Source organism: Streptomyces coacervatus, from assembly GCF_029223485.1.
Classification (GTDB): domain Bacteria; phylum Actinomycetota; class Actinomycetes; order Streptomycetales; family Streptomycetaceae; genus Streptomyces; species Streptomyces coacervatus.
On record NZ_JARHTP010000013.1, the window covers coordinates 280491 to 337908 of the forward strand.

General features: G+C 69.9%; 50 protein-coding genes and 3 pseudogenes (2 of these 53 only partly in view). 33 read left to right on the forward strand and 20 right to left on the reverse strand.

The genetic code is table 11. The features are described from left to right. Together P2Q00_RS30425 and P2Q00_RS30430 are read right to left on the reverse strand one after the other, a co-directional pair. Positions 1-967: the beginning of an ATP-binding SpoIIE family protein phosphatase gene (locus P2Q00_RS30425; protein WP_275776400.1), read on the reverse strand. The gene continues 1244 nt to the left of window position 1, outside the view; 967 of the gene's 2211 nt are visible here — the first part of the coding sequence; its start codon is at positions 965-967; the stop codon falls past the left edge of the window. Positions 968-1230: 263 nt separating this feature from the next. Beyond that, positions 1231-1899 carry an NAD(P)-dependent oxidoreductase gene (locus P2Q00_RS30430; protein WP_275776402.1) on the reverse strand — a complete coding sequence of 223 codons (669 nt, stop codon included), beginning with the start codon at positions 1897-1899 and terminating at the stop codon, positions 1231-1233. Between the two features lie 167 nt (positions 1900-2066). Here P2Q00_RS30430 and P2Q00_RS30435 point away from each other — a divergent pair, with 167 nt between their 5' ends. From P2Q00_RS30435 to P2Q00_RS30455, 5 genes and pseudogenes are all read left to right on the forward strand, one after another. Further along, complete coding sequence (locus P2Q00_RS30435) at positions 2067-2552, forward strand: MarR family winged helix-turn-helix transcriptional regulator (RefSeq protein WP_275776404.1); 486 nt, start codon at positions 2067-2069, stop codon at positions 2550-2552. 628 nt (positions 2553-3180) lie between these two features. Beyond that, positions 3181-4140, forward strand: a complete 960-nt coding sequence (locus P2Q00_RS30440) for an MBL fold metallo-hydrolase (protein ID WP_275776405.1) — start codon at positions 3181-3183, stop codon at positions 4138-4140. 482 nt (positions 4141-4622) lie between these two features. Beyond that, positions 4623-5408: an MBL fold metallo-hydrolase gene (locus P2Q00_RS30445; RefSeq protein WP_275776406.1), complete on the forward strand. Its 786-nt coding sequence runs from the start codon at positions 4623-4625 to the stop codon at positions 5406-5408. Positions 5409-5432: 24 nt separating this feature from the next. Next, positions 5433-5699, forward strand: a pseudogene (locus P2Q00_RS30450) (alcohol dehydrogenase catalytic domain-containing protein); the annotation flags it as partial. A 97-nt stretch (positions 5700-5796) separates the two neighbouring features. Next, entirely contained in the window at positions 5797-6138 is a 342-nt protein-coding gene (locus tag P2Q00_RS30455) for a YhgE/Pip domain-containing protein (protein ID WP_425579636.1), read from the forward strand. 9 nt (positions 6139-6147) lie between these two features. On the opposite strand, the gene P2Q00_RS30460 is transcribed toward P2Q00_RS30455, so the two are convergent. Both P2Q00_RS30460 and P2Q00_RS30465 read right to left on the reverse strand, forming a co-directional pair. Then, the gene (locus tag P2Q00_RS30460) at positions 6148-7575 is read right to left on the reverse strand and encodes a CoA transferase (protein WP_275776407.1); all 1428 of its coding nucleotides are present in this window, start codon (positions 7573-7575) and stop codon (positions 6148-6150) included. 33 nt (positions 7576-7608) lie between these two features. Continuing rightward, complete coding sequence (locus P2Q00_RS30465; protein WP_275776409.1) at positions 7609-10794, reverse strand: cytochrome P450; 3186 nt, start codon at positions 10792-10794, stop codon at positions 7609-7611. A 176-nt stretch (positions 10795-10970) separates the two neighbouring features. Here P2Q00_RS30465 and P2Q00_RS30470 point away from each other — a divergent pair, with 176 nt between their 5' ends. After that, entirely contained in the window at positions 10971-11678 is a 708-nt protein-coding gene (locus P2Q00_RS30470; protein WP_275776411.1) for a helix-turn-helix transcriptional regulator, read from the forward strand. 3 nt (positions 11679-11681) lie between these two features. Here the strand turns inward: P2Q00_RS30470 and P2Q00_RS30475 are convergent, their stop codons facing one another. After that, positions 11682-11939 carry a hypothetical protein gene (locus P2Q00_RS30475; RefSeq protein WP_275776413.1) on the reverse strand — a complete coding sequence of 86 codons (258 nt, stop codon included), beginning with the start codon at positions 11937-11939 and terminating at the stop codon, positions 11682-11684. Between P2Q00_RS30475 and P2Q00_RS30480 the strand changes: the two genes are divergently transcribed. Further along, a complete protein-coding gene (locus tag P2Q00_RS30480; protein WP_275776414.1) occupies positions 11940-12083 on the forward strand; it encodes a hypothetical protein in 144 nt (47 codons plus the stop codon). A 216-nt stretch (positions 12084-12299) separates the two neighbouring features. Here the strand turns inward: P2Q00_RS30480 and P2Q00_RS30485 are convergent, their stop codons facing one another. Beyond that, a complete protein-coding gene (locus P2Q00_RS30485; RefSeq protein WP_275776415.1) occupies positions 12300-12893 on the reverse strand; it encodes a TetR/AcrR family transcriptional regulator in 594 nt (197 codons plus the stop codon). A 154-nt stretch (positions 12894-13047) separates the two neighbouring features. On the opposite strand from P2Q00_RS30485, the gene P2Q00_RS30490 reads away from it, so the two are divergent. Then, positions 13048-15246: an MMPL family transporter gene (locus P2Q00_RS30490; protein ID WP_275776417.1), complete on the forward strand. Its 2199-nt coding sequence runs from the start codon at positions 13048-13050 to the stop codon at positions 15244-15246. A gap of 91 nt (positions 15247-15337) precedes the next feature. On the opposite strand, the gene P2Q00_RS30495 is transcribed toward P2Q00_RS30490, so the two are convergent. The 3 genes from P2Q00_RS30495 to P2Q00_RS30505 all read right to left on the reverse strand — a co-directional run bounded on the left by P2Q00_RS30495 (position 15338) and on the right by P2Q00_RS30505 (position 17405). Beyond that, positions 15338-15955: a TetR/AcrR family transcriptional regulator C-terminal domain-containing protein gene (locus tag P2Q00_RS30495; RefSeq protein ID WP_275776418.1), complete on the reverse strand. Its 618-nt coding sequence runs from the start codon at positions 15953-15955 to the stop codon at positions 15338-15340. Positions 15956-16050: 95 nt separating this feature from the next. Beyond that, positions 16051-16707, reverse strand: coding sequence for a TetR/AcrR family transcriptional regulator (locus P2Q00_RS30500; RefSeq protein ID WP_275776502.1), 657 nt, complete (start codon positions 16705-16707; stop codon positions 16051-16053). 2 nt (positions 16708-16709) lie between these two features. Next, a complete protein-coding gene (locus tag P2Q00_RS30505) occupies positions 16710-17405 on the reverse strand; it encodes a TetR/AcrR family transcriptional regulator C-terminal domain-containing protein (protein WP_275776419.1) in 696 nt (231 codons plus the stop codon). A 124-nt stretch (positions 17406-17529) separates the two neighbouring features. Between P2Q00_RS30505 and P2Q00_RS30510 the strand changes: the two genes are divergently transcribed. From P2Q00_RS30510 to P2Q00_RS30530, 5 genes are all read left to right on the forward strand, one after another. After that, positions 17530-18522: a quinone oxidoreductase family protein gene (locus P2Q00_RS30510; RefSeq protein ID WP_275776420.1), complete on the forward strand. Its 993-nt coding sequence runs from the start codon at positions 17530-17532 to the stop codon at positions 18520-18522. A gap of 56 nt (positions 18523-18578) precedes the next feature. Further along, the gene (locus P2Q00_RS30515; RefSeq protein WP_275776421.1) at positions 18579-19097 is read left to right on the forward strand and encodes a VOC family protein; all 519 of its coding nucleotides are present in this window, start codon (positions 18579-18581) and stop codon (positions 19095-19097) included. 40 nt (positions 19098-19137) lie between these two features. Further along, complete coding sequence (locus tag P2Q00_RS30520; RefSeq protein WP_275776422.1) at positions 19138-19647, forward strand: carboxymuconolactone decarboxylase family protein; 510 nt, start codon at positions 19138-19140, stop codon at positions 19645-19647. 50 nt (positions 19648-19697) lie between these two features. Further along, positions 19698-20798, forward strand: coding sequence for an MBL fold metallo-hydrolase (locus P2Q00_RS30525; protein ID WP_275776424.1), 1101 nt, complete (start codon positions 19698-19700; stop codon positions 20796-20798). A 376-nt stretch (positions 20799-21174) separates the two neighbouring features. After that, positions 21175-21675: a P-loop nucleotide/nucleoside kinase family protein gene (locus P2Q00_RS30530; protein WP_275776425.1), complete on the forward strand. Its 501-nt coding sequence runs from the start codon at positions 21175-21177 to the stop codon at positions 21673-21675. On the opposite strand, the gene P2Q00_RS30535 is transcribed toward P2Q00_RS30530, so the two are convergent. Then, positions 21659-22387 (reverse strand): helix-turn-helix domain-containing protein, encoded by a 729-nt coding sequence (locus P2Q00_RS30535; protein WP_338059358.1) that lies wholly within the window; start codon positions 22385-22387, stop codon positions 21659-21661. The two genes, P2Q00_RS30530 and P2Q00_RS30535, sit on opposite strands and share 17 nt — an antisense overlap. Positions 22388-22780: 393 nt before the next feature. On the opposite strand from P2Q00_RS30535, the gene P2Q00_RS30540 reads away from it, so the two are divergent. The 12 genes and pseudogenes from P2Q00_RS30540 (at position 22781) to P2Q00_RS30595 (ending at position 36954) form a co-directional block, all read left to right on the forward strand. Then, positions 22781-23113, forward strand: a complete 333-nt coding sequence (locus P2Q00_RS30540) for a hypothetical protein (protein ID WP_275776428.1) — start codon at positions 22781-22783, stop codon at positions 23111-23113. Between the two features lie 72 nt (positions 23114-23185). After that, positions 23186-23497 carry a pore-forming ESAT-6 family protein gene (locus P2Q00_RS30545; RefSeq protein ID WP_275776430.1) on the forward strand — a complete coding sequence of 104 codons (312 nt, stop codon included), beginning with the start codon at positions 23186-23188 and terminating at the stop codon, positions 23495-23497. A 60-nt stretch (positions 23498-23557) separates the two neighbouring features. Then, positions 23558-23956 (forward strand): DUF6507 family protein, encoded by a 399-nt coding sequence (locus P2Q00_RS30550; protein ID WP_275776432.1) that lies wholly within the window; start codon positions 23558-23560, stop codon positions 23954-23956. Between the two features lie 2 nt (positions 23957-23958). Beyond that, a complete protein-coding gene (locus P2Q00_RS30555) occupies positions 23959-26364 on the forward strand; it encodes an ICP22 family protein (RefSeq protein ID WP_275776433.1) in 2406 nt (801 codons plus the stop codon). Then, complete coding sequence (locus P2Q00_RS30560) at positions 26361-27380, forward strand: hypothetical protein (protein ID WP_275776435.1); 1020 nt, start codon at positions 26361-26363, stop codon at positions 27378-27380. Before P2Q00_RS30555 ends, P2Q00_RS30560 begins: the two co-directional genes overlap by 4 nt. Positions 27381-27592: 212 nt before the next feature. Continuing rightward, a pseudogene (locus tag P2Q00_RS30565) lies at positions 27593-27691 on the forward strand (hypothetical protein); the annotation flags it as partial. Between the two features lie 131 nt (positions 27692-27822). Then, positions 27823-28209 (forward strand): immunity 49 family protein, encoded by a 387-nt coding sequence (locus P2Q00_RS30570; protein ID WP_275776438.1) that lies wholly within the window; start codon positions 27823-27825, stop codon positions 28207-28209. A gap of 67 nt (positions 28210-28276) precedes the next feature. Next, complete coding sequence (locus tag P2Q00_RS30575) at positions 28277-28579, forward strand: hypothetical protein (protein WP_275776440.1); 303 nt, start codon at positions 28277-28279, stop codon at positions 28577-28579. Positions 28580-28592: 13 nt separating this feature from the next. Continuing rightward, positions 28593-29942: an EsaB/YukD family protein gene (locus P2Q00_RS30580; RefSeq protein WP_275776442.1), complete on the forward strand. Its 1350-nt coding sequence runs from the start codon at positions 28593-28595 to the stop codon at positions 29940-29942. A gap of 24 nt (positions 29943-29966) precedes the next feature. After that, positions 29967-31499: a hypothetical protein gene (locus P2Q00_RS30585; protein WP_275776444.1), complete on the forward strand. Its 1533-nt coding sequence runs from the start codon at positions 29967-29969 to the stop codon at positions 31497-31499. Next, positions 31496-35512, forward strand: a complete 4017-nt coding sequence (gene eccCa / locus P2Q00_RS30590) for a type VII secretion protein EccCa (protein ID WP_275776445.1) — start codon at positions 31496-31498, stop codon at positions 35510-35512. The genes P2Q00_RS30585 and eccCa overlap by 4 nt, the downstream gene beginning before the upstream one ends. Further along, positions 35509-36954 (forward strand): DUF6177 family protein, encoded by a 1446-nt coding sequence (locus P2Q00_RS30595; RefSeq protein WP_275776446.1) that lies wholly within the window; start codon positions 35509-35511, stop codon positions 36952-36954. Before eccCa ends, P2Q00_RS30595 begins: the two co-directional genes overlap by 4 nt. Here P2Q00_RS30595 and P2Q00_RS30600 read toward each other — a convergent pair. Next, entirely contained in the window at positions 36944-37357 is a 414-nt protein-coding gene (locus tag P2Q00_RS30600) for a winged helix-turn-helix transcriptional regulator (protein WP_275776448.1), read from the reverse strand. The genes P2Q00_RS30595 and P2Q00_RS30600 overlap by 11 nt on opposite strands. A 100-nt stretch (positions 37358-37457) precedes the next feature. Between P2Q00_RS30600 and P2Q00_RS30605 the strand changes: the two genes are divergently transcribed. The 5 genes and pseudogenes from P2Q00_RS30605 to P2Q00_RS51000 all read left to right on the forward strand — a co-directional run. Then, a complete protein-coding gene (locus tag P2Q00_RS30605; protein WP_275776504.1) occupies positions 37458-38399 on the forward strand; it encodes an NADP-dependent oxidoreductase in 942 nt (313 codons plus the stop codon). Between the two features lie 108 nt (positions 38400-38507). Then, complete coding sequence (locus P2Q00_RS50840) at positions 38508-38693, forward strand: hypothetical protein (protein ID WP_338059359.1); 186 nt, start codon at positions 38508-38510, stop codon at positions 38691-38693. Positions 38694-38766: 73 nt separating this feature from the next. Further along, positions 38767-40293 carry an esterase/lipase family protein gene (locus tag P2Q00_RS30615; protein WP_275776449.1) on the forward strand — a complete coding sequence of 509 codons (1527 nt, stop codon included), beginning with the start codon at positions 38767-38769 and terminating at the stop codon, positions 40291-40293. A gap of 14 nt (positions 40294-40307) precedes the next feature. Next, positions 40308-44609 (forward strand): WD40 repeat domain-containing protein, encoded by a 4302-nt coding sequence (locus tag P2Q00_RS30620; RefSeq protein ID WP_275776450.1) that lies wholly within the window; start codon positions 40308-40310, stop codon positions 44607-44609. A gap of 171 nt (positions 44610-44780) precedes the next feature. Continuing rightward, positions 44781-45065: pseudogene (locus P2Q00_RS51000) on the forward strand (protease pro-enzyme activation domain-containing protein); the annotation flags it as partial. 481 nt (positions 45066-45546) lie between these two features. Here the strand turns inward: P2Q00_RS51000 and P2Q00_RS30625 are convergent. Together P2Q00_RS30625 and P2Q00_RS30630 are read right to left on the reverse strand one after the other, a co-directional pair. Further along, positions 45547-46335 (reverse strand): TetR/AcrR family transcriptional regulator, encoded by a 789-nt coding sequence (locus tag P2Q00_RS30625; RefSeq protein ID WP_275776452.1) that lies wholly within the window; start codon positions 46333-46335, stop codon positions 45547-45549. Positions 46336-46384: 49 nt separating this feature from the next. Next, positions 46385-47308, reverse strand: a complete 924-nt coding sequence (locus P2Q00_RS30630) for an MBL fold metallo-hydrolase (protein WP_275776455.1) — start codon at positions 47306-47308, stop codon at positions 46385-46387. A gap of 289 nt (positions 47309-47597) precedes the next feature. On the opposite strand from P2Q00_RS30630, the gene P2Q00_RS30635 reads away from it, so the two are divergent. Beyond that, on the forward strand, positions 47598-48404 hold the full coding sequence (locus P2Q00_RS30635; protein WP_275776505.1) for an AfsR/SARP family transcriptional regulator: 807 nt from the start codon (positions 47598-47600) through the stop codon (positions 48402-48404). A gap of 10 nt (positions 48405-48414) precedes the next feature. Here the strand turns inward: P2Q00_RS30635 and P2Q00_RS30640 are convergent, their stop codons facing one another. The 7 genes from P2Q00_RS30640 to P2Q00_RS30670 all read right to left on the reverse strand — a co-directional run bounded on the left by P2Q00_RS30640 (position 48415) and on the right by P2Q00_RS30670 (position 55174). Beyond that, positions 48415-49185, reverse strand: a complete 771-nt coding sequence (locus tag P2Q00_RS30640; RefSeq protein ID WP_275776457.1) for a siderophore-interacting protein — start codon at positions 49183-49185, stop codon at positions 48415-48417. A 63-nt stretch (positions 49186-49248) separates the two neighbouring features. After that, positions 49249-49956: an AfsR/SARP family transcriptional regulator gene (locus P2Q00_RS30645; protein ID WP_275776459.1), complete on the reverse strand. Its 708-nt coding sequence runs from the start codon at positions 49954-49956 to the stop codon at positions 49249-49251. A gap of 103 nt (positions 49957-50059) precedes the next feature. Then, positions 50060-51622, reverse strand: coding sequence for a phytoene desaturase family protein (locus P2Q00_RS30650; protein WP_275776461.1), 1563 nt, complete (start codon positions 51620-51622; stop codon positions 50060-50062). After that, positions 51609-52409, reverse strand: a complete 801-nt coding sequence (locus P2Q00_RS30655; protein WP_275776462.1) for an SDR family NAD(P)-dependent oxidoreductase — start codon at positions 52407-52409, stop codon at positions 51609-51611. Before P2Q00_RS30655 ends, P2Q00_RS30650 begins: the two co-directional genes overlap by 14 nt. 50 nt (positions 52410-52459) lie before the next feature. Next, the gene (locus P2Q00_RS30660) at positions 52460-52936 is read right to left on the reverse strand and encodes a hypothetical protein (protein WP_275776463.1); all 477 of its coding nucleotides are present in this window, start codon (positions 52934-52936) and stop codon (positions 52460-52462) included. Between the two features lie 34 nt (positions 52937-52970). Next, positions 52971-53450 carry a MarR family winged helix-turn-helix transcriptional regulator gene (locus P2Q00_RS30665; RefSeq protein WP_275776465.1) on the reverse strand — a complete coding sequence of 160 codons (480 nt, stop codon included), beginning with the start codon at positions 53448-53450 and terminating at the stop codon, positions 52971-52973. Positions 53451-53548: 98 nt separating this feature from the next. Beyond that, positions 53549-55174 carry a prolyl oligopeptidase family serine peptidase gene (locus tag P2Q00_RS30670; protein ID WP_275776467.1) on the reverse strand — a complete coding sequence of 542 codons (1626 nt, stop codon included), beginning with the start codon at positions 55172-55174 and terminating at the stop codon, positions 53549-53551. A gap of 226 nt (positions 55175-55400) precedes the next feature. Between P2Q00_RS30670 and P2Q00_RS30675 the strand changes: the two genes are divergently transcribed. Next, positions 55401-56744 (forward strand): beta-ketoacyl-[acyl-carrier-protein] synthase family protein, encoded by a 1344-nt coding sequence (locus P2Q00_RS30675; protein ID WP_275776469.1) that lies wholly within the window; start codon positions 55401-55403, stop codon positions 56742-56744. Beyond that, positions 56741-57418, forward strand: partial view of a ketosynthase chain-length factor gene (locus tag P2Q00_RS30680; RefSeq protein WP_275776471.1) — the 5' portion only. Its footprint extends 564 nt past the window's final position; 678 of the gene's 1242 nt are visible here — the first part of the coding sequence; the start codon lies at positions 56741-56743; its stop codon lies off the right edge, out of view. Before P2Q00_RS30675 ends, P2Q00_RS30680 begins: the two co-directional genes overlap by 4 nt.

Sequence of the window (57418 nt, forward strand, 5' to 3'; positions counted from 1 at the left end):
GGAGGAACTGCGCGAGACCCAGGGTGCTTCCGCGGGCACACAGCGGAATCAGCAGCATGGAGTGGATACCGAAGGCGCGGAGAGTACGTCTGCTGTCCGGTGAGGCCGCCAGCCACGGCGGAACGTCGGCGGTCGTGATGTCGTGACGCCTGGGCTGTCCGGTGCTGAGCACGAGAGCCGGCTCCGCATCTTCGGGGTAGACGTGTGTCTGCCCCGTAGCCACCGCCGAGTCCGGACACCCGTCCAGCACGGACCGCTGGGCCACACGGCGCAGAACCCGGAGATCGGTGTCCGGGAGCACTTCCTCATCCGAAAGCGCGGCATCGAACAGGTCGACGGTGACGAGATCGGCGAAGCGGTCCGTGGCGACCTCCGCCAATTCCTGCGCGGTGCGTGTGATGTCGAGGGTGGTCCCGATCCGCGTGCTCGCCTCATCGAGCATGATCAACCGCCGCTGCAGCCAACGGTCGCGCTCCTCCTGGTGCGACGCGACGGCCTGTTCCGAGGTGCGATCGACGTACTCGAAGCCGATCGTGCTCAATGCGGACATCACAGCGTTGATCAGTTCCGCGTCGCTGGTGAGCCGGGGTACTTCTTCCTGCAACAGCCGCAGCAGACCGGCGTGGCCGATCCGATAGACGCGCAGGAGCGTACTGATCGATATCCCGCGCTCAGCCACTCGGCGAGCGAACTCGATGGCGGCGGGCGGCGCCTTGACCTCGGTCACGTCGAAGCCGTACTCAAGGACATCCAGGATCGCGGTCACATATTCGGACGTGGTCACCGGCTGCAGGGCGGCGAGCTCCTCGTATTTCGACAACTCGGGGAACTCGGTGCGGAAGCGCTGCGTCATCACGCCGACCAGTTGGTCGGCTCGAGGCCTGAGCTCCCGGGCGAGATCGCGAAGCAAAGCATCGGCATTGCCGTCCACAGTCCAAAATGTACGCTCAGGCGCCGGAGCGGACATGTTCGTGAAAGGACTCCGCAGCAAGAGCGCGCGTGCCGTCTCGAAGCGTAAACACGCCTCGCGGTGTAGCCGTGTGTGGTCAGCGATAGAGACAGAGCGACTCCCCGGCCGATCCAGCAGCCGCCGAGGCTCGCGTTGCCAACGTCCGCTCTACGTGCGGGAGTTGAATCCGCACCCATGGCGCAGTCCTGCGCGACCAGTCGGTCGCAGCGTGCGTCCCCCAGGCGCGTCGACCGCCGATAGCGCCCCCAAGAGCGTCCCCTTCAGACCCCGTGCCCCTGCGGCTTCCACCCCTTCTCGGTCGTGACCAGCACCCGCTGCCGGGCGAGGCCGCGGTCGCCGGCGATTTCGATGAGGGCGCGCGCGACGTTCGCGAAGGGGAGGGTGGGCAGGCCAGGGACCTTGGCGACCCGATCGAGGTTCTTGATCGTGGCGGCAGGGACGGCGGGGGCTTCCTTGAGGTTGACCGGGTGGACGATCGTCCAGTTCAGGCCGGTCGCGGGCAGGCTCTGCTCCGAGAGCTCCTTGTCCTTGAAGATCGCGGCGACGACCGTGCGGTAGACCAGCCGCGCGAGGAACGACGCCTTCGCCGCCGTGTCCCCGACGCCGAACGCGGAGACGAGTACGAACCGTTCGACGCCGGCGCCCTGGGCTGCGGCGGTGATGACCGGCAGGGTCCGTTGCATGAGGTCGATGGGCTTCTTCGCGCGCAGTGCGACCCCGATGGCCGAGATCACGGCGTCGCTGCCGGCGAAGGCCTTCGTCATCGCGGACCGGTCGTCGAGGGAGCCCTGCACGACGGTCAGGCCCGGCTGACGCTCCACCGCGTCGGGGTTACGGACGTAGGCCACGACCTCGTGCCCCTGGGACAGCGCCTCCTTCACGACGTGTGAGCCGATGTTGCCGGAGGCTCCCAGCACGACGATCTTCATGGTTCTTCTCCTCTGATTCCCGGCTGCACGGACGGCATCCGGAGGGCTTTCGGGGCATGCACAGGATCCAAAATGCTTCGAATTCGAAGCACCGCATCAAACTGCTTCGAATTCGAAGTACATCCTGACGGTAACATACTTCGAACTCGAAGCAAGGACGGTGGAACGTGGAGCCGACACCCCAACACGTCGCGGCGTACTTCGCCCTCATGGAGGCCGGAGCCCTGCTGCAACAACTGGTCGAGCAGCAACTGCGCCGTGACGGAGACCTCAGCTACATCCAGTTCCGCGTCCTGGCCCAGCTCGCCGAGGCGCCCGAGCAGAGCCTGCGCATGACGGATCTCGCGGACGGGGTGGTCTACAGCCGCAGCGGCCTGACCTACCAGGCCGACCGCCTCGAACAAGGCGGCCTGATCGCCCGCAGCCCCTCTCCCGACGACGAACGCTCGGTGACCGTGACCATGACCGAGGCCGGCCGGGAGGCGCTGGAGCGGGTCCTGCCCGGCCACATCGACCTCGTCGCGAAGGAGCTTTTCGGTCCACTGAAAGAACCGGACGTCACAGCCATGGCAGACGTGCTCACCCGCGTCCGCGACCACTTGCGCACCGTCCCGCGCGGTCCGGCAACCCGCCGACGCCCTGCGGCGAACTGATCCGTAGCCGCCACCCGCTCCGGCGACACCGCTCCGACCCATGACCGAATCCCTTGACAGACTTATGGCATAAGTACTCTACTGCAGCCGTCCTTACGGCATAAGTCACTGGCTTGGGACGGAGCCCCCCTTATGACCCTTCGGACTGCACGGACAACGTCGCCTCCGCAAGCGTTCTCGCCGCGGCGAACAGTGATCATCGTGGGCGCCGGGCCCGTTGGCCTCGGCGCCTCGCTGAACTCACGCGTTTCGGCGTGCCCACCATCGCGCTGGAGCGACGGACGCCGCCATCCCGGCATCCGAAGACCCGTAACTTCAACACCCGAAGGCGGCATCCGGCGCGGGGCCGCTGCAGCCGCCGCCCACCGACTACGACTCCCGGTAGCGGGTTACACCATCGGCTCTCCCGGACGGACCGACCCCGACGATCTGTTCCTGCGGCATTACGGGATCAGCCCCCAAGGAGCCGTCGTCGTTCGCCCCGACGGATACGTCGGCCGGCGACGCGGCGACCGCCACCGGCCAGGAGCTCACGGAACCGATCGAACAGATCACCGACCACGGGGATACTGACGGCCCACCATCTACGTTGCCCGGCTGATTGCTTGAATGACGCAGAGGAAGAGGCATGGACATCGACGCCAAGCGCCGCGGCCCGAGTGTGGCAGCCATGCTGCGGGGCCTTCGGACACCCAGTCTCGCCCCGTGGACACATCTGTATGAATCACCGGCACCGCTTCGGCCGGGGGCACCGCGCACCCTGTTCCTCGGCGTCTCCACGGTCCTGCTCGACGACGGCAACACCGCGTTCCTCACCGACGGGTTCTTCAGCCGTCCCGGACTACTGCGCGTCCGGTTCGGCCGGGTGCGACCGAGCCCCGCCCGTATCGCCAAGGCCCTCCGCCAGGCCGGCATCGACCGACTCGACGCCGTGTTCGTCGTCCACTCGCACTATGACCACGCCCTGGACGCCCCCGAGGTTGCCGCGGCCACCGGGGCCCGTCTCATCGGCTCCGCCTCGACCCGCAACATCGCCGCCGGGCACGGCTTTCCCGACGACCGCTTCCAACTGGCAGTCACCGGGGAGCCGTTCACGATCGGGCGCTTCACACTCACCGCGCTGCCCGCCCGGCACAGCCCGGGTGACCTTGCCCCCGGCCGTGTCGACCAGCCCCTGAAGCCACGAACCCGCGCCACCGACTACAAGACCGGCGACTGCTACACCCTCCACGTCCGCCACGGCGAACGCGAGCTCCTCGTCCACGCGAGCGCCCACAGCCTGCCCGGTGCCCTCGACGGCCGTCGCGCCGACACCGTGTACCTCGGCATCGGCGCGCTCGGCAAGCAGGACGAGGCGTTCCGGGAGGAGTACTGGGACCGGCTGGTCACCAGTACGGGAGCCCAGCGCGTGGTGCCCATCCACTGGGACGACTTCACCCGCCCCTTGGACCGGCCGCTGCGGCCCTTCCCCGCCTTCTTCGACGACTTCACGGCCACCATGACCTTTCTGACCCGCAAGGCCGAGCGAACAGGAGTCGCCCTCGCTCTACCCGTGGTGGGTCAACGGGCAGATCCCTGGCCGCCCTGACGGACGCCCAGGCGTCTCAACCGACAGGCCCGACGCGGCGGCACACCCCGTCGACGAAGACTTCCAGCGCCAACTCCATCTCGGCCTCGCGGCCGCAGACCTCCAGGTCGGCCCCCGCGGGGGCCGCAGCGGGCATCCCCCTCTCGACCAGATCCCTCTCCCAGTTGGCGACAACGCCCGCTCCCCCGTCAGCGGGACGACCTCTGCGTACGTCGGCGCCGAGCCGACCTCGCGGGCGAGGGTTCCGATCAGGAACGCGATCGTCCTGCCAGTTTGACGCCGTCCATGAGCGGCACATTTGACAGGACTTATATCGTAAGTCTAGCTTGAGTGAAGGTGGACATACGCCGTAAGTGCGATGGAAGCCTCGGATGATCCGCACGGGGCCAGGTCGTCCGCCCGGACGCGCATGACACAGACGCTCGCAGCCAGGCGTTCCCTTTCCTGCTCACCCGCCCCTCACCCACTCCAAGGACACCTCTATGAAGGTCCACCACCTCAACTGCGGCACCATGCATCCGCCCGGCGCCCGACTCGTCTGCCACGTACTGCTGATCGAGACACCGAACGGGCTAGTCCTCGTCGACTCCGGCTACGGCCTCGGTGACATAGCCGACCCGAAGCGGCGCGTCGGGCCTGCCCGCCGCTTCGTCCGGCCGGTGTTCGACGCCGACGAGACGGCCGTCCGGCAGGTGGAGAAGCTCGGGTTCCGTCGGGACGACGTCCGCCACATAGTGCTCACCCACTTCGACGCCGACCACATCGGTGGCCTCTCCGACTTCCCCGACGCCCAGGTCCACCTCACCGCGGACGAGGCGCGCGGAGCCGTCCACTCGCCCTCCTGGCGCGAGCGGATCCGTTATCAGAAACCCCAGTGGGAGCACGGCCCGAAGCTCGTCGAACACCTCCCCGACGGCGACAAGTGGCGCGGCTTCGCCGCGGCCAGGGAGCTCGGCATGATCGCTCCCGGCATCGTCCTGATCGCCCTCCCGGGCCACACCCGCGGCCACGCCGCCGTGGCGGTCGACGCCGGCTCGCGCTGGATCCTGCACGCCGGTGACTCCTTCTACCACTACGGCACCCTGGACGGTCACTCCCGCGTCCCGGCTTCCCTGAGCAGCATGGAGGCAGTGATCGCGTACGACGGGAAGAAAGTCCGCGACAACCATGCACGCCTCGCCGAGCTGCACCGGCAGGCCGACGCCGACCTCATGATCGTCAACGCGCACGACCCCGTCCTGTACGAGAAGGCGCGCGCGAGCGCGTAGCCACGAGGAGACGGGATGACGACCATGCTCGCTGTGCAACTGCACTTCCCGAGCCGTGAGTTGAGGCTGGAGGAGGTGCCGCGGCCCGTCCCCGGGCCGGGTGAGGTCCTGGTCAAGGTCGAGGCGGCGGGCGTGTGCCTGTCCGACGTCCACCTGGTCTCGGGCGGGCCCGACGGACCGCTGGGCAGGCGCACCGAGCCACTGGCCCTGGGACACGAAATGGCCGGCACCATCGCCGGACCCGGCCCTGATGTGGACGGCTGGGAGAGCGGGGACCGCATCGTGCAGCAGGCGGGCGAGCAACGCGACGGCAAGGTCCTGACCCGAGGCCTTGGCGGCCGGGTCGGGAGCTGCCCAACCCCTCAGGTCCCGGACACGACAGAGAACGATGACCGCCGACGGCACAAGCCCCGACAGCCCACAGGCACGCGCCGCCAAACTCCTGCGCCGTCCCAAGCTGTGGCTGATGCCCACGATCCTCAGCGGGCTGCTCGCCCTGCTGCTGTCGCTGCTCTACATGGGCGGCATCGTCAGCCCGCAGAGCGATCTGCACGACCTGCCGATCGCGCTGGTCAACAGCGATACCGGCAAGCCGCTGACCGGGCAGAAGCAGAACCTCGGCACCCAGATCGCCGCAGCCATCACGTCGGACACCACGAGCGACGCGGCCGACTGGCGTCAACTGAACGACCGCAAGGGCCACAAGCGCCTTACTCCGCAGCCCGCTTGAGCAATGACTTCAGGAAGCCGGGAGCCACTCCGGTCGGCTGGAGCCCCTGGGCACCAGGATCGGGGCCTGCCAGCGGGCCGGGGTGGCGGAGAAGCGGACCGGCGGTGCGAGGGTGTGCAGGTCGCCGAGCGGGGTGACCGCGTCGTACGCGACGGGCTCGCGCAGAGCGTGCTCGTCATCCCGACCCGCTTCGGTCGGGTCGACGAGACCCAGGGTCTGGTACCACATGGCCGTTCGGGTGAGGTTGACGGTCACGTGCCAACTGCCGCCCTCCGTCGCCCTCTTGTACAGGGCTGCGGTGGCGCCGAGGGCGCCCATGTAGCCGGTGATGAAGTCGTTGATCATGCCGGTGACGGGCAGACGCGGGTGCTCGGGAGTGCCTTCGAGCGTCATGAGACCGGAGGCGGCGGAGCCGTTCATGTCGAAGCCGCCGCGGTCGGCCCACGGGCCTGTCGAGCCGTAGCACGTGACCGAGACGCTGATCAGTCCCGGGTGCCGATCGGCCAACTCCCTTGGTTCCAGGCCGAGTTTCTCCAGCTTGCTGCCCCGGTGGTTGTTGACGACGACGTCCGTGTCGGCGAGCAGCATGTCCGCGAGCTTGCGACCCTCCTCCGTGGTGAGGTCGACATAGGCGCTGCGGGAGCCGATGTTGGCCTCGTCGTAGATGAAGTCGTGCTCGTAGTCGTTGGGCCGGGTCGCGCACAGCACCTCGGCCCCCTGCTCTGCGAGGGTGCGGCCGACGGTCGGGCCGGCGATGGCGTGGGTGAACGACAGCACCCGTATGCCGTCCAACGGGCGGTCCGCAGCCGGGAGTTGAAGCGACGGGGCGTCACCTATGCGCTCCAGGCCGATGACCGGCTGGGAGGCGAGGAGCTGTCCCTGCGGGTGTGCCAGCCATTCCTCGGGCGTGCGCGCCACGCACACGGGCAGCCCCGCGGCGTTCGCGGTCTCCTCCAGTTCGAAGGCGTCCCACGTGGCGAAGGCCGCGGCGACCTTCTCCTTGTCCGGCGGTACGCCCAGGAAGCGCAGCCACTTCGCGGCCAGGTGCGGGTAGACGCCGGAGGCCATGACCGTACGGCCGTCGCGGGTGCGGTAGGAGTCCAGCAGGAAGGGGTTGTCGGCGACGAGTGGGTGCGGGGGCAGGGAGCCGTTCAGGGTGGGATGCCAGAACGCGTGGGGGGTGATGCCGTGCACCGCCTGCCGCAGGTCCAGATGGAGGTCCTGGCCGGAGCCGGTGCGGTGCCGCCACAGGGCCGCGGCGCCGACCGCGCAGCCCATCACGGGGATGCCGATGGCTGCGCCGAGCCGGTGGCGGGCGGCGACGATCGGGTCCTGCCCGGCGAACGTCACCTGCCCGTCCGCGTCGGAGGAGCCGAGTCCCACGTCGGCGAGCAACGCGTCGAGTGCGGCCAGGGGATCGAAGGAGGAATCGGTCATGGGGATCAGCCTTCTCTCACGGTGGAGTGGGGTTCAGCCTGCGTAGACGTCCTCGATGTACCGGTTCTGGTCCATCAGGTTTCGCAGCCACTCCTCGGCGGCTGTCCCGTCGGCGCCGGGCGTGCGCTGGGTGTACATGCTCCGGAAGGCGTCGCGGACGCCGGGCGCCATATGGCGGCCGTCACCGCAGACGTAGACCCTGGCTCCGGCTTCCAGCAGCTGCCAGACCTCGTCGGCCTCGGTCGTGATCCGGTGCTGCACGAACCGCAGACCGTTCTCCGGTTTCTCGCTGAAGACCGGCCGCATGGAGACCACCCCCGCGGCCTCGGCGGCCCTCAGTTCCTCGGCGTGCAGGTAGTCGACGTCGGGGCCGTCACAGCCGAAGTAGCAGAGGGCCGGGGCAAGTCGGGTCCCTGCCTCGGCGAGCGTACGGCGGTCGGCGATCGCCCCGCGGAAGGGGGCGAGCCCGGTCCCCGCGGCGATCATGATCACCGGGGTGCGGTCGTCGTGCATGATGCGGAAGGCCTCGCGGCATGGCTGGAGCCGGGCCAGTACGACGTCGCCGGGCTGTACGGCGTTCAGGTGCCCGGAGCCGGTGCCCCGGTGAATTCCGCGTCCCGAGCGGGCCGGTGCCTCCAGCAGCGAGACCATCAGCTCGGCGTGGCCGGGGGCGGTGGCCGGCGAGGAGGAGACGGAGTAGGTGCGCGGGCGTATGGGCGGGAGCAGGTCGAGGACGACCGGCCAGTTGAGTGCCTCCGACAGGGCCGGGTTGTCCTCGATGACGTCGAGGAGGGTGCGCGGGTCGGCGGTCAGAGCCTGTTCGTCGTCCGCCAGGGCCACGAGCGCCCGCTGTTCGGGCGGGCACGGGTTGACGGCGGCCAGGGTGCGCAGCTGGTCGGCGGTCGGCCGGTCCTGGAGTTCGACGTGGTGGGTGAGCAACTCCCTTACGGTCAGGGGCCGATCGAGGGCGAGACCGTCGGGACGCGGGCGTGCGGACGTGATGTTGAGGACCGTTTCGAGGTCGGCGCCCAGCAGTTTGGCGGCCCGCTCGACCAGGGCGGGGGCGTTTGCGGGCAGTACGGCGAAGTGGTCAGCGGTCCGGTAGGTCTGGTCCGGCGGGAGTTCGACCCGCACGAAGCGCTTGACGCGCGGGTAGTCGGGCTCGGTCAGGCTCCTCGCCTCGGTGACGGTCATCGCGGTCATGCCGTGCCGGGCGGCCAGGGCGTCCAGCGGGCGGCCGAGCACCTCGGTCACCAGGTATCCGGAGCTCTCAGTGGAAGCTCCCACGGATGCCGGGTCGCCCGCGCAATCGAGGAGCGCGGTACGCATCCGGTCCGTGAACTGCCTTACGGCACCGGCGAGATCACCGGACGCGTCGCCCTCGGCGCGTTCCAGGAGCCGGGTGCCGCCGAGTTCGGCGAGGCGTCGGTCGATGAAGGTGGGGATGCGCTGGTAGGTGGCCGCCCAGTTGCGGTCGCCGATGCCCAGCACGGCGTAGGTGACGCCGTCCGCCGCACCCGGTTCGGCGGTCTCCAGCCACCGTACGAAAGCCGCCGCGTCGTCGGTGGGCTGCCCGTTGTAGGAGGCGGCCGCGATGATCAGGGGCCGGTCGACAGGCAGCGCGTCGGCGTACGTGTCGAGCGGCGCGACCTCGGTCTCGCAGCCCAACTCCCCTGCGGATGCTGCCAGTCGGACCGCGAAGTCACGGCAGGCGCCGTAGTTGGAACCGTGCAGCACGAGCAGGCCGGTGCCCTGCTTCACGCGCGCGGGCAGGGAGCTGTCGGCAGCCGGTGCGGAGGTGATCTCCGGAGACCGCGCAGCCCGTTCACCGGGCGTGCGCGGGATGAGGTTCAAGGTGAAGCCGTCGGGCTTGATGGTGAGCGTCTGCTTGATGGTGAGCTGATAGCGGGCGTGGTCGATCAGGCGGTAGCGGTGGGCCAGCATGCCCAGCAGCATCGTGGCCTCGTGCAGCGCGAACTGCCGCCCGATGCAGGCTCGTTCGCCGGTGCCGAACGGCTTGAACGCGTGCGGGGAGCGGGCCGCCTCCGCCTCCGGGTCGAAGCGAGAGGGGTCGAAGAGGTCCGGGTTGTCGCCCCACACCGGGTCGCGGTGGAGCATCGGGACCGACACCAGGGCGGGCTGTCCGGCCCGCATCCGGACGCCGTCGCCGATCACCGTGTCCTTCAGAGCCTGCCGCCCGAATCCGGGAGCCGCCGGCCACAGGCGCAGCGTCTCGTTGAGTACCTGGCGGGTGTAGCGCAGCCGGCCGACGTCCTCGTACGTCGGCTCCGGATCGGCCACGTCACCCCACAGCTCATCCACCTCCCGCTGCACCCGGTGCAGGACTTCGGGGTGCTGCGAGAGGAAGTACAGCGCGAAGGCGAGCGTGCCGGACGTCGTCTCATGGCCGGCGATCAGAAAGGTGATGACCTGGTTGCGGATGTTGGCCTTGTCCAGCGTGGTGCCGTCGGACGGATGCCGGGCGCTCAGCATCAGCCCCAGCAGGTCGTCGGCCTCGGGCTGCGGCACGGCCGTACGCGCGGCGATGACCTCGTCCACCACCGAGGCCAGGTAGTCGGCATCGGCGCGGAACGCCTCGTCGACCTCGCCGTAGTCCACATCGGGCTTACGGCCCGTCTTCGTCATCGCCCAGGTCAGGCACCGCACCATCGCGCCGACGAACGGATGCGGGCGGTCACTGTCGAAGGAGCCGAAGTCGAAGCCGAACCCGGCCAGGCCGATGGTGTCCAGCGTCATCCGGGTCATGTCGTCGGCCACGTCGACGGGTGTACCGGCGGCCGCACGGCGGTCCCAGGTGTCGAGCAGACGGTGGGCGACGCGCAGCATGACGGGGTGGTAGCGGCGCATCGACCCGAGGGCGAAGGCCGGCATGAGCAGGTCGTGGGCCTTGGCCCAGTTCGGCTCGTCGTTGAAGGCGGTGAACAGGCCGTCGCCCGCGAATTCGCGGACGTTCACCAGCGCCGGGCCGACGAACTTCGTGAACCGCTGCTCGTCGGCCAGTTCGGTGACCAGGTCGAGGCCACCGGCGAAGAGTACGTCGAAGCCACCGAAGCGCTGGAAGTAGGCGGGACCGTACGTTCTGGCCCGTTCCATGTTCGCCAGCACGGGCGGGCCGGCAGGGAGGGGGGAGGTGGCGAGATCGACGACGGGCAGGCCGTCGCGCATCTCGGTGTGCGGCGGAAGAATGACCTCGGTCATGTGGGGCTTCCCTCTGCGTGCAAGGCTGTTGGGGCGGCCGCCGATGCGGGCGACCTGCTTCCAGCCTCACGCCGCGCGAGCGGCGCCCGGCGTCCCGCTCCTACCAGAACTGGTAGCCGACACGCATCACCAGGGCTTGTCAGCACACCGGCCCCGCCCCCGAAGGGGCGTCACGTATGAGGGAGGACCGTATGGACTGCGGGGAGCTTCGCTGGGACAGCGCACCGGACGGCCTCCCGGCCACCCATTCCCCGGTTCCGGACAGCGCGGCGGCCGTCTTCTGGCGCAACCGCGCCACCGGCCTTTTCGACCGCATCCCGTTGCCCGCCGCATTCTGCAAGGCGGATGGCACGATCCTGCGGGCGAACCCGGCACTGGCTGCCGAATGGGGGGAGCTCGCGGGTTCGTTGCGCGGGCGCAGTGCCCTCTCCTTGTTCCACCCGGAGAGCCGTGACCAGCTCCGCTCGATCGCGGAAGCCATCCGCCTGCACCGCCGGTCGCGCTACCCGGTCGCGGTCCACTGGACCACCGAGAGCGGTGTCGAGCGGCGCGGGGACGTGAGCGTCGAGCTGGTCGACGACACCTCCACCGACGAGCCGAACCTGCTGGTCATCGTGCGCGTGACGGAGGAGGAACCGACCGAACCCGCCGTCCCTGGCGACACCTTGGAGGATACTGAGGTCCGCATCCTCGCCCTGACCGCGAACGGTGCCACCGCGGCACAGATCGCCTCGGCCGTCGGCCTCACCGCGGACGGCGTCAACTACCACCTCAAGCAGCTGTCCCACCGCTGGGGCGTGTCCGGCAAGGCGGCCCTGGTCGCCCGCGCCTACGTGGAAGGGATCCTGGCCGCTGACGCATGGCCGCCGACGCCCGCGGGCTGAGGCTCACCCGGCCGACGGCTCCGGACCCGAAGTGGGCCGGTAGATCTCGGAGTTCGCGAGCCTGGCAGCGGCCCGAGGGTCGTGGCTGGGCAGGACCACGACATCCTCCTGGCGGGCGAATTCCTTGATCTTCCGCAGACTCTCGACCGCGGCCCGCGGATCCGCGCTGAACCCGTCGGGCACCTCGGCGTCGAGCTCGGCAGCGGCCAAGGGGGCGGTCAAGTCCTTCGCGGTGCAGGTGTCGTACGACAGTGGACGCATATGGAAGCGCGTCACCGTGACCACCGACGCGAACGGCAAACGCTCCACCCCACCCCGGTGGCCGCCGTCCCCGAAATCCTGAGGACGCTGACGGCCCGCGGCTACCACTTCGTGACGGTCAGCCAGCTGCGCGCCACCCTCTGAGCCACTGCTCTGTCGTGCGCGACACCCCGTCCGAGCTGCGTTGATCAGTTGACATGCCGCACGGCCCGGCCGTCTCCCCCAGGCCGTACAACCTCGCCCAGGATGTGCCGACCACCTCCAGAACCCTGGTCGTGGGCACTTGTCCCGATGCGTACGACGCCCTTGCCAGGCCGGCCGGCCGGTCCCTCACCGGGATCCCGCTCGGCGAGGGGCGACTCAGGCGTCCGGTGCGGCGGGAAGCAGGGTGGCGGCCCCGGCCCGCAGGAATGCCATGGCCCCGTCGATGTCGGCGTTCTCCGGGTCATGGCACAGCTCGCTGACGATGGCTGCCGCGGTGGTGGCCACCATGCGCGGGCCGAAGGCGTCCGGTGCGCTGCCACTCTCTGCGGCGAACAGGCGCGCACCTTCCTGTACGACTTCCGCAAGGCGTCCATTACTGACCGCTTTGAGCTGCGGATTCAGCTCAAACATGCGCTCGGACAGGTCGTCGAGGTCACTGCGATTGGCGATCTCCTCGCGCAGCCAGTGCTCGAGCGCGTCCATCGTCAGCCAGCCCTCCCGCCGCTCCCGCAGGGCGGTTCCGAGGCGTTCCGCGAGCGCCTCGGAACGGGCCAGCGCCAGCTCCAGCTTGGACGGGAAGTACAGCGTGACCGTGCGCGGGGAGACCTCCGCCGCCTCGGCGATGTCGGCGATCGTCGTCGCGTCGAACCCGCGCTCGGCGAAAAGTTGATACGCGGACCGGAGGATCGCGTCCCGCCGCCGCGCCTTGCTTCGCTCCCGGAGGCCGTCCCGTGGCCCATCAGTCACCATGCACAGACTTTACCATGCAAGGTGAATTTACCGTCGACTGTAATTATGCCTTAGGGTGCAGACAGCTGGGGTCCCTCATGGGCGCCCACCGCACCCAGGGGATCCATGCGATCCACGGGTTCCACGGACATCGGAAGACGAAGGGAAGGCGGACATGGCGTCTCGCCTCTACGCATGGGCGCGGCTGGCGGTGACCCGCCGCGGTCGCGTCATCAGCGTCTGGCTGCTGCTGCTCGCCGCGATCGGCGGCCTCGGCATCACCATCCACGGCAAGGTGGCCTCGGACTTCACCGTCCCGGGCATCGAGTCCCAGAAGGCCCAGGACCTGCTGGAAGAGAAGTTCCCGGACGCTGCGGGCGGTGTGATCCGCGTCGTGTACGCGGCACCGAAGGGCAGCACCCTGACCGAGGCGAAGACCGAGGCGGCCATCGAGACCGGGCTGGGGAAGGCCGCCAAGATCTCCGGGGTCGTACAGGTAAGCGACCCGTTCAAGACCAGGACGATGGCCGCCGACAAACGGATCGGCTATGCCGACGTCCGTTTCCGGCAGGCCGCCGCCGACGTCACCCAGCAGGCAAAGGACTCCCTGAGCAGCGCCATGACTCAGGCGCGGAAGGCCGGTCTGGAGGTCGAGTACGGCGGAACGGCCATGAAGCCCCAGACCAAGGTCGGCGGGCCGGCCGAACTCGTCGGCGTGGTGATCGCCCTCGTCATCCTGGCCCTCACCCTCGGCTCGCTGGTGGCGGCCGGGCTGCCGCTGTTGACCGCCGTGGTGGGCGTGGCCATCGGTGTGCTGGGCGTGAAGTTCATCTCGACGTGGGTGGAGATCACCGGCACGTCCACCGTGCTGGCGCTGATGATCGGTCTCGCGGTGGGCATCGACTACGCCCTGTTCATCATCTCCCGCCACCGTGAACAGCTCGCCGATCCCGACATGGACGCCGAGGAGTCCATCGCCCGGGCCGTGGCGACGGCGGGCAGTGCGGTCGTGTTCGCCGGCGCGACGGTCATCATCGCCCTGGCGGCACTGTCCGCCACCGGCATCCCGTTCCTGGCCGTGATGGGCCTGTCGGCCGCCGCCACGGTGCTGATCGCCGTCCTCATCGCGATCAGCCTGGTGCCTGCCGTACTCGGCTTGTTCGGCGACCGGCTCCGTCCCCGCGCCAAGAAGCCCCGCCCCGGCCGCCGCGAACGCGTCCCCGGCGCCTGGGGCCTGGCCTGGGCCCGGACGGTCACCCGCAGGCCCCTGATCGTCCTGCTGGTGGGTGTGGTCGCCCTGCTCGCGCTCGCCCTGCCCGCCCGCAACCTGCGCCTCGGGCTGCCCAGTTACGCCTCGAACCCCACCTCCAGCACCCAGCACAAGAGCTACGACCTGCTGTCGAAGGGCTTCGGACCGGGCTTCAACGCCACCCTCGTCGCCGTCGTCGAGACGAAGGGCATACCCGCCGGGGACGTCACGACCACCGTCTCCAGCCTTCGTACGTCACTGGCGAAGGACTCCGACGTGGCGGCCGTCTCCCAGCCGGTCCCCAACGCCGACAAGAGCCTGTTCGTCATGGCCGTCGTACCGAAGACCGGGCCCGATGCCCAGGCCACCACCGATATGGTCAGCCGCCTGCGCGACAACGCCCCATCCATCGCCAAGGCCGGCGGCACGCTCTACATCGCCGGTCAGACCGCGGCGGCCATCGACGTCGCACACAAGCTGTCCGGCGCCCTGCCCGGCTTCGTCGCGATCATCGTGATCCTGGCCCTGCTCCTGCTCACCCTGGCGTTCCGTTCGCTGCTGGTCCCGGTCAAGGCGGCCCTTGGATTCCTGCTCTCCGTCGCGGCGGCGCTGGGCGCCACGGTCTGGGTCTTCCAGTACGGCCACCTCAACGGCCCGCTCGCCATCCCCTCAGCAGCGCCGGTCACCAGCTTCCTTCCCGTCCTGCTGATCGGCGTCCTGTTCGGACTCGCCATGGACTACGAGGTCTTCCTCGTCAGTCGTATGCGCGAACACCACGAGAACACCCTGGACCCGCAACAGGCCGTGGTGCACGGCGTCGCCCGCAGCGGACGCGTCGTGAGCGCCGCCGCGCTCATCATGGCCGCGGTGTTCGCCGGGTTCATCTTCAACGAGGACCCCGTCATCAAGTCCATCGGCTTCGCGCTCGCCATCGGCGTCCTCGTCGACGCCTTCGTCGTCCGGATGACTCTCGTTCCCGCCGCGATGGCCCTGCTCGGCCGCCGCGCCTGGAGCCTGCCGCGATGGCTCGACCGCGCCCTGCCCGATGTGGACATCGAGGGCGCCAATCTGCCCGACCACACCGCGAAGAAGAACACCGAGCGGACTGAGGTGCCGGTGGGGTAAGACCCCTGCCGCCGGCCTCGAATGCAGCCGGCGGCGCCTACGCCGCCGGGAGCCGCAGCCGTTCGGACGCGACTCCCGGCGCGGCAGGCGCCTAGGAGTCACACAGTGCTTCCACCCGCCGGCGGACCGCGTCGAGCAGGAGCTCCAGGCCGAACTCCATCTCCACCTCGTGATCGCATACGGCCAGTTCGGTGGCCGCGGCGGCCACCGCGGGCAGCCCGCTGTCGACGAGTTCCTGCTCGCGCATGGCGATCACGCCCGGGATGGCGCCGGCGTACGTCGGCGCGGACCCCACCTCTCGCGAGAGCGTCCCGATCAGGAAGGCGATGAAGGCCCGCAGGACATGCACGGCGGCAGCGCCTTCCAGTCCGGCGCGGTTCAGGAAACGCAGCGCGGCCTCCACCACCGGCATGGCGGCGGGGGCGTTCAGGCGCCGGGTCAGCACCAGGGACGAGGAACGGGGGTACTCCAGGGCGGCGGTACGGAAGGAGCGAGCGAGAGCACGCAGTCCTTCCTCCCACGAGATGTCGTCGCCCTCGGGGATACGGATCCCGCTGAGGATCACGTCCGCCATGGCGTCCAGCACGTCGGCCTTGTCGTCGACGTGGTTGTAGAGCGACATGGTGCGCACGCCCACCGCCGCCGCGATCTTGTGGAGCGACAGCTTGTCCATCCCCTCCGTCTCGGCCACCACCAGGGCTTTACGCACGATCTCCTCCCTGGTCAGCGGCCCACGGCGGGTCATCCTCTGCGCCATCGCCCATCCCCTCCGATCAGCGGCGTGTTCTTGCGCCCGTCATCAACTTATCTCATAAGTTTCAAGCTCTGTGAGGGATAGTGGCAGGTCGCGGCTTCGAAGGAAGCGAGAATCGCCGCCCGCGTCTGCGCCAGTACGGCGGTTCGGGCATCGAGGCCGTCACATCGAAGGGCGACCGCGACACCTTGTACGAGGAAGCGCGTCGCGAGCTCGCCGGAGACGGGCTCGGGTGGGCGTGGTGAGGAATCGGGAACCAGCACGAGCGTCAGCCGGGACGCGAGGGACTGAAACAGCGCGTTGGGCTCGCCGCCGACCCCTGCCCCGCGCAGAAGGGGCAACAGGGCCGGACGGCTCTGCGCGAGGGTCATCACCGGACGGAGCACTCCGTCCACGGCACAGGCGGTCGCCGCGCCGGTTCTCCCGTCCAGGACCCGGGGAGCGACCGCGGTCCGCGAACGCAGTTCTTCCGCGAATCGCTGCAGGAGTCCGTCAAAAACGGCCCGTTTGTGCGGGAAGTACTGGTAGAGCGTGCCCGGCGAGGCACCCGCCTGTCTCGCGATGGCGTTCATTCCGACGGCGTCCACGCCGAAGGCCGCGATGAGTTCCTCGGCTGCGTCCAGTATCTGCCCGGCGCGGCGCAGGCCACGCTGCTGCCGCCTTCTGCCCCCTGCGGTTCGTGCATCCACGGCGGCGCCGACGGACATGTTCACGAGCGCTCCCCCCTCGGCCCTCCGTCGTACGGCACCCCGACCCGCACCGCCAGCCCGGCGATGAGCAGTTCGATGCCGTGCTCGAACTCGGCACGGTGGTCGCTCACCGCAAGGTAGGGGGCGGCAGCGGACAGGAGCGGATCCCCGACCGCCACCATCTCTTCGACCCGTCGACGGACCTGGTCCGGTTCAACCGCGCCGACGGTGATGGCCGAGCCGAGTTCCCTCATGATCATGCCGACGGTGAATCCGGCGAAGCTCCGCACCACGTGCACGAGTTCCTGGGGCGGGAGGCCGAGTTCGGGAAAGCCCGCGAGTGCGCAGCGGATGCTCTCGAGGGCGGCCGGCGACTGTGTCGGCCGGGTGAGCACCAGAGTGAACGCCTTGGGGTGCAGCAGAGCTGCCGCACGGAAGGCGGCGGCATACGCCCGAGCCCGCTCCTGCCAGGTCCCCGCATCGGAGCCGCTCAGGTCGACCCCGCCCAGCAGTGTCTCCGCCACGCCGTCCAGCAGGGCGTCCTTGCCAGGCACGTGGTTGTAGAGCGACATCACTTCGACTCCCAGCTCACCCGCGAGCCTCCGCAAGGAGAAGGAGTCCGGGCCGTCCCGGTCGATCGCCGCCAGGGCGGCTTCGACGACCTTCTCCCGTGTCAGGCCGAGCCGCCTGCCCCGGCCGGTGCCTCGAACCTTCATCAGCCGCCCTTCCCACCCTTGACATGACTTATTGCGTAAGTCTAGCTTGAGGAAACGATGTACATACACCGTAAGTTTTACAGAATCCTTTCCACGTCGTAAACGTCGTATCGGAGAACCACTGATGACCAGCACCATGCGGGCGCTCATGGGCGGCGCCGGACCCGAGTGGGAAGTCCGGGACATCGATGTACCAAAACCTGGGCCGGGACAGATCCGCGTCCGTGTCCGGGCCGCGGCCGTCAACCGGGCGGACCTGTACATGCTGCAGGGCACCTACAACCCCAGGGCGAAGACCAGCGACTTGTTCATCGCCGGCCTGGAGTTCGCGGGCGAGGTCGACGCAATCGGCGACGACGTGCGCCGCTGGGCTGTCGGTGACCGGGTCATGGGAGTGACCCTGGGGGCCTTCGCCTCCTACACCCTGGTCGACCACCGGCATGTGATCTCGGTACCGGAGTCCCTGTCGTGGACCGACGCCGCCGCCCTGCCCGTGGCGCTGGCGACCGAGCACGACGCCCTCGCCCAGGGCGGATTCGGCCTGAAGCAGAGCGTCCTCATCGTCGGCGCCACCTCCTCGGTCGGCCTGATCGGCGTCCAGCTGGCCAAGGCCCTCGGCGCGTCCCAAGTCATCGCGACCACCACCTCCGACAGCAAGGTCGACGCCCTGAAGTCCATCGGCGCGGACGTCGTCGTCAACACGTCGTCCGAGAACCTCGCCGAGGCCGTGGCCGCAGCCACCGGCGGCGCCGGGGCGGATCTCACCCTCGACCACGTGGGCGGACAGCTCTTCGCCGACACCTTCCTGGCCACACGTGTCGGCGGAACCGTGGTCAACGTCGGGCGGCTCGCGGGCGCCGAATCCACCATCGACCTCAACCAGCTGTCATTCCGTCGGCTCCGCGTTCTCGGCACCACCTTCAGCGTGCGCACTCCCGACGAACTCGCCGATGCCTGCGCCGCCCTCGGCGCTGATGTCGTACCGGCCATGGAGGAAGGGCGCGTCCGTGCCGTCGTCGACCGCGTCTTCGCCTTCGACGACGCCAAGGTGGCTGCGGATCACATGCGTTCCAACACGGCCACCGGAAAGATCGTGCTGGAGATGCCGGCGTCCTGACACCCCCGTCCACACCCATCCTCACGGCCCGTCCTCAAGGAAGAGAGAACCGCACCATGAGCCGCATCTTCGGGCAGATCGCCCAGATCGGATACGTCGTCCGCGACCTGCACGCCGCCATGGACTTCTGGGTCGCCCAGGGCGTCGGCCCGTGGTTCTACCAGGAGCCGGTGCAGACGGACTGGTTCAAGTACCGGGGTGCCGACTCCGGCATGCAGATGGCCGCAGCAGTCGCCAACTCCGGTGACGTACAGATCGAGTTGATCCAGCCGCTCAACGACGAGCCGTCCCTCTACAAGGACTTCCTGGACGCCGGGCACGAGGGCGCGCAGCACGTCGCCTACTGGACGAAGGACTACCAGGAGCTCTACGACCGCGCCCTGTCTCTCGGCTACACCGTCGCCCAGGAGGGCGCGATCCAGGGCGGCCGCTTCGCCTACCTCGACACCGAGACGCACCCCGGCACGGTCATCGAGATCTCCGACATCGGCGGCGCCAAGGGCGAACTCTTCGCCGCGCTACGGGAGATGGCGGCCGCATGGGACGGCACCAACCCCATCAACAAGGTCGGCTGAAACCGCAGCACGCAAGAAACGAAGGAGAAGACCGAAGACCATGGAATACCCCGACCTGACCGAACTCCCCGCCGACCTGCAGAAGATCGCCGCCGAGCGGTCCAACGTCAACATCTACCGCATGGTGTTCCACTCCCCGGCCCTGGCTCCCGCCTTCCTGCAGATGGCCGACGCGATCTTCCAGGGTGCCCTCCCGCATCCCCTGCGCGAACTCGCCATCCTCCGGGTCGGACACGTCTACAAGGCGCCGTACGAGATCCACCACCACGAGAACATCGGCCGCCTCCTCGGACTCGATGAGGCCGGCATCGCCGCCGCGGGTGCCTGTTCGGCCGAGGGACTGACGGAGGAGCAGACGGCGATCCTCTCCCTGACCGACCGGTTGCTGGTGCAGCACACCCTGACCGAGTCCGACCGCGCCGAGGCGCTCGCGTTCCTCACCGCCGGGCAGCTCTCCGACCTGGTCCTCACGGTCGGCTTCTACCAACTGGTCTGCAACTTCCTCAACACCTTCGGCGTGACGACCGAGGGCGAGAAGGCCCCCTACTGAACCCGGCTGACACTTCTCCAAGCCCCCGCTCACATCGTCCAGGAGGATCGATGAAGCTCGCCTGGCAGGACTCCGACGTCCTCGACATGCCCACCCTGGGCACCCGCGTCACCGCCTTCGACGGCCTCACCGAGGTGCCCGGCGGCTACGGCGCCAAACTCGCGTGGGCCCGCAATCAGGCCAAGGTCTTCCGCAGCGAGTTCACGGCGACCGGTACGCCGGACAGCGTCGCGACCTGCGACCTCATCACGCTGCCGTATCCGACCAAGTTCGGCCTGTTCCGGGCCAGTCGGGCGATCGCCCCGTTCCTGTCGATCACCAACCGCATGCTGGTGGTGCGGTGGACGGAGAGCGACGGACGCAGGCGGGTGCTGCTCTTCGAGCCCAGCGACCACGAACTGGGCCAGAACACGCCGTACTTCGCCGCGCTGATCCGCCGCACCCCAAAGCCGCTGCAGTCCCTGTTGACCACCGAACACGGCACGGTCCTGGGCCACTTGGCCCGCCTCGGCATCAAGCCGGAGGACGTCGACTACCTTCTCTTCGATCACCTGCACACCCAAGACCTGCGCCGCTGGGTGGGCACCGTCCGCCCGCAGGCGGACCTCGGCGGCGACGTGCAACCCGCGTTCCCCAACGCCAAGGTCATCGTGCAGCGCCACGAGCTGATGGCCATGTCTCAGCTGCACCCGCTGCAGCAGCCCTGGTACCAGCCGGAGACGTATCAGGACGTGCGGCCGGACGCGTTCCTCGCCGTCGACGGTTCACTGATCCTCGGCCCGGGCGTCGCGGTGGTCGAGACCCCGGGGCACGTCCTGGGCAACCAGACCCTTGTCCTCAACACCTCCACCGGCATCTGGGCCAGCAGCGAAAACGTCATCGCCGCCGAATGCCTGACCCCCGAGCACTCGAAGATGCCGGGCATCGCCCGCTGGGCCCGAACCTGGCAGCAGGAGGTCGTCTTGAACGCCAACACCATCGAAACGACCGTGGACCAGTACAACTCGCTGGTCATCGAAAAGACCCTGGTCGACCGCTCCCAAACCGACCCCCGCTTCCTGCAGTTCTTCCCGTCCAGCGAACTGACCGCATCCTGGGCCAACCCGGGAACGTCGCCCACCTTCACTCACAAGGCGATCGCGCACTCATGAGGGGGTGAGCCACCCCCCAATCGGTTCGGTGGCCAAGGACGCTCAGGACCCGGTGGTGCGCCGCCGGGTCAGGGACTGATGTGAAGGGGAGTTGGCGGTGCGAAGCCAAAAGAACATCAGCTCCACCATCACGTGCACCGCGCCGAGCATGACGGGACAGCCGCCTGCTGAGGGAAAGAGCTGGCGGCGAGCGGCCGGGCAGCCGGTCGCGTCCACGCGCCAACACCGGTGCCGCGACGGTATATCAAACCTGCCTAGTGCTTTGACCGGCAAGGTTCGCCGGGTTGGCTGGGGCTGCGGCAGGGGTCTGCTCCAGTTGACATGACGGCCTTCCTCGCCACGGAGGAAGGTGTGTTTTCGGCGCTAATCTGGCTCCGTGACGCAGCATGTGAGCACGGTGGTGTTGATGTGTGGTCTTCCGGGGGCGGGCAAGACCACCTACGCGATGGAACTGGTGCGACGCGGTTATGTCCGACTCTCGATCGACGAGGTGGTCTGGCAACGACTCGGGCAGCGCGACGCCGGACTGGTACTGGAGGCGGCGGCGTTCGACGAGCTCAAGGAGGAGGTCCGCCGCGAGCAGCGGCAGCAGCTGGTCGAGCTGATGCTGGCCGGTCGCGACGTTGTAGTGGACTACAGCTTCTGGAGTCGCGCCGCCCGGGATGACTACAAGGCACTGGTTGAGAGCCACGGCTGCCGTTGGGAACTGGTCCATCTCAAGGCGGACCGGGCGACGCTGGGTGGTCGCCTTGAGGCCCGGAACGGCGAGGAGGGCGCCAACTCCGTCACAGTGAATGAGGAGCTGTTCAACCGCTACCTGGATAAATTCGAGGAACCGCATGGGGAAGGTGAGCAGGTCTTCATGCAATCGACTTGAGGGCCTGAAGCCGTGCGGTCGGCTGGGAACGCCTGCCCCAGCGGAGGCCCTTCTGCCTGCGGATGCGGGCACGTTCGCGGCGCTGGGCGGCCAGCACGTCGGGGTGGCGGGCGTTCTTGATCCGCCAGCGCAGACATGCGTGCAGGGCCCGAGTCTGTGCGGTGTGGTTGCGGTGGTTGGGGTTGGCGATGCTGAACTGCCGTAGCGGACCCAAGTGAGCCTCGATCGGGTTGGCCCAGGACACGTAGGTCGGGGTGAAGCACAACTCGGTCCGGTTCTTCGTCGCCCAGCGCCGTATCTTGTCGCCATCGTGGGCGGACAGGTTGTCCAGGATGACGTAGATCGGGGCACCGTCCGGGCGGGCTGCCCGGATCGACTTCAGCGCGGACAGGGTGTTCGCGGCACCCTTCGTGGCCGACTGGATGACGAAGTCCTCGTCGTCAATGCTGAGTAGGCGGGGACGGCCTCCCGCCCATTTAGGGTCCAGACAGGCCGGCCCGACCTCGTTGAACCGGTGAATCACGTCACGGAGGGTGTCCTCATCGGCCCGGACCAGCCTCGCGATCACCGGCACCCGATTCCCGCCGGCCGGGGCCAACAGCATCATCGCGCGCCGATACCGCACCGAACTGGTGCTGCCCCGGCGCACGATCTGCTTCCGCTTTTGCCCCTCTGGGTCGGTCAACCTGCGGACACGGACAGGCTCAGCCACCACACCCCAGCAGTTGGAACGGACGTCTCCCCGCATCCAACCGCCACGACGGCCAACCCGGCGAACCTTGCCGGTCAGAGCACTAGCGATGGCCCACCGTCTCGGGACCACGTTGAACCCCTTGCTTTCGGGGGCACAGAGGACCACCGAAACCCGGCACCGTTAGCGATGCACGATGCAGTATGAGCGGTCCGCTCGGACCAGGGCAGTGCACCCCGCACATCTTTCTCGCCCTCTCATGAACTAGATCACGCCACTTCGCCCCCTTCTGCGTTGCGCCTGCAACGTGTGACACGAGAGGATGTTCGACGAGCTGTGAGGCGTGCGTGACACACCATCACGCCGCGGCGATCGTGCAGCAGTACTGCGTAACACGCTTACGGGGGTGGGTTGATGAAGTTCGACATGGGCTCGACGACCCTGTCGGATCTCGGCAGGAGCACTGTCGGCTCGAGCGAGGACCTGGGCACGCTGATCAGGCTGCTGATCCAGGCTGCGGAGCCGCTGGAGGGCAAGTTCAACGGCGCGGGCAAGGCCGCGTTCGACGCGTTCAAGGCGCATGCCGACGAGATCACCAACGAGCTGAACGGCTCGCTCGGCGCGATCCTGGGCGGTCAGTCCGGCATGGACACCGCCTTCGGCTCCGGTGATGTGGAGCTGGGCGACAACGCGCACCAGAACATGGGCGCCGCCAACTTCGACGCGGCCCGCTTCGGCGCGCGCTGAGCGCCGCAGCCGCCAAGCCGCCAAGCCGCCAAGTCGCCTGCACCGTCACCGTTTTCAAGGGGGAACGAGATCATGGCTCAGAACCAGGATCGCCGCTCGTACGACACCGGCGCCTCCGTCGAGGTCCAGGGCAGCCTCGCGAGCGTCATCGGCCAGCTGGAGCGGGTGCTGACCGACCGCGACCGCGCGGTGAAGGCCGCGATGGCCGACTTCACCGCGGACGGCGTCGCCGACGAGTACCACGGCAAGGAGGTCCGCTGGCACCGCGCCGCGAGCGAGGTCCGCGAGATCATCCGGCTGGTCCGTACGACGCTGGAGCAGAACGACGGCACCGCGCAGTCGACCCTGGCCAAGGCCAAGGCGGCCGTCGACAACATCGGCTGACCCGGCGACAGGCGCACGACGGGCGGATGCCCGGCAGGTACGGGGACGAGGGGGAATGCCGTGACGGGGTGGGACATCCATCCGGCCGGGGTGTACGGCGTGCTGTCCAGGACGGGGACCGCGGCGAAGGACATGTCGGACGCGGGCTCGGCGATGCAAGGCAATCTTGAGGAGGCGGCCTCCGCGGCGGGGACGCTGACGAGTCAGTACGGGCCCTACACCAGCACGGCCGGCCTGGTCGGTTCGGCACTGGGCCAGTTCGCGGAGCACTGGGGCCGGGATCTGCTGTACATCGCCGAGCGGACTTCGAAGTCCCTGCACGGCGCGGATGAGGCCACCCAGCACTACCTGGCCGGCGCTCTGGAACAGGCGGGCAACGTGCAGCGGGCGGCGGCCAAGGAGCCACCGGTGCACATGCCGGGCGAGGGCGGGACGGGCCGTCGTACGGAGGGCCGGTAGCAGTGGGCGACGAGGCGAAGCTGATCGACCCGTCCGGCATCCCGCACTTCATCGGCGACCTGGCCACGCTGGACACCGATGTGATGCTGCTGACCGCGGACGCGGGTCAGTTCCGGGCGTCCGGCTCGGATGTGCACACCGAGTTCCAGGGCCTGTCGGCGTTCTACCACGCACCGGAGGCGGAGCAGCTGTTTGCCACCACGCTGCCGGTGAAGCAGAAGTCGGACGCGTTCGCCGACGACCTGGAGAAGGTCACCACGGCCCTGTCGGACTACAGCTTCGAAGTCCAGCCGCTGGTGCGGAAGTTGGACGCGCTGAAGGCGGATGCCACCGCGTTCGTGAACTCGCTGCCGGCCGGCGACGACTGGCGCAAGGACCAGGACAAGGTCGACCACAACAACGACCTGTGGCACGACGTCAACCACACGGTCGCCGCCTTCGAGGCCGCCGAACGCACCGCCTACAACAAGATCATGGCCCTGATCGGCGGCACCAAGCTGACCGCGGACGACGGCTCGCACGGCAAGAACATGTACGGCTACCAGGCCGACGACCTCGACCACGCGCAGGCCACCCCGTGGGGCGCGCCGGTGGAGCGGGAGTACGAAGGCTGGTCCTGGCTGGTCCACCAGGGCAAACAGGTGTGGGACGGGGTCTGGCACGACGGCGTGATCGGCACGATCCACGGCGTGGGGACCCTGTTCGGCTCGGACGGCGGGGACGCGGCCGGCGAAGCCTGGAAGAACCTCGCCAAACTGAGTACCGCCGGCGTGCTGACCACCAGCACGTTCGGTGCTTGGTGGCTGGTCCCGGCCGACAAACAGCCCTCCTGGCTGCGTGACTCGCGCACGGTCTACGTACAGGCCACGAAAGGGTTCGTCGCCTACGACCAGTGGAAGACCAACCCGGCCCGCGCGGCCGGCGCATTCGGCTTCAACGTCCTGACCGTGGCCGGCACCGAGGGCATCGGCAGCGCGGCAAGCGGAGCCGGCAAGGCCGGCGCCGCGGCCCGCGCCCTGTCGGTGGCAGGCAAGGTCGGCCGAGCCATCGACCCGATGACCTACGTAGGCAAGGTGGGCAAGTTCGCCTTCGTCAAGGTCGGCGACACCTTCGCCACGCTGAAGAACCTCCACACCGGCACCTACCTGGACATGGCGAACGCCGGCGAGAGGTATACGCCCGCCGAACACCCGCTGCCCCTGCGGGAACGCCCCGTCTCCGTGCCCCGCAGTGCCATCGAGTACATCGATGCCAACGGCAACCCGGTCTATCTCACCAACGGCGGCCACATCCTCAACGCCGACGGCAGCCTCCGGCAACATGCCACGGAGGCCAAGACGGAACTGTCGGCCGACGACCGTACAACCCTGGACTCCACCCCGCACACACCTCCATCGGGGGTTCGCATCCCCGAACCCATCGCAATTCATGGCGACAACTCGCCTGGCGCATCCGTGCACCCCCCGGCTGGAACCTCATCCCACCTGCCTAATGGCGATGCGGCCCACGACCTGGCGCACGGTGCGTCATCGAGCCACGAGCCGCCGACTACACCCGGTCGCGGCCACTCTGGCGGTCCTGAAACCAGCGGGGATCACACGCCGACTGGCCACGAACCCATCCCGTCCAGGGACCACGGAGCTTCGGGACCGGATGCTGGAGACCACGGCGGCGCATTGCCGCCAAGCGGCCACCACCTGACCGATGGTCCGAACGCCCTTCCAGAGCAGCCGCACGACTACAAGCCCATGGTGCGCGGTGGCGAGACCGAGCAGCAACTCCGAGACGCCATCAAGGGAATTCCTGGCAAACAGCGGCCGAAGCCAGATGTCCTGGATCGAGCACTCGAACGCCTGGCCTCAGAACCCAACGGCCAGCAGGTTGCCGATGTCATCGCCTCAGGACACTTCAATCAGAGCGAGGGCTTCGGTCAAGTCGTGTCATCGTTGGGCGCGCGCAAAGAAGGAATGTTCCAGCCTGGCGCTGACCAAATTCTCTTCGCCGACGACTTGGCCCGTAGTGGAATCCCTCCGCACGCCATCGACTTCGAACACAAGATACCGGCTGGTGCAGATGCGGATATCCGCATCACTGACGAGTCCGGAGCGGTGTACACCTATCAAATGAAGCACCTCAACAACCCCATGGATCAGGTCTCCGAAATCACCAGGGGCAAGTATCTCTTGCAACTGGCGAGGACCGAAGCTGATCACCGCATTATGCTGGTAGATGGTGGTCGAGGAACGCGCGCCGACTGGATGTCGAACGGGTCCTACGACGCCCTCATGGACATACATAACGGCGGGCGAGGCCCGAAGGGCGAAGGCATCACATTTGTCGTACGCCTGAAAGACGGCACACTGGTGATCCCGCCTGACGCCAAGACCGACCCTAAGGACATGCTGTGATTACGACGGACCCGATCGGTGACTGGACCTGGGAGGCCACCTCCGACGACCCCAGCGTCCAGCCCTCGCGCGCCGTTGAAGTCGCCGCAGCGGTCTGGAACGTCCTGGCCAGGGTAGGCATCGCGACTCCTGTCGCCGAGGTCAGTGTCACTGTGCGTTCGGTGGGCGACATGCGTGATATCCGTTTCGAGGAGACCGGGCTCCCCTTGGAAGAGGAGCCGCTTGCGCCCCACACGGCGTTGTCCCGTGCCGCATCCCAAGTCGATTCCCTGCAGGGTGACTTCGTCGTCGCTGTCCGCATGTGCTGCCCTGGCGTGTGGTCGGTCCCAGGAGCGCGGCATCGTGCTGAGCAGCTCTTCACCATTCAGGCCGACGTCTGGAAGCGTAGTCTCGTGGCAGTAACGCTGGAGACTTACTCGGACGCCTGGCTGACGATGGACACGCGCGGTCGTGAACAGATCGCCACGTACGGCGAGAACGCCCCACGGCTCGCGCTCGCTTTGAAAGAGGTTTCGGAGCTTTTCGGCTGCGCTCCCACGCCAGGTGACGAGAACCGCTATGCGACGCCTACCGAGACCGGCTTCGAAGACATCAGGATCGCAGGGCCCGCATACATCGATGCATGGGGGACATTCGAGATCCCCGCCCGGTCACGACGGCTCCGGTCTTCCTTGCCAGCTTCCGAGGATGAGTACTCGGAGACCACCGAGAACCCCGTGTACTACTTCACCGTGCAGGACGACACGGGTCAGATCCTGGGCTACGTTTGGGCAGCGCAGGCGGACAACGCCGCTGGCTTTGAGCCCCGGACCGCAGCGGGCGAGCGGGCATTCGCGGCAGGGCGGGCGTGTGTGATGCAGTTGCGTGAGGCACATCGCTTGGGGCTCCCGGCATTGGATGCCTTGAGCTGGCTTGCCCAGCAACCCATTCAGGGCGGAATCGGCCACATCCCGGAGAGGGAGCCTCGATCGTCCCCGTCCCTCGACTCCCTGGAAGAACTTTCAGGCAGCTGGTGACGAGCGCGGCACGACACGCCAGGCCGAGCACCTTGGACGGGGCCGACGTCCTGGACCTAGCCGAGGAGCTGGAAGACACCGTTCAAAGTCTGGGCACCTCGACCACCGTCTTCGGACTCGCCCTCAGCGAAGCCCTCATGCAGGTGCAAGCCCGTCGCGTCATCGATCCGAAGGCGTCTGAGCCCGAAACATGGCGTGCCACGGTATGGGCCATGCAGGTCGGTCATGCCGCTTTTGCTGCGGCAGCGACGACCGAGGGCATCGTGGAGTGCCGGATCATCGACGAGGTGCGCTCGCTCCCCGCAACGGGGCCGCAGTTCTACGCCAACGCGGGGAACTGGCTCACCGTCTTCTGGTTCGCCGTCATTTTCCACCAGTCCTGGGCCCTCAAGCCAGTACGTCTGCAGCGCGTCGACCCAGTGGTACACGTACTCATCCCCATGTGCAAAAGTTGTCCGCCGCAATCGAAAATTCTTACCCGGAAGTCGCAACAATTGCTCCCCGGGATCTTCTCCAGAACATCCCCTACCCGCCGATCGATCTTTTCTACCATTTTCTACTCAGGGACCATGAAACCTTCAACGCCGCTTTGGTCGAGGCGCTGCAACTCCACAAGACCTACTGGACCGCTGACGCAAAGCGGGCGAACGACCTTGGTGGCTCCGTAGCCCTCCGCCCCTTGGCAATCGCGAGCCTGGCATACGATGCAGGCTTCACTATCAACGAGGAGTCCGACTACCTTCCGAAGAATCTCCTCGCACGTAAATGGGTAGGCAAGTTGACGGTCTGCCCCCCAGTTCACCGGTCTACCCCACCAGTGCGGCATTGATGATGTCGCTGACCTTCACGCCGAAACCGCCGGACATCCGCTCCCTGGACCTACAAGGAATCGATACATGTCAGCCCAGGACTACGACAGCCAGCTCCTAGAGTCGGTCTCCGTCCGGCGGCGTCGGCTGCGGGATGCCGTGCTGTTCGGCGGGCAGCGCCAGCGGCGGACCGTGGATGAGCGGTTGGGCAAGGTGTTTGCGGGTGTGGTGATCGCTGCGGTGTTGTGTGCCGGGTGTGTGGGGTGGTCGTTCGTTTCGCATCGGGTTCTTGGGCAGAGCGGGCAGAGTTCGAACCCGTACGGGACCTCGACCATGGTCCCGTCCTCACCGCCCACCCAAGCACCGACCGGTGCGTCTTCTGCCCGGTGATAGGTTCGAACGCGTGATATCTACGGGGGCATCGAGCCGTACGGGGCTGGCGTTGAGCCGGGTCACCCTGGTGGGAGAGCGGCGGCGGGTCGATCTTGTGTTGCCGTCGCAGGAGCCGATCGGGCGGCTGCTTCCCGAGGTGATGCGGCTGCTGGACGATCGGGTTGGTACGCGGCCGCAAACACGTCATCTGGTGGCGGGCGACGGAAGTGTTCTGGACCCGGACGCCACCTTGGAGTCGGCGGCTGTGGCGGACGGTGCGGTGCTGCGGCTGGTGCGCGTCGAGGACGCCCCGTCCGCGCCGGTCGTCCACGATGTGACCGACGAGGCCGCCGACGATCTCGACATGCGGGCCTGGCGGTGGCGGCCCGCCGCGCGACGCGTCGTCGCCGGGGGCGCGACGGTCGGGTGGGCGTTGGCCGCCTCCTTCCTCGCACGGCAGGCGTTCGCCGCGCAGACCGTGGGTGCCGTGCTGCTCGTTGTCGCCGCGCTCGCCGCAGCCGCGGGTGCAGCGTTCGGCCGGGCCGGACTGCGCGGGCTGGCCGGCACACTCGTCGTCACTGGTGGCGCCGTGGGTGTGTTCGGGGTGTGGAGCCTGGGGGACGCCCAGGGCTGGTCGGGCGCGGTGCGGCTGGCCGGTGTCGCCGGCGTGACGGCCGTCTCGCTGCTGCTGCTCGGATGGTGCTCGCCGCTCGGGCGCGGCGGGGTCTTCGGGGCTGCCGCGCTGGTTGGGAGCGGGCTGTGCTGGGAGGTTGCGCTCGCCGTCCAGTCGGCGGGGCGGGCCGGTGCGCTGCTCGCTGTCGTGTCGGTGGTCGTCCTGGGGCTGCTGCCTCGGTTTGCGTTGATGGCGTCCGGGCTTTCGGGGCTCGACGACCGGCGTTCGGGCGGCGCATCGGTGAGTCGCTATCAGGTGTCGACGGCGCTCGCGGCCACGCATCGCGGGCTCACGCTCGCGACGATCGTGACGGCGGTGTCCGCCACCGTCGCCGGTGTGCTCGTAGTGCGCACGGCCACCGTGTGGACGGTGCTGCTCGCGATGGCCGTCACGCTGGTGCTCGCGCTGCGGGCGCGGGCGTATCCGCTGGTCCCTGAGGTCGTCGCACTGCTCGTGGCGGCCGCGGCGGTGGCGGTGCGGCTGGCCTGGGTGTGGCTGGAGCGGTCCGGTGCAGCCGGGCCGCTCGCGGCGCTGGTGGTGCTGGCGATCGTGCCCCTGGCCGTGCTCGTGGTGCAGCCGCCCGAGCATGTGCGGGTGCGGTTGCGCCGGTTCGGCGACGTGCTCGAGTCGGTCGGGGTGATCGCGCTGTTCCCGCTGGTGATCGGCGTCTTCGGGGTGTACGGGCGGCTGCTCGGCACCTTCGCGTGAGCGTGAGAGCGTGAGGCGGCAGGGATGACCGGGGCTCAGGGCGGCGGTTGGCAGGACGAGGTGCTGCGCGAACTGCGGGGCGGTGCGCCGGCATCGGCCGGTCCGGACGCTGCGCCGAATGCGAACGGCACGACCGAGCACGGCACGACCGGGCACGGTGCTTCGGCGGGCCAGAGGGAGAATGAGGGGGATGGCGCCACGGCTCCGCTCCCGGCCCGTCACCCGGACGATCGGCGCCCCAACCCGGGGCAGCCGTCTCCCCCGCACGCCGGGTCGGCGGCAACCCCCGGTGAGATACCGCGGCATCGGCCGGAGAACCCCGCGCAGCTGCCGGGGCAGGTCCCGCAGCCGGTGGCCACGCCTCGTCCCATCTATCCCGACGCCCTGCCGTACTCCGACGCCACCGCCCTACCCATGCCTGCGCAGCCGCGCCCCGATGCCGGCGGGCCTCGGCCCCGGCTCCCCCAACTCCCCACCACCGCCCCGGCGATGCCCGCGTCCCCGCCCGAGCCCGGCCTCAACCCACAGGGGCAAGGCGCCCCGGCCGCCCACCCCGCCAGGCCTCCGGCGACCCGGCCCGAGGCAAGCGGCACACCAGCGGTCCGCCACCGCCCCGCCGGCCCCAGCCTTCCCTTCCCCACCCCAGAGTCGGTCCCCACCCTCGACCCGCGACTTGCTCTCGCGCTCGGGAAGCCACTGCACGGCGACTCCATGGCGCACCGGACCGGGAAATCGATCCGGCGCCTGACCTCATCGGCCTCGCAGGAGGTCACCGAAGAGACGCGGATCGCCCGGGAGTTGCAGCAACCGGTCACCACGGGCCGGGTGATCGCCGTGACGTCCATCCGAGGCGGCGTCGGCAAGACGACGACCGCCGCGCTGCTCGCCCGTACCTTCACCCACTACCGGCACGACCCGGTACTGGCGCTGGAGGCGGACGCCGCGCTGGGCACGCTGCCGGTGCGGCTCGGCGCGGAGTCGGTGCGCTGGTCGTGCGCCGAGCTGGCCCACATCCTCACGCCGTCGATGCAACTCACCGACATCACCGGCTATTTGGTGCCGGTCACGGGCGGCGGCTGGCTGCTGCCCGCGAGCCAGGGACGCCTCGGCGCCCCGCTGGACATCCGCTCCTACCGCACGGTGACGCTGGCACTGCGCCGCTACTTCGCCGTCACGGTCGTGGACTGCGAGGCGCTGCCAGGTGAAGTGGCCCGTACCGCCATGGACACCGCACACGGCCGCGTGGTCGTCGCCCCGCTCACCGCGGAGGGCGTCGGCGGCACGCGCATAGTCCTGGACTGGCTCGCCCAGTTGCCGCACGAGGCCCTCGCGTCCACCGTCGTCGCCCTCACCTCGGGCACACCCGATCTGAACCTCGACCTGAAGACGGCCACAGCGCATCTGCGTGAAACAGGGGTCACCATCGTGCACCTGCCCTACGACCGGCATCTCGCGGCCGGCGGACCCATCCGCACGGAACTGCTCGGCTCGGCCACCCGCCGCGCCGCCACGCAGCTCGCGGCACAGGCGCTGCAGCGGGCGGTGCGGGTTCGATGACGCAGCATCTGGTCCACCGGCCCGCCCGGGCCACCCGCCCGCTGCCTTCGCCCCAGGCCCGCACCATCGAGCCGCCGCCGAACCTGCCCGAGGGCAAGATGGGCGGCGCGGCCACCGCATTGCTGCCGATGGCCGGTGTCATGTCGTCCGTGGTGATGATGACGGTCATCCGCTCCAGCCAGTTCGCGGGCCTCGGCGCGGTCGTGCTGGTCATCGCGCTGCTCGGGGCCGTGGCGCTGTTCCTGTCGCAGCGCGGCAAGGCGCAGCGGCAGCGGCGGGTGCAGCGCGAACGGTATCTGGAGTATCTGGAGGAGCTGCGCGAGGAGTTGGGCGCCGCCGAGCGCGAACGACGGCGCGCGGCACGGGAGTTGAACCCTCCCCCGTCGGCCCTGTACGACCTGGTGCGCGATCCGGCGCGGCTCTGGGAGCGGCGGCGCACGGACGCCGACTTCCTGCGGGTCCGCATCGGCGTCGGTGACATACCGGTGCAGGACGTGGTGGTCGGGCAGAACTCGACGGGCGGGGTGCTCACACCGCCGGACCCGTTCATGCTGAACGAGGCACGGGCGCTGCAGGCCCGGTTCCAGGTCACGGCCGATCATCCGCTGTTGGTGCCGCTGGACCGTGCGGGCAATGTCAGCGTCATCGGCGACCGCGAGGGTGTCCTGCGGGTCGCTCGGGCGCTGCTCGTGCAGGCCGCCGTCACCCATGCGCCCGACGACCTGGCGCTCGCGCTGGGTGTGCCCGGGGAGCGGATGGCGGAGTGGGGTTGGGCGAAGTGGCTGCCGCACGTCCTGCATCCGGACGAGCTGGACGGGCCGGTGGCCGCCCGGCGCATCGCGCCCGATCTCGTTCAGTTGGCGCGGGTCGTCGCCGGCGATCTGAAGAAGCGTTCCTCGTACGCCGCCGAGGTGCGGCGCGGGCTCTCCGACCGCTCGGCGCTGAGCCTGGGCAGCCGACTGCTGGTGGTGAGCGACGAGTACGGGGAGAACGCGGCCGAACTACCCCGCCCGGACACGGCCGTTGCCCTCGGCGACATGGGAGTGACCGTGCTGCATCTACTCGCCGAGCAGGTCCACGAGCCCGACCAGGTCGCCGTGCGGATCACCGTCGACGGGGACCAGGTCACCGTCGACGATCTGCGGGGCGAGCACGTCGTACGGGTCTCGGGCGTCCTGGATCCGGTAAGCGCCGCCGGGGCCGAGGGGCTGGCCCGGATGCTGGCGCCGCTGCGGCTGTCCCCCGAGTCAGCCGCCGACGGCACACCGGTATCCGGGGCCGTGGACTTCCCGGAGCTGCTCGGCATCGACGATCTGGCCGCCCTCGACCTGGGGCGGCAGTGGGCGCCGCGCGGCGACCGCGACTTCCTGCGGGTCCCGATCGGGCTGGACGACCGGCACGAGCCGGTGCTGCTCGACCTGAAGGAGTCGTCCGAACTCGGCATGGGACCGCACGGGTTGTGCGTGGGCGCCACCGGCTCCGGCAAGAGCGAGCTGCTGCGCACCCTCGTACTCGCCCTGGTGACGACGCACCCACCCGAGGATCTGGCGATGGTGCTGGTCGACTACAAGGGCGGTGCCACCTTCGCCCCGTTCACGGGCCTGCCGCACGTGGCGGGCGTCATCACCAACCTGGAGAACCAGGCCGGTCTCGTCGAGCGCGTGCACACCTCGCTGGCGGGCGAGATCAAACGCCGTCAGCAGGTCCTCAAGGACGCGGGGAACATCGCCGACATCGGGCACTACCGGGCGCTGCGCGCCACCGCCCGCCCGGACCTCGAACCGCTCCCGCACCTGTTCGTCGTGATCGACGAGTTCGGTGAACTCCTCACGGCCAAGCCGGACTTCATCGACCTGTTCCTCTCCATCGGCCGCATCGGCCGCTCCATCGGGGTGCATCTGCTGCTGTCCAGCCAGCGCATCGAGGGCGGCAGGCTCAAGGGCCTGGAGACGTATCTGTCGTACCGGCTCGGGCTGCGCACCTTCTCCGCCGACGAGTCACGTACGGTCCTGGAGACCACGGACGCCTTCAACCTGCCGCCGCTGCCGGGTTTCGGCTTTCTGAAGGTCGACACATCCACGTATACGCGGTTCAAGGCGGGCTTCGTCTCCGGCGCCCGCCGCGGGCCCGTGCTGCGCGATGCGGTCGCCGACGACGAGCCGTCGGCCTGGGTGTATCCGGCGTACAACACAGTGGAGACGCCGATCAGGTCGGCGGGTCACGACGTCGTGGCCGCCCCGCGCGAGCGGGAGAGCGGGCCCACCGTGCTGTCCACTGTGGTGGACCAACTCACGGGAGCGGCCGAGCCGGTACGACGGATCTGGCTGCCGCCGCTGCCCGACGCGGTGACGCTGACCGGGGCGGCCGGCCCGGTGCAGGCGTCGGCGGACGGGCTGCAACTCCCTCGCCACAAGAGCGCGTTGCAGGTTCCGCTCGGTGTACTCGACGACCCGGCACGGCAGTGGCAGGGCCGATGGGTGCACGACCTGGACATGGCGGGCGGACATACGGCCGTCATCGGCGGCCCGCAGTCCGGCAAGACCACCCTGCTGCGCACCCTGGCCCTGTCCCTCGCCGTGACCCACACACCGCGCGAAGTCGCGCTCTACGGTCTCGACCTGGTCGGCGGCGGTCTGAGCGCGCTGTCCGGGCTGCCGCACGTCGGCGGGATCGCCGGGCGCGCCGACCACGAGCGCGCCGCCCGCACGGTGGCCGAGGTGCGCGCCATGCTCGCCGAGCGCGAGACGGTCTTCCGCGAGCACGGCATCGACTCCGTCGACCAGCTGCGCGCCCTGCGCGACCGGGGCGAGTTGCCCGAACTGGGCTCAACGGATGTCGTACTGCTCGTCGACGGATTCGGCGCGCTGCGCGACGAGTTCGCCGATCTGGACGACGACGTGGCCGACCTCCTCAAACGCGGCAGCGGCTACGGCATCCACGTCGTGGCCGGGATGCTCCGCTGGAACGACGTGCGCATCGCCACGCAGTCGATGTTCGGCAGCCGGATCGAACTGCGCCTCAACGACCCCGCCGACTCCTCCGTCGACCGCAAACTGTCCGAGACCCTGTCCGCAGACACCCCTGGCCGCGCCCTCACCGACGGCAAACTGTTCGCGCAGGTCGCCCTGCCGCGCCTCGACGCCCTCGACCAAGTCACCGATCTGGGGTCGGCCTTGGAGGACGCCGCGCGCTCCGTGCGCGCCACCTGGCACGGCGAACTGGCCGCTCCTGTACGGGTGTTGCCCACCAGGCTGCCCGCACAGCGGCTGCCCTCTCCCGCCGCGGTGCCGCACGCGGTACCGATCGGCGTCGACCAGGAGTCCCTGTCCCCCGCTGTCCTCGACCTGTTCGGCACCGACCAGCACCTGCTGGTCCTGGGCGACAACGAGTGCGGCAAGACCAACCTCCTCCAGCTGATCTCCCGCGCGCTCGTGGACCGATACAGCGACGAGGAGCTCGTCTTCGGCGTCTTCGACCCGCGGCGCGGTCTGCGCGGCGTGATCCCGGAGCCGTACCGCGGCGGCTACGCGCACAACGCGAAACTGTCCGCCGCCCTCGCCACCGGCATCGCGACCGAGCTGGAAAAGCGCCTCCCAGAGACCGCCGACCCGGACGTGGTGAGCGACGAGCCGGCCTTCACCGGGCCGCGGATCGTGATCCTCATCGACGACTACGACATCCTCACCACCGCCGGCCAACAGCCCCTCGACCCCTTCCTGCCGTACATCTCCTCCGCCCAGGACATCGGACTGCACTTCGTCGTCGCCCGCCGCGTCGCGGGCGCCTCGCGCGCGCTGTACGAGCCGTTCCTGACGACTCTGCGCGAAACCGGTGCGACGGCGCTCGTGATGACCGGCGACCGCACCGAAGGCCAGCTCTTCCCCGGCCTGTACGCCTCTCCGCAGCCGCCGGGCCGGGGCAGCCTGGTCCGCCGGGGCCGCCGCCACCAGCTGATCCAGACGGCCCTCGTAGGGCTCGGATCGCAGACCGACCCCCTGGAGACCCCGGCGTGACCAAGGACGTCATCGCGCTCACCCCGAAGATGCCCGACACCCGCTCGCTCCTCGCGGCCCTGCACGCCGGCGGCCCCGACCTGAACCTGACCGCCACCGACGACAGCGCGGTCACCCAGCTGTGCACGGCGGCCGGCCGCCCGCTGGTCTCCATCGAATCCCCGCTGCTCGTCCACGTGCCCGGCGAGGCCGAACGCCTCCTCGGCCCCCAACTCGCCGCACCCGAGCCCCCGTTCTGGTGGACCGAGACCCGCGCCTCCACGGCCGTACCCGAGGCGGAAGCCCTCGCGGGCTCCGTGTGCGGACGTCTGACGACGCTGCTCGGCGGCACCAGCTGGCCGCCCGGCGCGGCACACACCGCGCGCGTCCCGATCCCGGACGACTCGACGGACGAGCAGCCGCAGACACCCCTTACGGCGCTCCCGGTCGTCGACGTCCTGACCGACTCCACCGCGGTCGTCCTGGCCGACCGCCCACTCGTCCCGCTCACCGCCTGGCTGTCGGACATCCTGCGCGCCACCGCACAGGCGAACCGTGCCCTCCACCTCGTCACACCGCCCCACGTCCGCCTCACCCTCCCCCTGCGCACCGCACTGAGCGGCGCACCCAACCGCTGGGTGATCCAGGACCCCGCGGGCGGCTACTACGACGGCCTCTCCGGCGTACAACTCACCTGGCAGGAGGGCACGTTCGCGCCGACCGGCACCACCGTCGCCGACACCTTCACGGCGGCGAGCACACCCGCCGAGCAGCGGCAGCTCACCGTCTCCTTCCGCACGGTGCACCCGCCCGACACCGACCTCGTACTCGGCCGCGCCCTCGAAGCAGCCTGGCGCCACCTCACCGGTGCACCGCCCGCCGCCTGGGGCACCGCGGAACCCGTCAACCTCCGCTGGTCACCACGCCAGTTGACCGACCTCGCCCGCGACCGAGCCCCCGCCCCGACCCACCTCATCGCCACCGGCAACTCCGACCACCCCGCCATCGCCACCCACCGCATCACCCGCACCACCGCAGGAGTCGCCGAGGAAACGACCCTCACCCTCGGCTACGCCACCCCCGCCGAAGTCCCCCTGGACACCCTGGAATCCCTCGCCGCAACACTGGTCGACGCACACAGCCTGACGACGATGCTCACCACCCTGCGCACCGCCCGCGCCGACCTCACCCTGCCCGCACACCTGGAAGCCCCACCCCTCCCGGTGACCTTCACCCTCGGCCCACGCGACGTGCGCACCATCGGCCTCACCCACGCACGCCGCCCGCCCCTCGCAACAAAACCACGCCAGCTCGGCTCGCCCTCTTACCCCGCCCTCCACTACCCGCTCGGCGACGGAACCGACGCCGAAGCCTGGACGGCACTCCAGAACCTCGCCGATCACCTCAAGAACAGCTCCGGCGTTGAGTCCGAAGCCGCCGATCCGAAGGCGATCAGGCCGTGACCGGCTGTACCTCCTGGGCGGCTCGCACGTCGTAGGCGTCGCGGGCGTCCAGGACGGAATTGATGTTCTCCTCCGACCAGGCGCGGATCGCGTGCATCAGCGCGGTGACGCTCTCGCCCAGCTCGGTGGCGGCGTATTCGACCTTGGGTGGAATGGTCGGGTAGACGGTGCGGGTGACCAGGCCGTCCCGCTCCAGGGTGCGCAGGGTCTTGGTGAGCATCTTCTGGGTGATGCCGTCCAGTCGGCGCCGCAGCTCTCCGAAGCGCATCGGGCCTCCGGACAGTGCACCCATGACCAGCATGGTCCACTTGTTGGCGAGTACGTCCAGGATCTGCCGCGAGGGGCAGGCGGCCAGATACGCATCCGCGCCGCCGTAGAAGCGCAGGTTGTCAGTAGTACCCATGAGGTACCTATATACCTTTCAAGTGCCTCCTGTTCAACGGATACCGGCCCGCCGAGGATGGGGACATCCCAAGCGACCTTCCGAACAGGAGTGCATGACGATGCGTGCGATCACCCAGAAAACCTTCGGTGGCCCCGAGGTGCTGGAGCTCGTCGACGACGCCCCCAAGCCGGCCCCAGGACCGACGCAGGTGCTGGTCCGGGTCAGGGCGACCAGCGTCAACCCCGTGGAACTGTTCGTCCGCTCCGGCGCCTTCCCGCTCTTGGGCGAGCCGCCATTCGTCCTGGGCTGGGACGCCTCCGGGGTGGTCGAGCAGGTCGATCCGGGTGTGCACCGGTTCAAGGTCGGCGACGAGGTCTACGGAATGCCGTACTTCCCGGCCGCTGCCGGGGCGAATGCCGAGTACCTGGTCGCCCCGGCGCGGCAGTTGGCTCGCAAGCCCGCAGGAATCAGCCACGAGGAGGCCGCGGCGCTGCCGCTGGTCGGCCTGACCGCCTGGCACGCACTGGTGGAGATCGCGCAGCTGCGGCCCGGGCAACGGGTGCTGATCCATGGTGCGGGCGGCGGACTCGGGCACATCGCGGTGCAGCTGGCCAAACACCTCGGCGCGGAGGTGGTGGGCACGGCGAGCGCGGGCAAGCACGACTTCCTGCGCGGGTTGGGCGCGGACCAGCTGATCGACTACCGGACCCAGGACTACACCGAGGTGCTCCGGGACGCGCCGGCGGACGTGGTGTTGGAGACCCTGGGCGGCGGGAACGCCGAGCGTTCCTTGGGCGTGCTGCGGCAGGGCGGCGTGCTGGTGACGGCCGTGGAGCGGCTCAGCACCACCTTGCCGGAGCTGGCGGAGCAGTCCGGTTTTCGCTTCGCGGCGGTCGGCGTGGAGCCGGACCCGGCCGGCCTGGAGGCACTGACCGAGCTGGTCGAGGCTGGGAAGCTGCGGGTGCACCTGCAGCAGGTCTTCCCCCTGGAGAAGTTGGCAAATGCGCACGAGGTGCTGGCTGCGGGCAGCGTCCAGGGCAAGCTTGCGATCACGGTCTGAACGGACCGCGTGAGGCGTGATCGGGCTGCGCCGTCCCGAACATCCTGGTGGTCGGTCATCTACGCCGTGGCTTTGGGGGACTGCGCCACCGAGTGTGAGCAACTGGTCGTGCACGCAGGCCAGTTCGTCGAGCTCGCAGGCGAGGGCAGTGGCCGTCGGAGCGTGGGTGTGGACGATCGAGCGGCCGACCGCGAGCACAAGCGCCGTACGAACACCCGGGGCGACGCGGATCTGCTGGAGGAGGCGAAGGCGATACTGCGGGGGTATCCGACGGCGGTCGAAGCGCGCCACTGACGTGCTCCAAGTGCGCCTACGGACTTGGCTTTTCGGCTCCCGTCGCCCTGTGCGCTGGCTACAGTTCCCTGATATGACGCCTCGGGGTACGCCGCACCGCTCACAGCTCTCGTCGGCGCAGCTGCCGGGGCCGTGGATGGATCGGCCGCCGATCGCCCGGGACATCACACGCGACGCGGTGATCGTGGTGCCGGGGATCATGGGAAGCGCGTTGCGGGAGACCAACGGGGACCGGCGGCCGTTATGGGGACTGCAGGGTGTAGGCCCGCTGGTGTCGGCGTGGCGGGGGCGCAGTGAGGGGCTGAAGCCGCTGCATCTGGACGACGACGAACGCTCCGGGCGCTACGGCCGTGTCGAGCCCGCCGGGCTGTTGCGCTTCCCGGCCTGGGCGCCGTTTCTGCACGGTCTGGAACCCTACGACCAGCTGGTGAAGACCGTACGGGACACGGTGGCCGATGAGGCTGCCGTGCTGGAGTTCGCCTACGACTGGCGGCTTCCGGTCGAGGTCAACGGGGCGCTGCTGGCCGAGGCCGCACAGCGCCACCTCGCTGCCTGGCGGGGCAGTGCGGCCGGGCGGGCTCACCCCGGCGAACGGGAGGCGCGCCTGGTGTTCGTCGCGCACTCCATGGGCGGCCTTGTCACACGTGCCGCGTTCGCCCGTGCCGCGGAGCTGGTCACCGAGACCCGCTGTGTGGTGACGCTGGGAACACCGTTCCTCGGCTCGGTCAAGGCCGCCGTCATCCTCGGCGGCAACCGCTCCGACCCGCTGCCCGCCCTGCCCAGGCGCCGGATGCAGGCCCTGGCGGCGACCCTGCCGGGCGTGCACGACCTGCTGCCGGACTACCGGTGCGTCGACGTCGGCGGGGACGTGCTGCGGCTCACCCCGTCCGACGTCGCCGGACTCGGCGGCGACAAGGAACTGACCGCGCAGGCCCAGGAGTTCCAGCGACGCATGCGTGCACCCGGCGCGCCCGCCCTGCCCGGGCACCGGGCGGTCGTCGGGGTCGCCCAGCCCACCGCGCAGAGCCTGCGGCTGGACAGCGGGGTGGTGTACGAGCAGTACGTGTCCTTCGAGCGCGACGGCGAGGGCGAGTTGGCGCGCGATCCGGCCACGGGCATCCCCCTGCGCCGGGACCGGGCGGGCGACGGCACCGTGTACCGCGACGCCGCCACGCTCCCCGCCACCGTGGCCGAGACATGGCTGCCGTTGCAGCACGGCGCCCTGGCCAAGGACGGCGTCGCCCTCGCCCACGTCCGTGCCGTCCTCACCGAGCGCGACCGGGACCGCGGTCCCGCTCTCGGCGCCGGCGGCCTCGGCCTGGACCTGCCCGACTGCGTGGACGCGGGCACGCCTTGGCTGGCGCGTCTGACGCCCGCACCCGGGGAGGAACTGGACAGCCACGCCGGAATCGCCTGCTCGGTCCACGACGCCGGGACCGACCGGCGCATCGGCACCGGGCGGCTGGGCTGGTACGACGGAAACGTCGCCGCCTCTGTCACCTTGCCCGCCCCCGGCCTGTACCGGATCCGGATCACCACCGAGGGCACCCCGCCCCTCACCCAGCTCGTCCTCGCCCTCGATCCCACGGACGCGAGCTGAGACCCGCACGCGCCATGGCAGCACAGGATCCCCAGGACGCCGACCGGTACGACGGCAGACCGCTGCAGTTCTTCCCCGTCGACATCGGCCGTTACGACAACCACCCTCCGCTGCCGACGGAGCCGGAGGTCGAGGCGCTCGCCGCTCTGCTGACGCCGTTCGGCGCCGAGACCGACGCCTGGCACACCCCACAGGAGAGCCGGGGGCCCGACGCCATCAACGACCGCCTCGCCGCGTGGTCCGGCGGGGGCACCGGCTGCGACACCGTCCTGTACTGGGTCGGGCACGGCGCCAGCGACGGTGCCTTCCATGCCCTGCTCGCCCATGCGAAGAGCCCCAGACCGCTCGACACGAACGGCATCTCCCATCTGGAGATACTGCAACACCTGAAGAAGCGGCAGAGCCGGCGGCACGCCGGCTGGGCCGCGGTCATCGTCGACGCCTGCAAGTCGCGCCGCTTCATCGAGCTGATGAGCAGCCAGGCGACCCTGGACCCGGACGTCAGCGACTTCATCCTGGTGGCCAGTTCGCACGACGGCAGCGCGAGCCTCGGCGCCTTCCGCGAGATCCTCGACCGTCTGCTGACCGTGACCTTCCGCACGCACGACACCATCGGCCTCTACGCCCTGGCCGAACAGATCAACTGCTCCATGGGGGACACCGTCGCCTACGCCCGCACGCACAGCCGGGCGGCGCTGCGGCGCACCCGCCCGACCGTGGCGGGCCGGATGCAGGCCCCGCTCGACACCGAGGCCGAGATCGAGGACGCGCTCGCCGCGCTCACCGCCGACGAGCGCCGTCACTTCGTCGAGAAGGCCGCCGGTGGCGAACTGGGCGAGCAGACCTGGTACTTCGAGGGACGCGAGACCGAGCGCTACGACGTCCTGTCCTGGCTCGCCACGACACGGGAAGGTCTGCTGGTGGTCACCGGGCCGGCCGGCTCGGGCAAGTCGGCGCTCCTCGGGCACGTCCTGATCCACACCCGTCCGGAGCTCGCGGATGCCCTCTCCCGTGCAGGGCACCTCGTCGACCTCCCGGCGGGAACGCCACGCGCCACCGAGGCGTTCGACCTCGCCGTCCATCTCACCGGTGTCACGCCCCAGGCGCTGCTCGACCGCATCGTCGACGCCGTGGAACTCGACCCGCTGCCCTCCGACCACCCCTTCGAGTCCCAGATGGCCCGGCTCACCGGACGGCTGGCCGACCGGCGGCTGAGGACGTCTCCGGGCGAGGGCGGGGGCAGGACGTTCACCCTGCTCGCGGATGCTCTCGACGAGGCCCATCTGCCCCTGGTGATCGCCGAGGAGGTGCTGCGGCCGCTCGCCCGCACACCAGGGGTGCGGGTCGTCGTCGGGACCCGTCGTTCCACGCGGGAGGGCCCTGACCTGCCCGTCCCCGACGACGAGGACCTCCTCGACGCCCTCGGGGTGCCGAAGGGCTGCGACCACCCCTGCGACAAGGTGCTCGTCGTGCGGCACGACCATGAGGCCACGATCCGCTATATCCGCCGTCGCCTGCAGACCGCGCACGCACGAGGTGCGCTGACGGTCGGTCAGGAGGACATCGAGCGCACGGTCCACGCTCTGGGGCGCATGGAGCGCGAGTTTCTCTTCGCCCGTCTCGCCGTGCACGAGATCCTTCACGACCCCACCCTCGCCCTCGACCCGGCGCCGCTCCTCGACACCGACCACCGGGGGCTGTTCGCCCGTGCCGTGCAGCGCCTCACCACCGTCAACCCGGTCCACCACCATCTGCTGGAGGCTCTGGCGCTCTCGCAGGGGCACGGCCTGCCGGACCGGGACGACATCTGGTCGACCACGGCCACCGCGCTCCTGCCCGCGGGCAGCGAACTGCCCATCGCCGGTGAGGACATCGTCCGGCTCATCGACGGCGGTGCCCCCTATCTCATGGCCGCCACCGAGTCCGGCCAGACGGTGTACCGCCTCGCGCACCGCGCCTTCATCGAACACTTCGCGCGACCCGCACACCCGCCGGACGACGACCGCCACCGTCGTATCACCACCTCGCTCGCCCGCCGGGCCGACGCCCGTCTGCCAGACGAACAGCCGAATCCCTACGTCCGTCACCACCTGGCCGATCACGCCGCTCTCGGCGGTCCCGCGGCCTGGCGCCTCCTGGACGCCCGTCCCCGTCTGCTGGACCGGCTCGACGCCACGGCCGTGCGCGGCAGCGCCCACCTCACCGGCCTCGGCCGCTTCGCCCTGCCGCCCGCCGTCGCCGGCGTGGTCGCGGCCTACGACCGGCTCGCCGACGCATCGGACGGCGACCGGCGCGGACTGCGGGAGCTGGCCACGGCGCGCTGCACCGACCAGAGCACTCCGCCTCCCCAGACGCCCGACCCGCGCTCCACGTGGTCCCTGTCCTGGGCCCGGCTCCAGCGGCGCCCCCTCCACTTCCCCCTGCAGGGCCATCAGGGCGAGGTGGTGGCGGTGACTGCCTTCGCGGCACCGGACGGGAGCACCCTGCTCGCCTCCGCCAGCGACGACGGCACGGTACGGCTGTGGGATCCGGCCACGGCCGAGCAGACGACCGCCTCGCTGGACAGTCGCACCGGCCCCGTACGCGCGGTCACGGCCTACACCGCCCCAGGCGGACGCACGCTCCTCGCCACCGGCACCGACGCCGGGACAGTGCACCTGTGGAACCCGGTCACGGCCGACCAGACCGCGGTCTCACCCCTGAGAGGCCACGACGGCCCCGTGCAGACCGTGGCCGTCTTCACCGGCCCCGACGGACGCACCCTCCTCGCCACCGGCGGCGACGACTGCACCGTCCGCGTCTGGGATCCCGCCACGGGGCACGAGACCGCACCGCCGTTGACCGGGCACACCGGCGCGGTCCAGGCCGTCACCGCCTTCACCGCGCCCGACGGGCGCACTCTGCTCGCCAGCGGGGGCGACGACGAGACCCTCCGTGTCTGGGACCCGGTGACCGGACGCCAGACGATCGCACCGCTCGAAGGCCACACCGGTGCCGTCCAGACAGTGGTGGCTTTCGCCACGGCCGACGGACGCACCCTGCTCGCCAGCGGCAGCGACGACCGCACCATCCGCATCTGGAACCCGGCCACCGGCCGCCAGTCGGCGCCGCCCCTGGAAGGGCACACCGACTGGATCGGCGAGCTGACCGCGTTCCGTGGGCCCGACGGGCGCCCGCTGCTGGCCAGTTGCAGCGACGACGAGACGATCCGGCTGTGGGACCCGACCACCGGACAGCAGACCACGCCCCCGCTGTACGGCCACTACGACAAGAAGTGGATCGGCGCGATCACATCGTTCACCGGGCCCGACGGACGGACCCTCCTCGCCACCGGCAGCAACGACCGCACCGTCCGCATCTGGGACCCGACCACGAGCCGGCAGGCCTCCCCGGCGCTACGCAGCCACGCCCAGGAGGTGGGCGCCGTAACGGCGTTCACCGGGCCCGACGGACGCACGCTCCTCGCCACCGGTGGGGACGACGACACGGCCCGGGTCTGGGACGCGGCCACGGGCCGGGAGATCGGCTCCCCGCTGCGCGGAGGCGGAAGCAGCGTGGAAGCGCTCGCGCCGTTCACAGGGCCGGACGGGCAGACCTTTCTGGCCGTCTGCGGCAGCGACGTGTCCGTGGGGATCTGGGACCTGGCAACCGGACGGCGCAGGACGCCCTCGCTCATGGGCCACACCGGTGCGGTACGGGCGGTGGCGGCGTTCCGCGCACCGGGCGGCGGGACGCTCCTGGCGACCGGCGGCGACGACCGCACCGTCCGCGTCTGGGATCCGGCCACCGGACAGCAGCTCACCGCGCCCCTGTTGGGCCACACCGGCGCCGTGCGCGCGGTCCGGTTCTTCACCGCAGCGGACGGACAAGCCCTTCTCGCCACCGGCGGCAACGACGCCACCGTGCGCATCTGGGACCCCGCCACCGGCCGGGAGGCACAAGCGCCCCTGCGGGGTCATACGGGACCGGTACGAGCGCTGCTGCCCCTCCTGTCACCGGAGGGTCAGGCCTTGCTCGTCACGGGCAGCGAGGACCGCACCGCGCGCGTCTGGGACCCGGCCGCCGGACGACAGCTCACAGCGCTGCGGGGCCACACCGGCGCGGTCCAAACGGTCACGGCCCTCACCGCACCGAGCGGCCGTCCCCTCCTTGCCACCGGCGGTACCGACCGCACCGTCCGCCTGTGGGACCAGGCGACCTGGACCGAGCAACTCGTCATCTCCGTGGACCTGGTGGTGCACGGCCTCGCGCCGGCGGGCCCGGATCTGGCGCTGGCCACCGAACAGGGTGTCGCGGTCATCCGCATCCACCCGTGACGGGCGCCCTTTGACGGTCGAGTGACGCCGCCGTGACTCGGGAATCCGGCAGCCGATCCTGTTCGTCTCCGTGCTCTTCCCTCCGGGCGATTGTGCGCGCCCGGGTGCCTGGCCGCGGCACGACCCGGTTACAGACGATGGGTCGGGCCTGGGCCCAGGTCCGATGTCAGCGTGACCGTCTCGCTGCGCGGGGCGGGCGTCGACAGGAGCCCCGAGCAGCGACGTGCGGACGCCGAAAAGGCGAAGGCCGTACTCGGGCGGTTCGGGCTCAGAGCCACCGACGAAAGCAAGCTCCCGCAGGGCAGCCTCGGCATGAGCGGCACGGTCTTGGCCATGAACAAGGCCTTCCAGACCAATCTGGGGGTCTATCACAGCGACCATCAGGGCGACTTCCGCGGGCGCGAGGGCGAGCTGAAGATCCCGGCCGACCTCGATGAGATCGTGACCGGCGTCTTCGGCCTCGACCAGCGTCGGGTGGCCCGCCGCGCGGCGTTCTCAGGGACGGGATCGTTCGGATCGCACACCCCGGCCGACCTGGAGAAGCAGTACAACTTCCCCGACGGCGACGGGAAGGGTCAGCACATCGGCATCGTCGAGTTCGGCGGCGGCTACCCATTTTCGATCAGTTACGGATGGCCCGAGGACGACCCCGACTGGGCGGACGTCGGGATCGCTGAACTTGAGAAGCGGCTGGCTGCCGCGGCCGGGCTGGGCATCACGGTCTGCGTCTCCTCCGGCGACGACGGCTCGGGGCTCGAAGACAGGAAGGTGGTCCCGGACGTCGCCGCACTGGCCGGCCCGCCGTGGTACGACTTGATTCTGCAGCGACATCAGCACCGGTCACGACAACGCCTCCTTCCCGCTGCCCGGCGTGGGTTACCCGGTCCAGAGGGGGTACGACGCCTGCACCGGCCAGGGTGTGCCCCACGGGACCGCGCTACTTGCGGCGCTCCGGTAAAGAGTCTGCGCACTCGGTCCCCCGCCGGCCGGCCTCATTGGCTCGTCCGCCGCGGGAGTCCTCCACCGCCCCGCGGGTGTCGGCGTCGTGCGAGCCGGCGGGGCCCGCATGCCAGAACTTGTGCAGTTCCTGCCAGTTGGGCGGTGGCCCGTCGAGGTCGTGCGGCGGGCGGTGCCGGAGGCCCTCGAGCACCACGTCGAGATAGCGAAGGCGTAGTTGCCATGCGCGCGTCGCGGTTGCGGGGAGCAGGACCTTGAGGTGGACGAGCAGCAGCAGTACGTCCGCCGACACCACGTCGGCGCGCAACGCGCCCTCGTCCTGCGCCCGTTCCACGATGGCCTCCAGCGCTTCCTGCAACCGGACCACGGCCGCTTCCATGTCGTCCGTGGCCGGCAGGCGGCCGCCGAGCCGCGGCAGCAGGGAGCCCGTCGGCGTCGTCAGCGCGCGGCTCATGAACTGCACGAGGGCCTGCCAGCCGTCGGGAGCCTCGCCGGCCGCCGTGTGTGCGGCGTCGGTGAGATGGTCCACGGCGCTCAGGCAGGTGTGCTGCGCGAGTTCCTCCTTGCAGGTGTAGCGGCGGTAGACGGTGCCCATGCCCACATCTGCTCGTCGGGCGATGTCCGACACCGAGGCCTTCCACCCCAGCTCCGCGAAGGCGTCACGGGCGGCGCTCAGCAGCCGGGTGTCGTTGCGCCGCGCTTCTCGTCGGCGTCCGGGGCCGGGCCCCATGAGCGCCTTGTTCTGGGGGAGTTCGGGTGATGAGGTCATCGGGATTCCCGGGATTCCGTAAGTTGTTGGGTGGCTTCTGCGTCCGCGGTCAGGCGCTGCAGTGGGGAAGGCTTCCGTGCAGCGCGACGATGTCCTCGAACGCTGCAGGTACGTCCAACGGGGCGGCCGGCTCAGCGCCGCGCAGCTCGGCGTAGGCGCGTACCAGGTTTCCCACCAGCCGTTCGCTGTCGAGGAGTTGGCCGTACGGACCGGGGCCCGAGGCCCGCGCCAGGTCCAGCGGGGGCAGTCCCTCGGCCATACCCGTGCGGGCCAGCTCGTCGACCCAGCGCAGATAGTCGGCGTTCGCGTCGAGCAGCTCCGGTCCGCCCGGCGGGCCGTGACCGGGGACGACGTGCAGGGGCTCCAGCCTGCGCAGTTGGTCCAGCACGCGGAGCGATCCGCTCAGTGAGCCCATCAGCACGAAGGGGGTCGCGCCGGAGAACACGAGGTCTCCGGCGAACAGCACCCTCTGGTCCGGCAGCCACACGACGGTGTCGCCCGCCGTGTGCCCGGGGCCGGCATGCAGGAGCTCCACCCGCACCCCGAGGTCCGGCAGCGACAAGCGGTCCCGGTAGGTCACCTTCGGCAGGGTCGGTTCGACATGACCCCAGTGCACCTGCGGCCACAGGTCCCGCAGGGCCAGTCCGTACTCGGCCATCTCGGCCGCCGCCCGTTCGTGGGCCACGATGGTGGCGCTCTCCGCGAAGAGGTGGTTGCCGAAGGTGTGGTCGCCATGGCTGTGGGTGTTGACCAGCGTGCCGACGGGACGCGCGCTGAGGGTGTGCACCGTCTCCCGCAGGACCAGTGCCCGCGCCTGGGTGGCCGCGGTGTCGATGAGCAAGGTGCCCTCGGTGCCGATCACGATGCCCGCGTTGTTCAGACACCAGCCGCCGTCGGGTTGGACATAGGCGTGTACGCCTTCCGCGAGCTGCTCGACCTCATAGGTGATGGGACTGTTCGGCGTGGCCTCCATATCCTCACCGAACCCGACCTCACCACAGAATCGGTCAAGACTGCACGGCAGACGGTTTCGGTCATGAAATTCAGCCAAACGGAACATGTCATTTCGATTTTTACTGTCCATTAACGGGTCACTGCATTCACGGCGGAGCAAAACCATCCGAAAGACCTTGACGTACCGCCCGGTAGCGCTTGTAGCATCGGAGACGCGATTCATTCCGTAGCGTGGTGAAAAAATCAAACTGCGGCTCTGTGTAAATTTCAACGGGGGTGGAATGGACATAGGAATTCTGGGTCCCTTGGTGGTCAGGTCGGACGGCGGCGAAGCCGCGCCCTCCGCACCCAAGCCACGGCAGCTGCTGGCCCTGCTGGCGGCCCGCGCGGACGAAGTGATCTCGGTGGACCTGTTGATCGACGAGCTGTGGGAGAGCCGTCCGCCGTCCAGCGCGGTGACCACTGTGCAGACGTACATCGGGCAGCTGCGCCGCTCACTCGCACGGGCTCTGCGCATCGGCCCGGCCGAAGCGGCCGCGGACGTACTGCAGTTCACCGGTTGGGGCTACCGGCTGGCGGCCGGCGAAGGAAGCCACGACGCACACGCCTTTCTGCGCTGTGCCGAGCTGGGGCGCGAGGCGCTGGCGCGCGGGGCCAACGACCAGGCGTCGGTGCTGCTGCACCGCGCCCTGCGGATCTGGCGCGGTCCGGCACTGGCCGGCGTACGACTGGGACCGTATCTGCTCGCACACCGCACGCATCTGGAGGAACAGCGCCTGACGGCGGTCGAGCAGCGCGTGGAATCGGATCTCCGGCTCGGCCATCACCATGAATTGATCGGCGAGCTCTCCGGTCTCGTACTGCAATATCCACTGCACGAGAACCTGCATTCCCTATTCATGACTTCGCTGTACCGCGCGGGGCGCCCCGCACAGGCGCTCGACGTTTTCCAAAAGATCCGGAATTCTCTCCGGGAAGAGCTGGGAATAGAACCGTCACCGCGTATTCGCCAGGTGCAGCAGGCCGTCCTGGCGGCCGATCCCCGGCTGGAGGCGGAATGCCGTTCGCGGCTGTTCCGGCTGGAACTGGATCTGCCGTCGGCGCACTCCGCCTGAGGGCGGTCGTTCAGTCCATTCCGCGCCGGCCGGGCGTCCAGAAGGGTTTGACGAGGACGGAACGCCGGGGCCAGCCACGCTCGCCCACGAGGTGCTGCCGTACGGCCTGGCAGGTGCGGGCCTCCCCGGCCAGGTACGCGATGCCGGGCTCGGCGGGCAGGTCGAGCTCCCGTACGGCCGCGACCAGCGACGCGGACCGGGCGGCCGGGGTATTCCCGCGAAAGCACCACTGCAGTTCCTCGGAGCGCGGCAGCGGCAACCGGTCCTGCGGACCGGCGACTTCGACGACCCCGTGGACCGGGGCGTCCTCGGGCAGTGCGCGCAGCATCGCGCCGAAGGCCACCGAGGCGGTCTCCTCCCCGGCGAAGAGATGATGGGCGGCCGAACGGTCGGGGACGAACCTGCCCTCGGGCCCCCGGAAGGAGACCTCGTCCCCCACCCGCAGGGAGCGGGCCCAGCGGGCGCCGGGACCGTCACCATGGTCGAGGGGGCACAGCTCCAGCCCTTCCCCGTCGTACGACCACACCGAGTAGGTGCGCAGCACATCGCGCAGCATCCCCGCCCACACCGGTGCCCCCAAGTCCTTGGCGTGCACGCGCACATGCTGCCCCGGTGTCCAGTCCAGGTCGCGGACGGCCGGGCCGGAGACGCGGATCCTGCGGACGCGGGGGGTGAGTTGTTCAATGTGCTCGACGCGCCCGCGGGTGAAGAAGAGGCCGAGCAGGGGGTCGAAGAGAAGATCGGCCGGGCGGCGCCGGCCGGCAGTCGATTCGGTGGGCATCTGCTGACTCCTGGCTGGTCACGGGCTGCGGGCGGACAGGGGGTCATGAGCTGCGTACGGCGGTCATGAGCTGGTGAGGATGGCTTCCTGCAGGCTGCGTACGCGGGGCGAGGGGTCGATGCCCAGCTGTTCGCGAAGGTTCTCGCGCAGCGCTGCGAACGCCCCGAGGGCCTGGTCGGCGCGCCCGTCGCGGTACAGCGCGATGATCAGGAGGGAGTGCAGGTTCTCGTGCAGGGGATAGCGCACCGTCAACTCGGTGAGTTCCCCGATCAGTTGACGGTGCCGGCCGAGGCGAAGGTCCGCCTCCGCCCGCTGTTCCACGACGCCCAGCCGGAGCTCCTCCAGCGTGGTGCGGTGGGCCAGCAGATGCGGGCCGATCCGCACGTCCGCCAGCGCGGGGCCGCGCCACAGCCGTAGAGCGCCGTGCAGGTGCAGGGAGGCCCGGCTGTGGTCGCCGTCCAGCAGGGCGCGCCGGCCCAGCTCGGCCTGGCGCACGAACACGGCGGCGTCGACCCGGTCGGGGTCGACGAGCAGGCGGTATCCCCAGCCGGCGAACGGCAGGACGTCTCCCGCCGGGTCGGCGGTTCCGGTGGCATGGGTGCGGGCGAGCGACTGGCGCAGCTGGACGATGTAGGTGCGTACGGCGGTCAGCGCGCTGCGGGGCGGTGTGTTCTCCCACAGTTCGTCCACCAGGACATCCACGGGCACCACCGTGCCCGCGCGGGCCACCAGCAGGGCGAGCAGTTGTCTGGGCTTGGGTGCGGTGGGCACGGCCGGCCGCTGTCCACCGCGTGCGCGCACTGTCAGAGGGCCGAGAATTCCGATGTCCACGCCGCTCGCCTCCGTGCGGGGATCCCCCGCGGGTTGTGAGGGGTCACGTACAGGTCATCACCGCGGCGATGTCGAGCCCGAGGTCGCGCAGGACGGCCTGGGCACCGGCCCGTGCTCCGCCCGTGACCCCGGAACCGGGGTGGGTGGAGGGCCCCACGAGGTAGAAGCCCTCCGCGGGCAGCCGGTAGCCCATGTTGGGCAGGGGACGATAGCCCATGAACTGGAAGAGCTGCGAGCCGAAGTGGCCCGGATCGCCGCTCGGCCAGGCGGAGTTGAAGCGCTCGCCGTCCACCGGGCTCTCCACCGTCCGGCCGAGCACGTTCTGGGCGCTCATGTTGGTGGTGAGGCCGCAGAACGTCTCGAAGACCTGGTCGAAGATCTCTTCCTTGCGGTCGTCCCAGCGTCCCGCGTCCAGTTCGAGGGGTGCGTAGCACAGCAGGTAGAGCGTGTGCCGTCCGGCGGGCGCCCGGGTGGGGTCCCAGGCGCTCGCCACCGAGATGCTCGGGATGCCGGTGGCGGGCACGCCGTACTTGAGGCCGTCGAAGGTCCGCATCAGTTCGGGCAGGGGTACGGCCGTCTCCTGGAAGCCCGCGCCGCCCACCTCGGGTCCCGACTTGAAGACCGGTGCCTCGCTCAGCGCCAAATGCCCGGTCAGCAGGCCGAATCCGGCGGGCTTGATGCGCCGTACCTTGTGCTCCCAGTCGGGTCCGAAGCGGTGGTCGACCATGCCCGGCAGCTGTTTGATGTTCAGGTCGGCCACCACGGCGCGCCGCGCCTCCACCCGCTCCCCCGAGGCCAGGACGACACCGGTCGCCCGGTCGCCGGTGAAGGTGAACCGCTCCACCGGGGCGCTGGTGCGGAGTGTTCCTCCCTGTTCCTGAAGGGCCCTGACCAGCGCCGTGGTGAGCGATCCGGATCCGCCGACGGCGTAGCCGAGCCCGTAGCGGTGGATGACCGGCACCATCATGAGCAGGAAGGCCCCGGTGCCGCCCTCCTCCGGGGCGGCCAGGATCTCCGACACCCAACGGACCAGTGCCGCACGGACCTTGGGGTGCTCGAACCACTCGTTGACGACGTCGAGATAGCTCATCAGCAGCATGCGCAGCAGTTCCTGGCCGCCCTCGGTCCGGTCCAGCCCGGCGAAGAACTCGCCCAGCGGGGGCGGCGGTTGGAACAGGCCGGTCATCAGGGTGTCCAGCAGCTGGTCGGTGAAGGCGTGGAAGCGCAGATAGTTGTCCGCGTCCCGTGGCGAGATCCGGGCGATCGTGTCCGCCGTCCGGTTCACGTCCCGGTAGAAAGCGATGTGGTCGCCGTCGGGGAAGGTGACGGCGATGCTCGGGTCGGGGAAGACATATCCGAGGCCGTGCCGGGAGAGCAGGCCCAGTTCGTCCTCGCGCAGCAGCGGGTTGCCCTGGATGAAGATGTGCGCGATGGCGTGCAGGTCGTGGTGGAATCCCGGGAGGGTCGCCTCCCGGGTGACCACGCCGCCTCCGGCGTACTCCTTCGCCTCCAGGACCACCACGTCCAGGCCGGCCTTGGCCAGGTAGGCGGCCGCGGTCAGCCCGTTGTGCCCGCCGCCGACGACGACCACGTCATGCTGCGTCATGGTGCGCTCCTTCGCTGCCCGTGCCGCGGGCCGGGCCGCCGCCGTCGCGCCGGAAGCCGCCGTCGATGTCCCAGATCGAACCGGTGACGTAACCGCTGACGTCCTGGTCCAGCAGGGTCAGCACGGGGTGGGCGATCTCGTCGGCGGTGGCGAGCCGCTTGATCAGGTTGGTGCCGATGACGGCCTGTTCGAGGCCGGGGATGCGGGCGGCGCCGCCGCGCAGGCCCGGTGTGTCGGTGATGCCGGCGCAGACAGCGTTGACCCGGATGCCGTCCGCCGCCAGTTCGATCGCCCAGGTGGGGACGAGGTAGTGCAGGGCCGCCTTGGTGGCGCCGTAGACGCCCATCGAGGCGGTGGGCTGCCGGCCGATGGACGAGGAGACGACGACGGCACAGGCGCCCGTGCGGCCGGCCAGGGCGGGTGCCGCCGCCCGCATGAGGGCGATCGTCCCGCGCAGGTTGACGCCGATGACCTGGTCGACCTCGGCCAGCGGCTGCGCGGTGAGGGTGCCGGGAATCAGGATCCCTGCATTGCAGACGACCAGGTCCAGGCCGCCGTGGCGGTCGACGGCGTGGTCGACGGCGGTCTGCACCGTCGTCTCGTCCGCCATGTCGCCGGCCACCCAGGAGGCCGCCGGTCCGAGCCGGTCGGCCGCCTCCTTCAGCGGTCCTTCCCGGCGGGCGGTGATGACGACGTTCGCTCCCGCCGCCACCAGGGCCCGGGCTATGGAGTGTCCGATGCCTTCACTGGCGCCGGTGACGAGTGCGCTCTTTCCCGCGATTGCCATGGCGGGCCTTTCCGGTTCGATGGCGGCCGCGCAGGTCACGGCCGCGTCGGTTACGGCTGCGCCGTGACGGAGACGGCCTGGTCGCGGCGTCGGCGGGAGGCCGCGGTGAGGAGCCGGCCGTCGCGTACGTTGAGGCTCAGCAGGGTGATGTTGACTGCGCCGCCGACGAGTTCGACGATCTGGATCACCGCGAACTCCGTGCCGAAGCTGTCGTCGGCGGCGAGCGCCCGAAGGACGAGGGCGCACGGCACCAGCACCAGCAGCCCGATCGCCGCGGCCGCCGCGATGCGCCGCTGCTTGCGCCGGATGAGCGGGGCGCGCAGCCTGCGCGCGCTCAGGGACCGCCCGGTGCCGCCGGTGATCGCCATGCAGGGCACCAGGGCCAGCAGCGCGAAGGCGATGGCCGTCTTGACGGCCCTGACGGCCGCGTGGTCGCCGAAGACCTCGACCGCGACGGAGGCGGTGAAGAACGAACTGATGAGCGTCAGTGCGAGAACCCCGGCAATGGCGTGCACGCGGGATTTCATGGACTTCTCCCCGTCCTGGGTTGAGGTCGTGGGTTCAGGCGCGCCCGGAGGACTCCAGGTTCTCGATGGCGCGCGCGATCAGGCTCAGCAGCTGAGCGGTCTCCGGGACGTCGAGACCGCCGGTCGCCACGCCGTTCACCTCGCGGGCGGCGGCGGTCAGTGGTTCCTGCAGGTCACGGGCGCGGTCGCTCAGCAGGACCTTCGCCTGGCGTCTGTCGTGCGGGTCGGGAACGCGGTGGATCAGTCCGTCGCGCTCCATGCGCTGCAAGGTGTTGGCCATCGTCGGCTGCTCGATCTGCACGCGTTCGCACAGCTCCCGCTGGGTGAGCCCCTCCTGCTCGTACAGCGCGAGCAGTTGGGCGAACTGGCCGGGGACGACCCCGTACTCCTCGATGCGCAGCCGAAGTGCCCGCTCCAGAAGCCGCGCCAGATGGTTGACCTGGTACCCCAGCGAAGCCTCCCGGGACAGCCGCCCGATCGGCGGGCCGGCGAGGCCTTCGGGCTTCGTGGTCATGGTTCACCTCCGGCGCGGCGTCTGCTGCCGATTAGTCCATAGCTTGCTATGTATGTCAACCGGGGGCGGGGCCGTACGCGCCACGCGCAGAGCTTCGGTCAGCGCGCCTGGGCCCCGAGGTGGTCGTACATCCAGTCGCAGAAACGGGGGATGAAGTCGCCGAAGTAGTTGGTGGCGACGTGGCGTTCACCGGGGTAGCGGATCAACTCGGTCTCGCCGGCCGCCCACTCCAGCATCCGTTCGCACGACTCGATCGGGATGATCGTGTCCAGTTCACCGTGGATGGCGAGCAGGGGGATGGTCAGCGGCGGAACATCCCGCAGGTTCAGGCTCGTCCGGGCGAGCTCTTCCATGGCATCGTCGTCGGCCTGGTCGAAGACGAAGCGGAAGTCCTCGCGGACCATGACGTTGACATCGCGGTAGTTGTCGAAGTCGTAGCCGCCGGAGAGGTTCACGCACGCCTTGAAGCCGGGGACCTGCGCGGCGGCGCGGGCGGCGAGATAGCCGCCGAAGCTCACTCCGAAGATCCCCACCCGGTCGGCGTCGACCTCCTCACGCCGTACGGCTTCGGCGAGCACGGCTGCGACCACGCTCTCGAAGTCGACCGCCATGGGCGTGCGGCCGATGTGCACGCCCTGCCCCGGGCCGTCGAAGACGACCGCGGCCATGCCCCGGGCGATGAACTCCCGGGCGAAGGCGTACAGTTCGACCTCCTTGGCCGAGTCGAGGCCGTTGACCAGCACGACGGTCGGCCACGGGCCCTCGCCGGGCGGCCGCATGAGGTAGCCGGGCACGGCCAGCCCGTCGCAGGTGACGTCCAGTGGGGTGACGGTCTCGCGCAGGTGCGGGATGCCGCGTTCGAAGATCTCGGTCACCCGGTCGCGGCTGTCGGTCTTGGTCCGGGCGTCGGCGAAGTAGAAGAACTCCGCGTAGTGGTGACAGGCGGCGGCCTTGCGGTTGGCCGTGCGGAACGTCTCCAGGTGGCCGGCCGCCAGCGCCTCGGAGGCGCGCTGCTCGTAGTGCACGCCGAGCGCGGACCACCTGCGGTGCCAGTCGGTCCAGTCCTCGTGCGTGCTCTCCTTGCGCAGGTCCTTCAGGACCATGGTGATGTCGCCCCAGTCGAGGCTCGCCAGGCCCAGGCGGCTGAAGAACAGCTCGCAGTTCTCGAACGTCGCGGCCGAGATGCCGTTGCCGGCGGTGCGCGGGCCCCAGGCATCGCGCAGACCGTCGTCCGCGGCGAGGTCGCGGCCCGACTCCAGCCACTGCTTCAGCGCGGCCAGGACGTTCTCGGTGGTGCGGAACAACGTGTCGCGCAGGCCGGCCGCATCCGCCGTCCCGTCCTGCCGGGGCAGGAAGATGTGCTCGATGCTCAACTGCGCCCCGCCGTCGGACGGTTCGACGCTCCAGTTGCCCTCCATCTCGGCGATGGCCGGCGGCAGCGTCACCATGCGGAAGTCGATACGGAGCTCGTCGGGCCGGTAGCGGCGGTGCGAGCGGACGTCGTTGACGCCGAGGTCGTTCGCCACCGTCATGTCCATCACCACCTCGTCGGCGCCGACCTCGGTCCGGCGCACCCGGCGGGTGGTGGGGAAGATGTCCGGCCAGCGCTCGATGTCGGTGCAGGCCCGCCAGACCCGGTCGGCGGGGACGTCGATGACGGCGGAGTTGACTACGGAGCTCTTCGCTTCGGATGCCGGCTGTGTGCGTGCCGTGTGCGTGCTCAAGGAACCCTCACATCGCGTCGGTGGTGCCGCTTTTCGTGGGCGGGTTCGGACGCTCTCGACTTCCGCTCAAGGACGGCTCGAAGACCGGTCAAGGCCGCCTCGCCGCAGTTCGGACGCCCAGGCGAACACGGCCGGGGACCCTCTTGCGCAGCCCTTGAGTCGTCCTTGAGCCGCGGTCGGGAGGTTCGGCGGCGGCAAGGGGACTCCTCGACGAAAGGCAACCGACATGTCAGCGAAGGACCCTGCTCGGGCCGGCCGCCGCGCACCGCGGCCGGGGCGAACGCCCACGGCCCCCCGGCGGGTGGTGATCAGCGGTGTGGGCGTGGTGGCGCCCGGCGGCACGGGCACCAAGTCGTTCTGGGACCTCATCACCTCCGGCCGCACCGCGACCGGACGCATCTCCTTCTTCGATCCCGCCCCGTTCCGCTCCCAGGTCGCGGCCCAGTGCGCGTTCGACGCCGCCCGGCAGGGCCTGACGCCCCGCGAGATCCGCCGCATGGACCGGGCCACCCAGTTCGCGGTCGTCGCGGCCCGCGAGGCGGTGCAGAACAGCGGCCTGGACTTCGGCACGCCGGATCCCGCACGGATCGGGGTGACCGTGGGCAGCGCGGTCGGCGCCACCATGGGGCTGGAGGAGGAGTACGTCGTCCTCAGCGACAGCGGCCGCAGCTGGCTGGTCGACAGCTCCTACGGAGTCCCGCACCTGTACGGGCACTTCGTACCGAGCAGCATCGCCGCCGAGGTCGCCTGGGCGGTCGGCGCCGAGGGACCGGCCGCGGTCGTCTCGGCGGGCTGCACCTCGGGCCTGGACTCGGTCGGCTACGCCCGCGACCTGATCTCCGAGGGCAGCACCGACATCATGGTCGCCGGCGCCACCGACGCCCCGATCTCGCCGATCGCGGTCGCCTGTTTCGACGCCATCAAGGCGACCACCTCCCGCAACGACGACGCCGAGCACGCCTCCCGGCCGTTCGACAAGAGCCGCAACGGCTTCGTGCTCGGCGAGGGGGCGGCCGTCTTCGTGCTGGAGGAGTACGAGCACGCCCGCCGGCGCGGCGCCCACGTCTACGCCGAGATCGCCGGCTTCGCCTCCCGCTGCAACGCCTTCCACATGACCGGACTCAGGCCGGACGGGCGGGAGATGGCCGAGGCGATCACCACCGCCCTGGACGAGGCCCGGCTCGATCCCGAGGCCGTGGGGTACATCAACGCGCACGGCTCCGGCACCAAACAGAACGACCGGCACGAGACCGCCGCCTTCAAGCGCAGCCTCGGACAGCACGCGTACGACGTGCCGGTCAGCTCCATCAAGTCGATGATCGGGCACTCGCTCGGGGCGATCGGCTCGATCGAGATCGCGGCCTGCGCCCTGGCGATCGAGCACGGCGTGCTGCCGCCAACCGCGAATCTGCACACCCCCGACCCGGAGTGCGACCTGGACTACGTGCCCCTGGTCGCCCGTGAGCAGGACGTGGACACGGTGCTGACCGTGGGCAGCGGCTTCGGCGGCTTCCAGAGCGCCATGGTGCTGACCCGGCCCACGGGTCCCGGCGCGAGGACCGCCGCATGAGCGGGCACACGGTGGTGACCGGTATCGGCGTGATCGCGCCGAACGGCGTGGGCACCGAGGAGTTCTGGGCCGCGACGCTCAAGGGCGTCAGCGGCATCGACCGGATCAGCCGCTACGACGCGAGCGGCTATCCCTCGCCGCTGGCCGGGGAGGTGTCGGACTTCGACGCGGCCGGCCATCTCTCCAGCCGGCTGCTGCCGCAGACCGACCGGATGACGCAGATGGCGCTGGCCGCCTCGGACTGGGCGCTCGCCGACGCGGCGGTGGACCCGGCCGCCCTGCCCGAGTTCGGCATGGGTGTGGTCACGGCCAGCGCCTCCGGGGGCTTCGAGTTCGCCCAGCACGAACTGCAGAAACTGTGGAGCAAGGGCCCCGAACACGTCAGCGCGTATCAGTCCTTCGCCTGGTTCTACGCCGTCAACACCGGCCAGATCTCCATCCGGCACGGCATGCGCGGCCCCAGCGGCGTCCTGGTGACCGACCAGGCCGGCGGACTGGACGCACTCGGCCACGCCCGGCGGCATGTGCGCAAGGGCACCGGCCTCGTCGTCTCCGGCGGGGTGGACGCCTCCCTCTCCCCCTGGGGCCTGGTCTCGCAGATCACCAGCGGACGCCTGAGCCGGTCCGCCGACCCCGAACGCGCCTACGCACCCTTCGACACCTCCGCGGACGGC

Bases quoted from the DNA above. Each gene is read 5' to 3' on its own strand.
- P2Q00_RS30430 (WP_275776402.1), bottom strand. From the start codon at position 1,899: ATGAAGATCGTCGTGCTGGGAGCCTCCGGCAACATCGGCTCACACGTC.
- P2Q00_RS30440 (WP_275776405.1), top strand. From the start codon at position 3,181: ATGGACATCGACGCCAAGCGCCGCGGCCCGAGTGTGGCAGCCATGCTG.
- P2Q00_RS30445 (WP_275776406.1), top strand. From the start codon at position 4,623: ATGAAGGTCCACCACCTCAACTGCGGCACCATGCATCCGCCCGGCGCC.
- P2Q00_RS30455 (WP_425579636.1), top strand. From the start codon at position 5,797: ATGACCGCCGACGGCACAAGCCCCGACAGCCCACAGGCACGCGCCGCC.
- P2Q00_RS30460 (WP_275776407.1), bottom strand. From the start codon at position 7,575: ATGACCGATTCCTCCTTCGATCCCCTGGCCGCACTCGACGCGTTGCTC.
- P2Q00_RS30465 (WP_275776409.1), bottom strand. From the start codon at position 10,794: ATGACCGAGGTCATTCTTCCGCCGCACACCGAGATGCGCGACGGCCTG.
- P2Q00_RS30470 (WP_275776411.1), top strand. From the start codon at position 10,971: ATGAGGGAGGACCGTATGGACTGCGGGGAGCTTCGCTGGGACAGCGCA.
- P2Q00_RS30475 (WP_275776413.1), bottom strand. From the start codon at position 11,939: ATGCGTCCACTGTCGTACGACACCTGCACCGCGAAGGACTTGACCGCC.
- P2Q00_RS30480 (WP_275776414.1), top strand. From the start codon at position 11,940: ATGGAAGCGCGTCACCGTGACCACCGACGCGAACGGCAAACGCTCCAC.
- P2Q00_RS30485 (WP_275776415.1), bottom strand. From the start codon at position 12,893: ATGGTGACTGATGGGCCACGGGACGGCCTCCGGGAGCGAAGCAAGGCG.
- P2Q00_RS30490 (WP_275776417.1), top strand. From the start codon at position 13,048: ATGGCGTCTCGCCTCTACGCATGGGCGCGGCTGGCGGTGACCCGCCGC.
- P2Q00_RS30500 (WP_275776502.1), bottom strand. From the start codon at position 16,707: ATGTCCGTCGGCGCCGCCGTGGATGCACGAACCGCAGGGGGCAGAAGG.
- P2Q00_RS30505 (WP_275776419.1), bottom strand. From the start codon at position 17,405: ATGAAGGTTCGAGGCACCGGCCGGGGCAGGCGGCTCGGCCTGACACGG.
- P2Q00_RS30510 (WP_275776420.1), top strand. From the start codon at position 17,530: ATGACCAGCACCATGCGGGCGCTCATGGGCGGCGCCGGACCCGAGTGG.
- P2Q00_RS30515 (WP_275776421.1), top strand. From the start codon at position 18,579: ATGAGCCGCATCTTCGGGCAGATCGCCCAGATCGGATACGTCGTCCGC.
- P2Q00_RS30520 (WP_275776422.1), top strand. From the start codon at position 19,138: ATGGAATACCCCGACCTGACCGAACTCCCCGCCGACCTGCAGAAGATC.
- P2Q00_RS30525 (WP_275776424.1), top strand. From the start codon at position 19,698: ATGAAGCTCGCCTGGCAGGACTCCGACGTCCTCGACATGCCCACCCTG.
- P2Q00_RS30540 (WP_275776428.1), top strand. From the start codon at position 22,781: ATGAAGTTCGACATGGGCTCGACGACCCTGTCGGATCTCGGCAGGAGC.
- P2Q00_RS30545 (WP_275776430.1), top strand. From the start codon at position 23,186: ATGGCTCAGAACCAGGATCGCCGCTCGTACGACACCGGCGCCTCCGTC.
- P2Q00_RS30575 (WP_275776440.1), top strand. From the start codon at position 28,277: ATGTCAGCCCAGGACTACGACAGCCAGCTCCTAGAGTCGGTCTCCGTC.
- P2Q00_RS30585 (WP_275776444.1), top strand. From the start codon at position 29,967: ATGACCGGGGCTCAGGGCGGCGGTTGGCAGGACGAGGTGCTGCGCGAA.
- eccCa (WP_275776445.1), top strand. From the start codon at position 31,496: ATGACGCAGCATCTGGTCCACCGGCCCGCCCGGGCCACCCGCCCGCTG.
- P2Q00_RS30600 (WP_275776448.1), bottom strand. From the start codon at position 37,357: ATGGGTACTACTGACAACCTGCGCTTCTACGGCGGCGCGGATGCGTAT.
- P2Q00_RS30605 (WP_275776504.1), top strand. From the start codon at position 37,458: ATGCGTGCGATCACCCAGAAAACCTTCGGTGGCCCCGAGGTGCTGGAG.
- P2Q00_RS30615 (WP_275776449.1), top strand. From the start codon at position 38,767: ATGACGCCTCGGGGTACGCCGCACCGCTCACAGCTCTCGTCGGCGCAG.
- P2Q00_RS30620 (WP_275776450.1), top strand. From the start codon at position 40,308: ATGGCAGCACAGGATCCCCAGGACGCCGACCGGTACGACGGCAGACCG.
- P2Q00_RS30625 (WP_275776452.1), bottom strand. From the start codon at position 46,335: ATGACCTCATCACCCGAACTCCCCCAGAACAAGGCGCTCATGGGGCCC.
- P2Q00_RS30630 (WP_275776455.1), bottom strand. From the start codon at position 47,308: ATGGAGGCCACGCCGAACAGTCCCATCACCTATGAGGTCGAGCAGCTC.
- P2Q00_RS30640 (WP_275776457.1), bottom strand. From the start codon at position 49,185: ATGCCCACCGAATCGACTGCCGGCCGGCGCCGCCCGGCCGATCTTCTC.
- P2Q00_RS30650 (WP_275776461.1), bottom strand. From the start codon at position 51,622: ATGACGCAGCATGACGTGGTCGTCGTCGGCGGCGGGCACAACGGGCTG.
- P2Q00_RS30655 (WP_275776462.1), bottom strand. From the start codon at position 52,409: ATGGCAATCGCGGGAAAGAGCGCACTCGTCACCGGCGCCAGTGAAGGC.
- P2Q00_RS30660 (WP_275776463.1), bottom strand. From the start codon at position 52,936: ATGAAATCCCGCGTGCACGCCATTGCCGGGGTTCTCGCACTGACGCTC.
- P2Q00_RS30665 (WP_275776465.1), bottom strand. From the start codon at position 53,450: ATGACCACGAAGCCCGAAGGCCTCGCCGGCCCGCCGATCGGGCGGCTG.
- P2Q00_RS30675 (WP_275776469.1), top strand. From the start codon at position 55,401: ATGTCAGCGAAGGACCCTGCTCGGGCCGGCCGCCGCGCACCGCGGCCG.